Raw genomic sequence first — 57671 nt, forward strand, 5'->3', positions numbered from 1 at the left:
CGATGGACAATGAAAGGGTTTCAACAAATGGCGCAGCTTAGAGTAGTATACAAAAGCAAACAAGAACATAGAATCAAACAATTATCAAAAAATGCGGCTTAAGGGAAATTTGTCGTACACCCTATAAAGTTAAGATATGTATTTTTCTTTAGTAGTAAAATCAATGTTTTATAAAAGAAATGAAAATATAGAATAGGAGGTTGAAAACCTTGAAACCTCAAGTATATAGGACTCTTTGAGGTTGTTTTTGAAATTTAAATGTCTATGATAATGATTGTAACCATTAGGAGATATTCATGAAATTATTAACCAAAAAAAGAACTATGCGTAAATAGTATATCTAGTAAAGATAAAAAATCATTAAATTTAACCTATTAAAACATACAAGTTATGCGAGCCAAACATAATATTATCGTCATTAGTATTCTAGCTTTCGTATTTGCTGGATTTAAAAGTACACCAAATCATCCTCAAAATACCGTAGATCATTTTAATTCTTCTTTTCAAGACACCAAGGAAAAATTAATTGGTAAATGGATTATGGATGGAGACCCCGATACTTATATAGAATTAAATGCTGATGGAACCGCACTAGAAAAATCTATAGGAGATCCTCTAAAAAGATATTGGTCTATCAAAGATAATTCTCTTTGCTTAAAAGCTACTCCAAATCAAGGAGGAACAGAAATATGTTTAGCGTTTAAACTAAACATGAACACACTTATTCTAACAATGAATGGAATGAAACTTCATTATGTTAGATATAATTTGACAGAGTAACCTTTAGTTAGTTTTTCTTAAGTGCAAGGAAGAAAAAGATGAGGTTATTTATTTTGTAAGATAAATCTTATATTTGCGCCTTAGTTATAATTGTATTCTTTTATAACTAAACGTAAACCACCTTTAAGCGGGGTAGATAGTTATATCTACCCCGTTTTTTTTCAAAATTGATTTTTTGTAGTCTTTTAAGTTAGTTATGGTCTAAAAGAAAAAGTATTCAAAAGATCTGAAAAAAACTGTGGATACCATTTCACAAGTACACTTCCACTATCACCAGATTGCGAACCAATTACATTTTTCACAATTTGTATTTTTATAGAACTCTCATTACTGGTTGGCCCATGTACTTATTGAGAGAGTAGAGGTATTTTAGTCTTTTCAGATCTTCTGGATACTATGCGGCAAGCTCCCCAATGCCTACCGTTTCTTTGCCTGTTTCTATAGCGCCCCATTTAGATTTTGTATTAAATTTTATAGATACAGGACTTTCGTTTTTAAGGGTTTCAAGAATATGCTGTAATTCGGCCTCATGAAAATAAATAGCGAGAGTGGTATTACTATATTGCCTGTTTTGTGGTAAGGTCTTTCCGTCTTTAATAATACCAAGATACCCAAGAATTTTTTGATCATTTCCGTATAGGTACAAAAAACCAATTTGATATCCACCCCCACCAGCATAATTGCTGACAATTTGTAAACTATAACTTTCTATTTTATGAGAAACCAACATCTGTCAATATGGTGTTTGAATTAATTTGTTTGTTTTGTTATTTCAAAAGTAGTGCATACAATAGTATTATAATAGAGGAAAAACACCGATTTTGATAGGGGACATTCCCCCTTGATTCTTTTTGGGCCGTATGATAGATGATATTATAGGTTGTAGTTTTTGGGTTTCTTGTTAAAGACAATTTTTGTGTTACTTTCTGAATTAGAAAGCTTTTATGTATGAAAAAATAGTTTAACATAGTTTTATTACTAAATAAACGCCAGTCCATCGGGTATTCTGTAAAAAATAAACGTATATTTGCACGCAATTAAATTTTTAATTGCTATGACTGCACATGATTCCAAAATCGTTGGAGAAGGTTTAACCTATGACGATGTTCTTTTAGTCCCTTCGTATTCTGAAATACTTCCTAGAGAAGTAAGTATACAAGCCAAGTTTACAAGAAATATAACACTTAATGTTCCTATAGTTTCTGCCGCAATGGATACAGTAACAGAAAGTAGAATGGCAATTGCTATGGCTCAGGAAGGATGTATAGGAGTATTACATAAAAACATGACTATCGAAGAGCAAGCAATCAAAGTGCGTAAAGTTAAACGTGCAGAGAGTGGTATGATTATCGACCCGGTAACGTTGCCATTAGATGCCAAAGTGATTGATGCCAAGAATAATATGAGAGAACATAGCATTGGTGGGATACCAATTGTTGATGACAATCGTAAATTGATTGGTATTGTTACTAATAGAGATCTTCGTTTCGAGAAAAATGATCAACGACCTATTTCAGAAGTTATGACCAGTGAAAACCTGGTAACAGTAGGAGAAGGTACATCATTGCAACAAGCAGAAGTTATTTTGCAAGATAATAAAATAGAAAAGTTACCTGTTGTTGATAAAGAGAATACATTGGTTGGTTTAATCACCTTTAGAGATATTACAAAACTAACTCTAAAACCAATGGCTAATAAGGATCGTTTAGGACGTCTTCGTGTTGCAGCGGCAATAGGAGTTACCGGTGATGCTGTTGATAGAGCCCAAGCACTGGTTGATGCAGGAGTTGATGCTGTTGTAATTGATACTGCACATGGACATACAAAAGGAGTGGTTGAGGTACTAAAGAACGTGAAATCCAAATTTCCAGAATTAGATGTGGTGGTTGGTAATATAGCAACGCCTGAAGCAGCAAAATACTTGGTAGAAGCAGGAGCAGATGCGGTAAAAGTAGGTATTGGACCAGGTTCTATTTGTACTACTAGAGTAGTTGCAGGAGTAGGGTTTCCTCAGTTTTCTGCAGTATTAGAAGTAGCAAATGCAATTAAAGGAACAGGAGTTCCTGTTATCGCAGATGGAGGAATTAGATATACAGGAGATATTCCTAAAGCAATTGCAGCAGGAGCCGATACTGTAATGTTAGGTTCTTTGTTGGCAGGAACAAAAGAATCTCCTGGAGAAACAGTAATCTATGAAGGTAGAAAATTCAAAACCTATAGAGGTATGGGATCTGTAGAAGCTATGAAAAAAGGCTCAAAAGATAGATATTTCCAGGATGTAGAAGATGATATTAAAAAATTGGTTCCAGAAGGAATTGTTGGACGTGTAGCATACAAAGGAGATTTGTTCGAAAGTATACATCAATTCATAGGTGGATTGAGAGCAGGTATGGGATATTGTGGAGCCAAAGATATTGCAACACTTAAAGAAACAGGGAGATTTGTAAAAATTACTGCAAGTGGAATAAACGAAAGTCACCCCCATGATGTTACGATAACCAAAGAAGCACCAAATTATAGTAGAAGATAAATAAATACTCTATATAATATACTAAAAGAGCCGTACAATATTGTACGGCTCTTTTAGTATATTGATAATTCTTTGTTCTTATTTTTTCACTTCTTCAACCTTAATACCTAGTTTGGTCATTACAGTTTTTGTAAGGTCATAGTTAGGATCAATATAAGCTAGACCACTATTACTAATGGTAAACACCTGTGTGTATTTTTCGGCTTTAGCAATCTCTTCCAGAGCTTTTCCGATTTTTTGATACAATGGTTGTAATAGTTTATTTTGCTCTATTTGAACCAATTGTGTTCCGTTTTGACGAAATTTCGCTATTTCTTGTTCCAAAGCAATAATTTCTTCTTGCTTAGTTTTTTTCATAGGCTCTGTAAAGCTCGTTACTTTCTCTTGGTACTCTTTTACTTTGGCCTGATATGCATCAACCTTTATTTTAAGTTCTGCTTCAAGTTTTGCATTATAAGCCTTTAAATCTTCTTGGGCTTTTGGTAACTCGGGCATTTTAGAAAGAATGAACTCTGTGTCTATTGTTCCTGTTTTTGATTGTGCGTTTACCTGAAAACTTACTACTAATATAAGAAGTGTAATTATAATCTTTCTCATGTGATTTATTTTGTTTTTTACAAATATATAAGGTCTAAGACAATATGCATGCCATGAATTATGTTTTTTGTAATCTATTGTTCAAAAAGTTGACCTCTATGTGGTTTTAAAGCATCGCGCACACCCTTCATTTCAGAGTCCGTAACAATCATATAAGCTATGCTATGTACATCAGATAATTCTTGAACTCCTGTGAGATTCAACGATAATTTTTTTATTGAAATGTACTCTTTGAGGTGTATTTCATGATGTAACGCAGTTTGATGTCCTGAGGGCCCTCTAAAATCCCAGATAAGTTTTAGTTTTCGTTCCAAAATATTATTCTTTTAAATGAGGTTAGTTGTCAAAATTATGATAAATTGTATTGTATAAAAAGTGATATAAGAAGTATTACATTTTTTTTGTTTTTATAGATCGTAAAGTGATTCAGTTTGTGTTTTTTGAATATATCTATGAAATATAAGATTGTACCTACAGAAGATATCATAAAAATTTCTAAAACAAATACTATAAGCGGTATTTGTTTCGTTACTACAGGAGCTTGTAAAACATTATAATATTATTATTTTTGTCCGGTTTTGGACCTTATCAAATAAAAATCATGCACACGAAATCATTATTGCTTATTTTAGGAAGTTTTCTTTTTTCATTTCTACATGCACAGGAAAAAAAAGAAGTATTGTTTACGATAGATGAATCACCCGTGTATATGTCAGAATTTAAACGGGTATATCTAAAAAATATAGATTTGGTAAAAGATGATGCACAAAAAGATGTAGATAAGTACCTGGATTTGTATATTAATTATAAATTAAAACTTAAAGAAGCAAAACGGTTAGGGTTAGATAAAAAAGATACGTATCTAAGAGAATTAGAGGGGTATAAAAAACAGTTGTCAAAAGGATATCTTACCGATACCCAAACTTCTGAAGCATTAGTAAAAGAATCCTATGAGCGATCAAAAGAGCAAATTAATGCAAGTCATATTTTGATAAGAGTTACTCCCAATGCTACTCCGCAAGATACCCTTAAGGCATATCAGGAAATTGTAGATATTAAAAATAAAATTGATCAAGGAGAACCTTTTGAGATGTTAGCAAAAACGTTTAGTCAAGATCCATCGGCTGCACAAAATAAAGGAAACTTAGGGTGGTTTTCTGTGTTTAGAATGGTATACCCTTTTGAAAGTGCAGCATATAATACCAAAATAGGAGAGGTTTCTGCTCCTTTTAGAACCCAATTTGGTTATCATATTGTAAAGGTTAATGAAAAACAAAAAAAGCTAGGAGAAGTAACGGTAGCTCATATTATGGTAGCTATAAATGATAAACGTACTTCTGAAGCTGCAGAAAATAGAATCAAAGAGATTCAGCAACAACTAAAACAAGGAGTTTCTTTTGCTTCTTTGGCAAAGCAATATAGTGATGATCCCAGTACAGCTATAGATGGTGGGAAAATTAGACGTTTTGCGCAGGGAGCACTTAATTCTAAGAAGTTTGAAGAAACAGCATTTTCATTAAAGGAAAGAGATGAACTATCATTACCCATTCAAACTAAATTTGGGTGGCATATTATTCAGCTTATAGAAAAGCATTTACCAAGAACTTTTGAAGAACAAAGAGCAGAGCTAACTCAAAAAGTAGAAAGAGATAGTCGTTCAAAGTTGGTAACCACTTCTTTTATAAACTCACTTAAAGAAAAGTATACCCTGGATAAAAATGAAAAGGCAATTTCTTTCTTTAAGACCGCTGTGCCGTCTAACTTTTTTGAGTCATCATGGGATTTTCGAAAAGAAAAGCAAATGAAAAAAGAGATTTTCGCGCTCAAGAAAAAAAAGTATTTGTACAATGACTTTGCAGAGTTTTTAGATGCTAATAAGCGTAATAAGGAGCCTAATGAAGATATATCGGCTTATATAGATAGGATGTATACCAAATTCGAATCTTCAACCTTATTAAAATATTATGAAGAACACCTCGAAGAAGATAATTCGGATTATGCAAATATTCTTGAAGAATATAGAGATGGGTTATTGCTGTTTGATCTTATGGAATCTAAAATTTGGAATGTTTCAAAAACAGATTCGATTGGCCTTAAAAAGTATTATGAAAGCCAAAAAGAAAAATACGCTCAAGATGAAACTTATAAAATAGTGAAAGCCTCTTCGTCAAAATCTGAAGCCATTGATAAAGTACAGCAGTTGTTGTTAAAAAGTAAATCTGTTGATGAGATTAAAAGAGAAATAAATAGTAATAGTGCTGTGGTACTTTTTTCTGAGGAAAGCTTAATAAAAGGTGATACCACATTACCTAAAGATTTTTTGGCAGAAAAAGGAAAGATGACCATAACAGAAGAAGAAAATTTTAGAACTTTGATAATGGTAAAAGAAGTATTACCTTCTAGAATTAAAACTTTTGAAGAAACTAAAGGAGCTGTAATAAATGATTTTCAAGAAAGTATAGAAAATCAATGGCTTGATGCTCTAAAAGTAAAGTACTCTGTAGAAGTGAATGATAAAACACTTAAAAGAGTTAAAAAAGAATTATCTATATAAATGAAACAAACAATAACAAGCTTTTTGATACATACCAATAATGATTCTTTGGCAGGTTCCATGTGACATTTAAAACAATCGTATAAACACATGAAATATTATATCGCACTATTGTTATTATCTATAATCGTCTCTTGTCAGAACTTTAAAGGACAAATGGATAAGGAAGTAGTGGCAAGAGTTAATAATACCTATCTCTATAAAGAAGATTTAAAGGATATAGTTCCTCAAAATACTCCAAAAAAAGATAGCGCCAGTATTGTAGCAAATTATATAAACACTTGGGCTACTCAACAGTTATTTATATATCAGGCAAAACTCAACCTTTCCGAAGCAGAAATTAGAGCGTTTGATGATTTGGTAGAGAGTTATCAAAGCACACTTTATGTCAATGCATATAAGAATGCTGTGATCAATAAATCTATTAATATGGAGATTAAACAGGAGGATTTTGAATCATATTATGATCAAAATTTAAAAAATTTTAATCTCAATGAGGAATTAGTAAAATTACGTTACTTACATTTGCCATCAAATTATAAAAATATAATTGCAACGAAGAGACAATTGGATCGTTTTAAAGAAGAGGATGTTGAAGAATTAATGGATAAAAAATTGGATTATCTAGGATATTCTTTTAATGATTCTGTTTGGGTAAAGTTAAGTCAGGTAGTAAATAAAATACCGATTTTAAAAACACAACCAAAAACAAAATTTCTTGAAAAAGGTGAGTATACCCAATTGCAAGATTCGAGTGGATTATATATGATTAAAGTAATGGATTTGTTAAGATTAAATGAAACAGCGCCATTAGAATATATAAAGCCTACTATTAGACAGATTATATTGAATAAGAGAAAGTTGGAGTTGATAAAAAAAATAGAAAAAGACATTACAAGAGATGCAGTTGAGAACAAACAATTTGAGGTTTATGAATAAAACTACTATACTATGTGCCCTGTTTTTACTTAATATAGGTGCACAATTTTATGCACAGGAGATTATTGAAGAAGTAACTCAGGATTCTACACAAATTAAAGAAATAGCCAAGGTTAATGATAGCATAGTAGAGGCAAAGCCTATTAAAAAGGAACCATTTCAGAGATTAAAGATTGATGGTGTGGCTGCTGTAATAGGTGAAAATGTGATTTTAGGAAGCGATATTGAGGTTGCATATAAACAATTGATTAGTGAAGGAGTTTCTACAACAGATGTGAGTCGTTGTGAACTTGCAGGTAGTTTGTTTGAAAATAAGTTATACGCCCATCATGCTGTTCAGGATAGTGTTGAGGTAAGAGATGTAGAAATTAGCTCTATGGTAGATCAGCAGTTAAACTATATGACTAATGAGTTGGGAAGCTTAGAGAAAGTATTAAAGTTTTATAAGAAAGACGATTTAGCAGAATTTAAGAAAGAACTGTTCGAAATTAATAAAGCAAACCGTCTGTCAGAACTTATGCGTACCAAGATCGTTGAAGCAGTAGAGGTTACTCCAGATGAAGTACGAGAATTCTTTGATGAAATTCCTGAAGACGAAAGACCTCTTTTTGGAGCAGAAATAGAAATGGCTCAAATTGTAATAGAACCAGAAATACCAAAAGAAGAAGAACAAAAAGTAATCGATAGATTAAATCAGTTCCGAGAAGATATTGTGGAGAATGGTAGTAGTTTTGCCACCAAAGCGGTATTGTATTCTCAAGATCCAGGATCAAAATCAACAGGAGGTAAGTATACAATGGATCGCAAAACTCCTTTTGCTAGAGAGTTTAAAGACATAGCCTTTAGTTTACAGGAAGGAGAGGTAAGTGAACCTTTTAAGACGGATTTTGGTTGGCATTTATTGAAGGTGGATAAGATAAGAGGAGAAGAAATAGATGTACGTCATATTTTGTTAATTCCAGAAGTAACCAGAGAGACAGTCATAGAAGCTAAAAAATTAATTGATTCATTACGTTCGAGTATAGTGTCAGGTAGTATAGAGTTTAAAGAGGCTGCCAGACAGTTTAGTCATGAAAAAGAAACAAAAGAAGATGGAGGTCAGCTACTTAATCCAACAACAGGAGATACTCATTTTGAACTTACAAAAATTGACCCTATATTGTATGATCAAGTGTCCAAGTTAAAAACAAATGAAGTTTCTTTGGTGATTCCTGATCAAGACCGTCAGGGTCGAAAAAAATTCAAATTAATAACGGTACTTAATAGATATGATGAACATGTAGCAGACTATGCAAAAGATTACCTTAAAATACAAGAATTAGCTCTTAAGAAAAAGCAGATTAATGCAATTCGAAAATGGCAAAATGAAAAAATAAAGGATACATATATAAAAGTGAACGGAGAATATAGAGACTGTGAATATAGTGGTAACTGGTTAAAAAAAGTTAAATAATATGTCAGACGACGTAGCGGCTATTGAGAGGCTTGTAAAAAAGCACTCAGAACTTAAAAAAGAAATTTCTAAAGTAATTATTGGCCAGGAAAAAGTTATCGATCAGATACTTCTTTCTATTTTTTCAGGAGGTCATGCATTATTAATCGGTGTCCCAGGTTTGGCCAAAACGTTGATGGTTAATACCATTTCTCAGGCTTTAGGACTTGATTTTAAAAGAATACAGTTTACACCAGATTTGATGCCAAGTGATATATTAGGTAGTGAAATCCTGGATGAGACAAGACATTTTAAGTTTATTAAAGGCCCTATTTTTTCTAACATTGTTTTGGCAGATGAGATAAATAGAACTCCTCCAAAGACCCAGGCGGCACTTTTAGAAGCTATGCAAGAACGAGCTGTGACAGTTGCGGGGCATCATTATAAGTTAGATCTTCCATATTTTGTTTTGGCGACTCAAAACCCAATAGAACAAGAAGGTACATATCCTTTGCCAGAAGCTCAATTGGATCGTTTTATGTTTGCAATAGAATTAAAATATCCTAGTTTTCAAGAAGAAGTAGAAGTAGTAAAAAGTACAACTACCGATGTAACAACAAAGGTAAATGCACTATTTACAGCACAAGAAATTATAGATTTTCAGCACCTTGTAAGACGAATTCCTGTTGCTGATAATGTGGTTGAATATGCGGTTGGTTTGGTTGGAAAAACAAGACCCAATGGAGAATTTGCTACAGAACTAGTAAATAATTATATTGATTGGGGAGCAGGACCAAGAGCTTCTCAAAACTTAATACTAGCAGCCAAATCCAATGCAGCAATTCGAGGTAAGTTTTCACCAGATATAGAAGATGTTCAGGCTGTTGCTATGGGAATACTAAGACATAGGATGATCAAAAATTATAAAGCTGAGGCAGAAAATATAAGTATAGAAGAAATAATTAAAAGCTTGTTTTAAAAATAGTTTAGATTATTTTTTAAATTAAAATATATAATGCATACAAGTGCTGGTATTTTATCCAAAATGTTGAGGGTAAAATACCAGCACTTTTTTATTTCTAAAAGAAGATTAAACCATTTTAAAAAATTAGGGTCATATATATAGAACGTTCTAAAATGATATAGATAATTTTTTAAAAAGAAGACATGAAAAATATAATAATGAGCATTTTTATTTTATGCGTAAGCATTGTATCTGCTCAACATCAATCAAAAGAAGAAAGACAATCTCATAGAAAACAAAAAAAAGAGTTTTTTCAGAGTTTATCAGAAAGCCAAAAAAACAAGCTAAAAGACTTAAAAGAGTTGAAAATTAACCATCGAAAAGAGTTTAAGCAAACATTTACTCAAGAACAATTGTCGATAGTTAATAATGAAGATTTATCAAAAAAAGGAAAACGAAAAGCTTTAAAACCAACTTTTGATGAACGACAGAAAAAGATGAAAAAAGAACATAGAGAAGAAATGAAAATAGAAAGAGAAAAGTTTAAGTCTACTTTGAATGAAGAACAATTAAAGTTATTTGAAGGGCTTCATAAAAGAAAAGGAAAGAAAAAATAAGCAAATCATAGAATAGTGATTTTATGCAATAAAGTGAAGTGTGAAAGCTTCACTTTTTATGTTGTATAAAGTAAAAATATTGCTTTTCATCGATGATTTTTAACGAATTACAATAACGTTTTCGATATTCTTCAGAATTGGATGTGATTTTCTTAAGCATTTTTTTAGGAAATTACCATAATTGTAATCATTAAATTATAGATTTTGATATTTTAGCCCCCTTATTTTTTTCAATTATGTAAAAAGAAACCAGAACCCATATTCGCTGCTTTAAAGTGGTTTAAAATTCGTATTTTCGTAGGACTTTCATAACAAAAAAATAGTATATGGCATTTGATATCAATATGATAAAAAAGGTCTACAGTCAGATAGCGACACGTGTAGAAGCGGCACGCGAATTAACTGGAAAACCCTTAACACTAGCAGAGAAAATTTTATATTCACATTTATGGGAAGAAAAGGCAACAGAAGCTTTTAAGAGAGGTAAAGATTATGTGGATTTTGCTCCTGATCGAATAGCATGTCAGGATGCAACAGCCCAAATGGCATTGTTGCAATTTATGCAGGCTGGAAAAGATAGAGTTGCGGTACCAACAACGGTGCACTGTGATCATTTAATACAAGCAAAGGTTGGCGCAGATAAAGATTTACAATCAGCTTTAAATAGCAGTAATGAAGTATTTAACTTTTTAGAATCAGTATCTAATAAATATGGTATTGGTTTTTGGAAACCCGGTGCTGGAATTATACATCAAGTAGTGTTAGAAAATTACGCATTCCCAGGGGGTATGATGATCGGTACAGATTCACATACGGTAAATGCAGGTGGATTAGGTATGGTTGCGATTGGAGTTGGAGGAGCAGATGCGGTAGATGTAATGGCAGGAATGCCGTGGGAGCTTAAATTTCCAAAACTAATCGGAGTTAAACTTACTGGAAAGTTAAATGGATGGACAGCTCCAAAGGATGTGATACTTAAAGTTGCTGGTATTTTAACTGTAAAAGGTGGTACCGGTGCAATAGTAGAGTATTTTGGACCCGGAGCAGAAGCAATGTCTTGTACCGGTAAAGGAACAATCTGTAATATGGGAGCCGAAATAGGAGCAACCACATCTACATTTGGATATGATGAGTCTATGGAACGTTATCTACGTGCTACAGATCGAGCCGATATTGCAGATGAAGCAAATAAGGTAAGAGAACATCTTACCGGTGATGCAGAGGTGTATGCAAATCCAGAGCAATATTTTGATCAGGTAATCGAGATTAACCTTACTGAGTTAAAACCACATGTTAACGGGCCGTTTACACCAGATTTAGCAACTCCGGTTGGAGAGATGACTCAAAAAGCAAAGAGCAATGACTGGCCCCTAAGAGTAGAATGGGGATTAATTGGTTCTTGTACCAATTCATCTTATGAAGATTTATCCAGAGCTGCATCTATTGCCAAGCAAGCGTTGGATAAAGGGTTAAAAACGAAAGCAGATTTTGGAATAAACCCAGGATCAGAGCAAGTACGTTTTACAGCAGAAAGAGATGGTCTTTTGGATATTTTTGAGCAATTGGATGCCAAAATATTTACAAATGCATGTGGACCTTGTATTGGGCAGTGGGCCAGAGAAGGTGCTGATAAAGAAGAAAAAAATTCGATTATACACTCATTTAATAGAAATTTCGCAAAACGTGCTGACGGTAACCCAAATACACATGCTTTTGTGGCATCTCCAGAAATGGTTGCAGCGGTTGCAATTTCGGGACGTTTAGATTTCAATCCTATCACCGATAAGTTAATTAACGAAAATGGAGAAGAGGTGATGTTGGATGAGCCAACGGGATGGGAGTTGCCGCCAAAAGGTTTTGAGGTAGAAGATGCGGGTTATCTAGCCCCAGAAGAAGATGGATCTGGAGTAGAAGTAGTAGTAGACCCAAAATCAGAAAGATTAGAATTGTTAACTCCATTTGAACCATGGGATGGTAAGAACATTACAGGAGCGAAATTATTGATAAAAGCTTTCGGAAAATGTACAACAGACCACATTTCTATGGCAGGACCCTGGTTGCGTTACAGAGGGCACTTAGATAATATATCTAATAATTGTTTGATCGGAGCTGTAAATGCTTATAATAAAAAGACAAACTTTATTAAAAGTCAACTTACAGGAGAATATGATGGGGTGCCAAATGTACAAAGAGCTTATAAAAAGGCAGGAGTACCTACCATTGTGGTAGGAGACCATAATTATGGAGAAGGTTCTTCTAGAGAACATGCAGCGATGGAACCAAGACATTTAGGGGTACGAGCAGTAATTGTAAAATCATTTGCAAGAATACATGAGACAAACCTTAAAAAACAAGGGATGCTTGGACTTACATTTGCTAATGAAAATGATTATGACGTAATACAAGAAAACGACACATTTAACTTCTTGGATTTAGATGTGTTTGCAGAAGGAAAGCAATTAACCTTAGAAATTGTTCATGAAGATGGATCAAAAGATGAGATTAAATTAAATCATACTTATAATGAATCACAAATAGAGTGGTTTAAAGAAGGATCAGCTTTGAACCTGATAAAAAAGCAAAACGTTTAGAACAAACTTCTTACTAATAAAAACTCCTTAATACATGTGTATTAAGGAGTTTTTTTGTTTAAATATATGATTCTGCTTATATAATTTGCAGGGCATTTTCGAGATCCTTAATAAGGTCATTTTTGTGTTCTAAACCAACTGATATTCTAATATCTCCCAAAGATATTCCCATACCTTCAAATTGATCTTTATCTAATTCTTTTAAGTAGCTAATTGCAGGTACATAAACCAAGCTTTCATGGCCACCCCAGCCAACGCCTTTTTGAAATACTTTTAATGTGTCAAAAAATGTTTTGATTTTATCAAGGTCATTCGTTTTTACTTGAAAAGCCATAAGCCCACCATAGCCACTCATTTGTTTCTTGCCCAATTCGTATTGAGGAAAGCTAGGTAATCCAGGGTATTTAATACTTGTTATTTTAGGATGTTTCTCTAGAAAACTGGCAACTGCCATTGCATTTTCCTGGTGTTTCTCTAGGCGCATAGGTAATGTTCTAAGACTACGCATTAATAGCCATGCTTCCATCGGAGCCGTTTTTGGACCAAGCATTTCGTATTCATTAAGAAAAATACTATCCAAATCTTCTTTTTTACCAATAACAACACCACCAATCAAATCGCTATGTCCACCAAAATATTTAGAACATGAATGAACCTCAAGGTCAATACCCATTTCTAAAGGTTTTTGAAAAATAGGAGTAGACCAGGTGTTATCGATAATTGTTTTGATCTTGTTTTTTTTAGCAAGTTGAGCTACAGCTTCAATATCCTGCAATGAAAAAACTACAGAAGAAGGGCTTTCCAAATATATTAGTTTAGTATTTGGGCGTATCGCATTTTCAAAGTCTTTAATGTCTTCGCCAGTTACAAAAGTGGTTTCAACATTCATTTTTTTAGCCAAGTAGCTTTTAAGTAACGTACTAGCAGGTCCATATAAATTCTTGATAGCAATTACATGGTCATTAGGCTCTAAAAAATGGAGACATGAAGCCGAAATAGCTGCCATTCCAGAAGGGAATAATTGTGCTTTTTCGCCTCCTGCAATATGTGCTAGTTTTTGCTCTACGGCTATTACTGTTGGGTTTTTTCCTCTCGAGTAAATAAAATTACCCATCCTGTCGTCAAAAGCAGTGTCAATTGCCTCCCAGTTTTCAAATGTAAATAATGAATTTTGAAATATAGGAGGAACAACCGCTCCGTGATATTGGCTTCGTTCCTCTCCTAGATGAGCCAACATTGTCTCTAATTCGTGTTTGTGGTCCATGTCTATTATGTATAATGGATAAGCAATAAATGCTAAGTTATAATTTGTTTTTTTTGTTTTTATAAAAGCAACCAATGCCTAATATGGCAAGAGTTGGCGCAATAATAAGATTTATTAATGAAAGTAACTGCCAATACCAGTATTCTTCAAAAGCTACTCCCAATGTGGTAGACATGAATAGTGTGGTAGCTGTCCATGGGACAACACTTTCTAACATAGTACCATAATCTTCTATAGACCTTGATAATACACGTCTAGAAATCCCAAATTCATCATATCTGCGTTTGAAAGCGTCTCCTATAATAAAACTCGTAGCACTTTGATTAGAGGTAATCGAATTGGTGAACGCTGTAGAAATAAGAGATGATAATATGATAGAAGATTTTGTTGTGGTAAACGAAAATACTCGATTTACAATTTTAGGCATTGCATCAGTAACATCAATAGTTCCTATAAAGGTGAGCACCATAAGTGTGAAAACGATTACTTCATTAAGTTCGAACAACCCACCTCTATTAAAAAGTTTGTGTAATTCCTTAGGAACTTCACCAGCCCACGGAGCCATGCTAATATTAAACCCGCTTTTTAATGCTTCCATAACATCTTTTATTCCAAAATCCTGAAAAATAAGCGCTAGAAAACAAGATACAATTGCAGATAATAATAAAATAGGTAAGGTTGCCTTTTTTCTAATCGATCCATATAGTACGATTAAAGGCGGAATCAATAAAAAAACATTAAAATCAAAAATAGCTTCTATAGCGTTCAGTGTTTCTGAAATTTGAATCCCATTTATATCTGTGTTTGCAGGAGGATGGATAAAACCCATGATAAAAAAAATAATTCCAGCAATTGTGGCAGATGGTATGGTTGTATACATCATAGATTTAATATGTTCATACAAGTCTATATCTACTGCCATTGCCGCCAGGTTTGTAGTATCTGATAAAGGAGACATTTTGTCTCCAAAATAAGCTCCTCCAATTATAGCCCCTGCTGTAATTCCTAAATGTGCATCAACAGAAGACGCAACTCCAATAATCACAGCGCCTATGGTACCAACAGAACCCCATGAAGTACCAGTCATTGTAGAAAAAATAATAGGAACAATAAAAGCTAATATGTACATGTAACTAGGATTGATTAACTTTATACCGTAGTAAATTAACATAGGAATGGTGCCTCCTATAATCCAGGTGCCAATAATAATCCCAATGGCAAATAATATAAGTACTGCTGGAAATCCTTTTGCTAATTTATTGACAATAGCTTTTTGAATTGTAGACCAGCTATACCCAAGAGCTATTAAGTGTGCAGAAGAAAATACAGTAGCTAAAAGAAAAACTATTTCTAGCGGAAAAGCGGGGAGGTTAAATACTCTAGGCTGAATAATAAGACCATACACTATCAATATTGTTAAAAAAATAATGGGTAGCAATAGATGAATGAAAGAAGGAGAGTCCTTTGCTTCTGAAAGTATAGTTTTTTCGTTTTGTAACATATAAGAATGGTTAGTGTTAAATTTTTGATTTAAAGTGTATTTATGATTCTTAAAAATTTAGGCTTTACAATATTATACGACTAACTAATAAAGTATTTTAGTTTTTTAAATAAAATATAGAAAAGTATACGGCTTAAATATAGGCTGTTTGAAGGGGCATTATGATATAACAAGTTCATTGTTTTGTTGCGGTGAAAGTGCTGGATATACTTTTTAAGTGAGTTATGTCGTTATTAGAGTACGAAGTTATTCAGTGTTCATTATTTTAATACCAACGAAAATACAAAATTATAATTATTATGAGCGTAATTTGGTTTTTTGAGGACACAAATATCTTTAATTTATTGTGTCCACATAAATTTAAAAGATACAGAGAAAGTCACGATTTTAATGAATATAAAAAAAGTGATTATATCTATTTTGAAGAAGATTCTGCTAATAAAGTGTATCTTATACAGAGTGGAAAGGTTAAGATTGGGTATTATTCTGTAGATGGTCAGGAAATAGTAAAAGCAATTTTGACGAAAGGAGAGATTTTTGGAGAAAAAGCAATTCTTGGCGAAAATAAAAGAACAGAGTTTGCTCAATCAGTAGATAATGGAACTTCTATATGTCCGATTGGGGTAGAAACGATGTTAGAGCTAATGAGAGAAAATCAGAAGTTTAGTCTTAAGATATATAAATTTATTGGTATGCGTTTTAAACGCCTAGAAAGGCGACTGCAATTGTTACTTTTTAAGGATAGTAAAACGAGACTTTTAGAGTTTTTGGATGAATTGAAAGATGATTATGGACATTGTTGCCCCGATACAGGTGATATGGTTATTGAGCATCCTTATACCCAAAAAGATATAGCAAATCTTATAGGTACTTCTCGCCCTACTTTAAACATTATCATGAATGAGTTAAAAGAGGGAAATATTATAGATTTTAACCGAAAAGAAATTAGATTTAAAAATAATCCTAATGTTAGCTGGCTAACAGTTTATTAATATCATGGCATTTATCTTTGTAATTAGTAATTATAAAAATAAATGCAATGTTAAGAAAAACAATATTTGGAATACTCGCAATAAGTTTTATTGTAGCGTCATGTAATAACGATGATGATGCAGGAAATGTTATTACAGAATCTAATTTAACATTAAACCTTTCTGGACTTGAAGATTTGGGTGAAGGTTATTTGTATGAAGGTTGGGTAATTGTAAATGGTGTACCCGTATCTACAGGAACTTTTTCGGTAAATGCTTCTGGAGAATTATCTAAAACGACATTTAGCCTAAATACAGAAATATTAAATGCGGCTACCGCATTTGTGTTAAGTATAGAGCCTAATCCAGATCCTAATCCTTTACCTGCCGATACAAAACTATTAAGCGGAGATTTTGGAGACGGAAACACTGCTACGCTTGGGTTGGGACCTATAGGAGAAGGTGATTTCTCTGAAGCATCTGGATCTTTTTTCTTGAGAACCCCAACAGATGAAGCGCCAGAAACTGCAAATAATATGAATGATCAATACGGAGTATGGTTTGGTACTCCAGGAATGCCTCCTACGGCGAGTCTTTCGTTACCAGCTCTTAATGCTGGATGGAAATATGAAGGCTGGGTAGTATCAGAAGGAGTGCCTGTTTCTACAGGAACGTTTGTTGCAGGAGATAGAGAAGATGATAATGTAGGAGCAGCTGATGGATTTAGCGAGACAGCTTCAAATGGTCCTCAATTACCAGGAGAGGACTTTTTTAGAAATGCACCAAGTGGAGTAACCTTTCCTTTGGATGTAAGAGAAAAAACGGTAGTTATTTCAGTAGAACCTGATCCAGATAACTCTGCAGCACCATTTTCTTTAAAACCATTAGTTGGTACGGCAGGAACAGATACGGCACCAGTGAGTTACGATTTTTCGGTAAATCAAGCATCTTTCCCAACAGGAAGCGTGTCTAGATAAAAATATAATAATCGTTGTTTGTTTATAAAGCGTAACCAATATTTGGTTGCGCTTTATTTTATTTAACTCCTAACTTATTCTGTAATCCTTTAGCTCTATAAAGACTGATTTATTTACATTTGTATGTCTTATATGATTGTATTATTTGTTCATATTAAAGTTCAAAAAAGCGAAGCATATCATATATAAATTCAATCTATTTATACAGCTTATGAAATTCAATAAAAAAAATATTTCTAATACTGTTTTTGTAATTCTTTTGGTGCTGTTTTTTATACCTAATACCAGAGGAATGATGCAAATAGTCTTAACAAGAATCTTTTCCTTTAGTCCTGGTCTGGTAAATGTTGAGGAGAGGGTTAAGGTTTCATCCTATGACTGGAAGTTACATGGAGTAAATACAGAATCAATTAATTTTGATATAGCCAAAGGCAAAGTTGTGTTAATTAACTATTGGGCTACCTGGTGCCCTCCATGTATTGCAGAAATGCCATCATTGCAAAAGTTATACAATGATTACAAAGACAAAGTAGTCTTTCTTTTTATTACTATGGATGATGATCCAGAGCTTAATAAATTTATGGAAGATAAAAATTACTATTATCCTATCTATAGGTCTTTATCACAAACCCCTAAGCCTTTTATAGGAAAATCACTACCTACTACCTATGTGATAGGTAAAGATGGAACAATTGTAATAAATAAAGTTGGAGCAGCCGATTGGAATACAAGCAAGGTGAGAGAAACACTTGATAGATTATTGCTAGAATAGGAAAGAATAGATTCTCTTATTTTGTAATGTATTAATTATGCTTGTTAAGATGTTTTATAGTGCAGGTAATGGTGGATTTTAAGATTTGTGTAGTAAAACATACAAGGAAAATATTCTAATTATAAGAGAAAATAAAATATTAATCTAAATAGAGGTTAGTTTTTGACTAGAATTTTTTGAAATTGATTTTTATTGAGTAATATTTGTGTAGGTTATTGGATTGATAGCTTTATACATTGAGATTAAATAATGAAGATCAACGAAAGTTTAATAAGAGAATACGTACAGAAGTCATTTGATGATGGATATATTCAAATTACAGATCATAGAAGAAATGTTTTAGTACTTGAAAACGGCGTATTTAAATTTAATGGGTATACTCAACCAAAATCAAAATCGGGTATAGAGGCAGTTTTTATAGAAGCTTTTAGGTTAACAAGGTTTGTGAAATTGGGAGAGGATGAGTTTATTAGAGAACGAAATCAATGGTTTAAAAAACCTTAGTAATGAGTTAGAATAAAAATGAGTTTTATAAATACAAAAAAGACTGCCTTTTGGCAGTCTTTTTTGTTGAAGAAAAGTTGGTTTTAATATTTAAAAATGTTCAAAGAAAAAAGCTTCCAGTCTTCTGCTTCTACCACTAACTTATGCTAGAATATGTATTTAATTATTTTTTGTGATCTGTATACGAACGATTCTAAAAAAAATGAAACAGATTTAGGGTAAATTTGAATATGATGTTTATGAGCGGCTAAATCCTAAAAATAAGGTAGGTGTAAACATAACAAGAGATGTTGGCTATGAAGATTACTAAAAGACGAATAAAAGGAGGTATTAGAGTTGCTTTAGGAGTATAAATAGTTTTGCCTGTAAATTAGTGGCTAATAGGTGTAACCATGAATTAATAATTGATCAGAATATGTTTTATTTTTTTGTTTAGCTCCTTAATTCTCAAATATTTTGATTATATTGAATAGGAATTCTCCCCCCTTTATAAGAATAAAAATAACTCCGTAAACCTGTCGCTTATGAAAATTAATCAGCTTCTGATCAAAGATTTCATTCAAAAATCATTTAGTAAAGGATATCTCGAAATTATAGATCATAGAAATAATAGTATTATTCTAAACAATGGAGTGTTTATGTTTAATGGTTGTCAGCAACCAAAATCAAAAACAAGTATAGAAGCAATTTTTTTAGAAGCATTTAGATTAACAAGGTCTATTCGATTTGGGGATAAGAAATATGCAAGAGAAAGGAATAAGTGGTATTTGAAAAAGTGATATGAGATTAGAATAGTCATTTTTATAGTGATTTTTTACCTTTTTTTAAGCACCAGTACCATCAGTATGTGCCTGTAAAGATGTATTATCAAGGCTCATTGCCTCGACCTTAACTCTAATGATGGTATTTTAGTTATAAAATCTCAAAAATTTTGTCTGGCGTTTTGTTCTTCGCTCATCTGTTCATTCTTGTGTACATCATACCGTGTGTAAGTTCCCAAAACGCTTTAGAGAAGTGTATGCTATTTGCAACCTTGCTCGGCTGTATAAGGTGTACACCTTCATACCGAACAACTTCTTTTTTTGCTTTTTAAAGAAAGATTTCTGTTAAGACCCTCTTGTTTTACTACTGTTTGTTTGTTGATTTTCAGAATAATTAGATTTATTTTTATCATAAATTACCTTATAATGATATGCCTTCATAAAATTCTTTTAAACAGCATCTTGTGCCTTTCATTTTTTGTTGTCAATCCTTTTTCTGGATATACACAAACAGGACCCGGAGGTGTAGGGACTTCTGACGGAACCTCTTCGCTTATGATATGGTTGAGATCTGATGATGTTGATGCGGATAGGGATCTTACTGATAATCCATTAAATGGAACAGCAATATCCCAATGGTCAGATGCTAGTGGAAACAATAATAACTTTAATCAAGCAGGAGCAAATCGACCAACCTACAATACTTCTGGAGTTTTTAATGCAGTTAATTTTAACTCTAGTCTGGCAACACCTCAATTTATGAATGGTACAATTACAGGGACTTTTTCTAATGCAAGTGCCTATTTTGTTACAACCCCTGTTAATACAGGAAGTTCACATTCTTTATTTGATAATACAACAACTTCATTAAGAGTAGAACAATGGTCTAACACTGGCAGAGTGGGATTTACGAGATATGGAATAGCCGATTACACGACCACAATTAATTCCCCATTTAATCAAAACGCTATAATGTCCTATCATAAAACAAGCGGTTCGGCAAACCTTAATGTAAGGGTAAATGCCATCACTCAAGTTTTGAATATAGGTTCTACAACTACAGGATTACCATATGATAGAATAGGTAGGAATTTTACTGGTGCTGATGAGGCAAGTGGAGATTTTTTTGAAGTAATACTTTATAATAACAGCCTTAATACTGCACAAACAATAATCGTGGATAATTATTTAAGCGCCAAATATGCCAGTATTTCAATTCCTGTAAATGTTTACAATGAAGACGATATAGCAGCAGGTAATTATGATTTTGATGTTGCAGGTATTGGTAGAATGGATGCGAGTAACCTTCATGCAGATTCACAGGGAACTGGAATTGTGAGAATACTTAATCCCGGAAATTTAGATAATAATGAGTTTTTGATGTGGGGTCATGATAATGGGAGTTTACTATTCAGTAATTCAACAGATATCCCTGCAAAGATTGTTAATAGATTAGATAGAGTATGGAGAATAAGTGAAGTTAATACATTTGGAGCTACAGTTGATGTTGGAAGTGTAGATATTAGATTTGACCTTACCGGATTGGGAACCATTACAGCATCAGATTTAAGGTTATTGGTAGATACCGATAATGATGGAGTTTTTAACGATGAAACTCCAATTTTTAATGCTGTTTCATTAGGAAGTAATGTTTATGGTTTTATAGGTGTAACATCGTTTTCTAATAATGTAAGATATACTTTGGCAATAGGAACACGTACTGTAATTACCAATAGAAATATTACTTATAGAGTGCGTAATTAAAAAAAACTACAGCTAATTGTGTTGCTATTATCTCTAATGGTTGTCTAAATGAGCAATAAAAAAACCGTAAACACCTTTTTTAGTGTGTTACGGTTATGGTTTGTGCCCAGAGCGGGAGTCGAACCCGCACGCCCTAATGGACACATGGCCCTCAACCATGCCTGTCTACCAGTTCCAGCACCTGGGCAATATAAATACCATTACAAGATAGTATAAAACTAAAAAAGTACCGTACAAAAATACGATACTTTTTAGTGACCGGGCTGGGGCTCGAACCCAGGACCCTCTCCTTAAAAGGGAGATGCTCTACCAACTGAGCTACCAGGTCATAGATAATAAATTATCAAATATTTTTAAAGAACTAAATAAACAAAATAATTAATGTTTATTTTTTTAGTGACCGGGCTGGGGCTCGAACCCAGGACCCTCTCCTTAAAAGGGAGATGCTCTACCAACTGAGCTACCAGGTCATACATTCTTTCCTTGAATGCGGGTGCAAATATACTATCATTAATTTATTTTTCAAGAAGAAATCGAGATATTTTTACATTTTTTTTTCGTGAAGTTTTTTTTTGAGTATTATCTAATTAATTTTGGGCGTATGAATATAGTGCTAATTGGTTATATGGGTAGCGGAAAATCATTGATAGGTAATGATTTAGCTAAAAAAATAAAATTTGATTATTTGGATTTGGATGATTTTATAGAAATTCAAGAAGAAAAATCAATCTCAGAAATTTTTAAAGATCATGGAGAGATTTATTTCAGAAAAAAGGAATCTTTATACCTTAATGAGGTTTTAAAGGCAAAAAATAGCACTGTGATTTCTTTGGGAGGTGGTACTCCATGTTTTGGAAATAATCTCGAAATCGTTTTAAAAAATGAAAATGTGAAAAGTGTGTATTTGCAAACTTCATTAGATGAATTGGTCAATCGACTTTTTAAAGAAAAGAATAAACGCCCATTAATTAGTCATACCCAAGCCACAGAAGAGCTTAAAGATTTTATTAGAAAACATCTGTTCGAACGAGCCTTCTATTATAATCAAGCAAATTATAAAGTGATAACCGATGCAAAAAATGCAGATCAGATCTCAGAAGAGATTATAGAGCTTTTATTTTAAAAGCGCCATATCTTCTTCTCCAAACTTGACCACAACATGCTCGTGTAAGGAAGTAGAAAGAGAAATGCCTTTAAAATCTGCTTTAATAGGGTATTTTTTATGATTTCGGTTTACTAACACAGCTGTTTTAAATCGGGTTAAAGGAACATTAAGAAAATGCTTTACACCATATATTAGCGCTGTACCAGAATTAAGAACATCATCGGCAAGTACAATAGGCTTATTTTGGTATTCATTTGCTTCAATAGATGTTTTTACCGTATTATGAGGTGATTTTTTATTCATGGTTACCTGGCATAAAATGACCTTGATTTCAGAAATATTTTCTAAAATAGCTTTCAATCGCTGTGCAAAAATATACCCGTTTTCGGCAATCCCCGCAATTACAATTTCTTTTTCATCAACATTAGATTCATAGATCTGATAAGCAATGCGTCTAATTTTATGTTGTATTTGCTCATGAGTAAGAATGATGTTAGTAAGATCGGTTTGCATATTTTTAGAATGTTGAAAGATGTTAGAAAAACAAAATAAATTCGAAATAAATACTTTTGTATAGAGTATTTATTTTGAATTTTCAAATATAAAAAAGAGTTCGTTACCCATGCGTGCATCTATAGAATTATAACATGTTTCAAGTGTTTTTATATAAAAATGCTTTGTAAAAAGTAATTTATATTGATTCTTAGTGCCTCCAAAAGGAGGTCCTTCATTTTCAAATTCTCTTGAAAATAAAACACCTATTAACTTTCCTTTGGGTGCCAAAAGGCTTTTTATTTTAGTAATGTAACTATTTCTTTGATCGGGTGCAAGTGCACAAAAAAATGTTTGTTCAATAATTAAATCAAAAGTATCATGATATTCAAAAAAATTTGCGCAGATTATATTTTCTGAAGGAAAATCTGGAAATCGCTTTTTAAAGCTTTCTAGAGCCTCATTGGCAATGTCAAGCACAAATACGTTTTTGAATCCTTTACGATAAAGGTATTCTGCTTCATACGCATTTCCACAGCCAGGAATAAGTATTTTGAGATTATAATTTACTAATTGATCAAAATAATGTGCAATAGGAGGAGAAACAAAACCAATGTCCCACCCTGTTTGTTGGTTTTGGTAGCGACTTTTCCAGTAATTTTTGTTTGGGTTCATTCTTCACTATCTTTATGTGAATCATCAATAAACCAATCGTCGATATCTCTTCTATCTTTTTTGGTAGGTCTTCCCGTCCCTTTTTTTCGATAATAATCTTTCGAATATTTTAAAAGGTCTAATTTTTGCAACGCTTCTTTCGGAGTGGTGTCTTTACGATAAATGTCGACTAATTTTGCTCCTATTCGATTATCAGGGGTGTCAAGTACGACAAGTTCATAATTAATCTGATTTTTGCGTACAGTAATCTTATCGGTAGGATAAACCTCTCTAGACGGTTTAACAATCTGTTCATTTACTCGAACCTTACCCTCCTTGCATGCTTTGGTGGCAATACTTCGAGTTTTGTAATACCTGACAGACCATAAATATTTATCAATTCGCATAAAAAAGATTTAAAAAGAAGTAATCTCTAGTAAATAATAAAACAAAAGTACAAGAAAATTGTATCTTGCGCCTTCAAAAAAGTAATCAGATGAAAGTAAGAAATTATATTTATGCCGCTGGGCTTACTATAATAACTTTATTTAGTTGTAATAAAGATGATGATGGTGATAATGAACCTACTATTATACCTCCTCGAGATAGGGCTGAACAACAAAAAACAGACGATGCAAAACTTCAAGCTTATTTCGATACTCATTTTTATGTGGATGTAGAAGTAGATCTTAACAACGATGGGCAAATCGAATATGTAACAAGACAATTTGATACCATTGCAGGTGATAATGCCGATAAAACACCAATTAGTGAAACGGGATTACTAGAAACCAAAACAATTAATAGAGATGGTGTAGAATACAAACTTTATGTTCTTAAAATTGCAGGTGGTGCTACCGAGAAGGAAAAACCAACATTTGCCGATTCTACTTTGGTGACTTATAAAGGAGAAGAGTTATATGACAATGAAGATAGGGATGCAGATGGGATACCAAATATTGCTGATGTGGACTCTGATGATGATGGAAATGAGCTAGCCAGTGGAGCAAGTACGCGCCCTGATAAAGATGGAGATGGTATTGCCGATAATAGTGATGCAGATGATGATGGTATTGATGGATTAGATGCGGGTAAAATAGATACAGATAATGATGGTATTATCGATGATAAGGATCCTGTGGATAATAATGATCTGGATCGAAGAGTCTTTGATAATAGAGTAAGTCCTGTTTGGTTCGATCAAACAACAGTTATAGAAGGGTGGAGAGAATCATTAGTAGATTATAGAGGAGCTTCTGGTTTTAGTGAAAATGCTGATGGAACCGTAAAGTATAATGATGATTATGGTAATATTACTGTTTTTATACCTTCTGGCCTGGGATATTTTAATCAACCTCCTGTGGGGATTACTGCTTACACACCGTTGGTTTTTAATATACAGTTATATGAAGTAAATCAATCTGATCACGATGCTGATGGAATACCTTCATACCTTGAAGATATAGATAATGATAGATTATTGATATCAGATACAGATGATAATACAGATGGAGATAATTTTTCTGATTATTCTGATGCTGATGATGATAATGATGGTACGCCTACAAAAAATGAAATTAAAGTGGTAGATAGTAATAATGACGGAGTAATAACGCTAGATGAAATTACGTTTTATGACGATGATGGTGATGGGATAAATAATCATTTAGATTCTGATGATAAAGAAGTTAAGAGTGAATAAAACCATTCTAAACTATTATGATATAAATTTTAAAAGAGGCTTTCGGTATCGAAAGCCTTTTTTTTGTATAAAATAGTTTACGCATAATTGACAAAAATGATTAATCAAAATTGTATTTGACCTTCTTGTTAAATAATTATTAATTACCTATGCTTTTCTTTGTCAAAAAGTATCTTTAAAATCTGTTTACAATAAATCATATGAGAAAAAAAATAGCATTGCTTGCTTTAGTTTGTGTAATTGCGAATTTGAAAGCACAAGAATATTTTCCGAAAAATGATGGAGTACATACTTCGAAATCAAATTTTACAGTTTTTAAAAATGCGGTTATACATACGACTCCTGATACCGAAATTAAAAATGGAACATTAATAATTCAGAAAGGAAAAATAATTACTGTTGGTACTTCGGTATCGATTCCTTCAAATAGCGTGATAGTTGATCTTAAAGGAAAGCATATTTATCCTTCTTTTATAGATCCTTTTACGAATTTTGGAGTTCAAAAACCCAAAGGTAAAGGAGGAAGCCCATGGTCGGGTAATCCTCAATATGGTTCTTCTAGAGAAGGATATTATTGGAATGATCATATACGACCCGAAACCGATGCATTGACTCATTTTAAATACAACACCAAAAAAGCAGAAGAATATATAAAAGAAGGATTTGGGGTGCTTCATACACATATGCCAGATGGTATTGTAAGAGGCACCGGTGCTCTAATAGCTTTAAATAGTCATGGGACACAGGGAGATCGTATAATAAGTGAACGCTCTGCACAGTTTTTCTCTTTTGAGAAAAGTAAAAAAAGTAAACAATTATATCCTACCTCGCTAATGGGAGGGATTGCATTACTAAGGCAGCTATACCATGATGCAACCTGGTATCAACTTGGTAATGCAAAAAATAAAGATTTGGCGTTGGAAGCTTTTAATAAAAATAAGAATTTACCACAGATATTTGATGCAGAAAGTAGAATAAATGGTTTTAGAGCAGATAAAATAGGTGATCAATTTAATACACAATATATTCTTGTGGGTGGAGGAGATGAATATGCAAGAATAAACGAGGTTAAAAATACGAACGCTAAGTATATAATTCCTTTAAATTTTCCTGAAGCCTATGATGTTTCAGACCCTTTTATGGCAAATATGTTAAGCCTTGGGGATATGCGACATTGGAATCAAGCTCCTTCAAACCCTTCAGTATTATCAAAAAATAATATTACTTTTTCTTTTACTACTCATAATTTAAAAAAGATAACAGACCTAAAAAGCCGTATAAAAAAAGCGATAGAATATGGCTTGGATAAAAAAACAGCCATTGCAGCTCTTACGACAGTTCCTGCAAAAATATTGGGAAAAAGTGACCTTTTAGGAAGTATTAAAAAAGGGAGTTACGCTAATTTTTTGATAACAAAAGGAGAATTGTTTTCTAAAGAGAATGTTATTTATGAAAATTGGGTGCAAGGTCATAAAAATGTTATTCATGATATGGATATTATTGATCTTACAGGAAAGTATGACCTTACTATTGCAGGAAAAGTGTATGATCTATCGATTTCGGGAAAACCCTCCAAACCAAAAGCCGAAATAAAGCTAGGAGATAGTAAGTTGGGTACAAAAATGACTTATACAAATGATTGGATATCTATTACCTTTACCGATGTAGATACTACTAAAACACAATTTACTAGATTGGTATCTTCTGTAGTTGAAGGAGTTGATTTACTAAAAGGTAAAGCCATTTTGCCAAACGGGCTTGTAAGTACTTTTACTGCGAAGAAAAAAGAGAAGGTTAATAAAGGAAAAAAAGAGAATAAAGCAACAAACCATAAAGAAGAGAAACCAGAAATTGTTAAAGTAACATACCCTAATGTAGGATATGGTCTTACTCAGCTACCATTGCAAGAAGATATGCTATTTAAGAATGCAACCGTTTGGACTAATGAAACAGATGGTATTTTAAAAAATACCGATGTGTTGATTAAAAACGGAAAAATTAATGCAATTGGTAAAAACCTTAATGCTGGAAATGCTAAAGTTATTGATGCTACAGAGAAACATATTACAGCAGGTATTGTAGATGAACATTCTCATATTGCAGCAGCAGCTATCAATGAAGCAGGACATAACTCTTCTGCAGAGGTAACTATAGAAGATGTTATTTCTCCGGATGATATAAATATTTATCGCAATTTGGCGGGGGGAGTAACGTCTATTCAGATTCTTCATGGTTCTGCAAACCCTATTGGAGGTAGATCGGCTATATTAAAACTTAAATGGGGAGAAAATGCAGACAATCTTTTGTTTTCTAATGCTCCCAAATTTATAAAGTTTGCACTTGGTGAAAATGTAAAACAGAGTAATTGGCAAAGTTTTAGTCGTTTTCCGCAATCAAGAATGGGGGTCGAGCAATTATATATGGATTATTTTACCAGAGCCAAAGCCTATCATAAACTTAAAAACAGCAAAAAACCATATCGCAAAGATGTAGAATTGGAAACGCTGGCAGAAATATTGATTGGTCAACGTTATATTAGTTGCCACTCTTATGTACAAAGTGAAATTAATATGTTAATGAAGGTTGCAGAAAAATTTGATTTCAGGATAAATACCTTTACACATATTCTAGAAGGGTATAAAGTTGCAGATAAAATGGTCAAACATGGGGTAGGCGGTTCTACTTTTTCTGATTGGTGGGCTTATAAGTTCGAGGTAAATGATGCAATACCTTATAATGCTGCCATTATGCACAACCAAGGTGTTTTGACTGCTATTAACAGTGACGATCCAGAAATGTCGAGACGTTTAAATCAAGAAGCAGCAAAATCTATAAAGTACGGGGGAGTTAGTGAAGAAGAAGCATTAAAATTTGTAACTCTTAATCCCGCCAAATTATTGCATATCGACGACCGTGTAGGAAGCATTAAAGTAGGAAAAGATGCTGATATTGTACTCTGGACAGACCATCCATTATCAATTTATGCCAAAGCTGAAAAAACTATTATAGAAGGAGCTGTGTATTTTGATCTTGAAAAGGATAAAATAATGAGAAAGTCTATTGCTCGAGAAAGAAATAAATTATCTGCAATGTTGTTGAAAGCAAAAAATAGTGGTCTTAAAACCCAACCAGCAAAGAAAAAGGAAAAGCAGCATTTTGAATGTGAAACTTTAGAAACCATTAATTAAATAAGATGATGAAGGAAATAATATACATAATATTGTTGATGGTTTTTTCTGTTGGGAAAATAATAGCGCAACAAACTCCGGCAAAGTCACAAAGTGAAACCATTACTATTGTTGGAGCTATAGCACATATAGGAAATGGTGAAGTTATAGAAAACAGTAGTATTGTCTTTGAGCAAGGTAAGATAATTGCTATTGGGGACAGGAGCGCAATTTCTGTAAAAGGTAAAGTAATAGATGCTTCTGGAAAGCATGTGTATCCCGGTTTTATTGCGCCTAATTCTACTTTAGGTTTGGTAGAGATTGGAGCCGTAAGAGCAACCGATGATGATAGTGAAATAGGTACTTTTAATCCTCATATAAGAAGTATCATCGCATACAATGCCGAGAGTAAAATTGTAGAGAGTATGCGTCCAAATGGAGTGCTGATAGCTCAAGTAACCCCGAGAGGGGGAAGAATATCAGGAACATCGTCGATTGTACAGTTAGATGCCTGGAATTGGGAAGATGCAGTTCTAAAAATGGATGATGGAATACATATTAATTGGCCAAGCATATATAAAAGAGGACGTTGGTGGTTAGGAGAGGATGCTGGATATAAGCCTAATAAAGAATATGTAAAACAAGTGACGGAGCTAGAGGATTTTATAAACCAGTCATATGCAACTACCCAACTAAATAACCCAGAATTAGAAGGTGATTTGCCATATTTGGCTATGAAAGGATTGTTTAATGGGACCAAAACGTTGTTTGTTCATGTTAATTCTGAAAAAGGAATTGTGGATGTAATTAATTTTTCAAAAAAACATAGTTTTAAAAAGATAGTGCTAGTAGGTGCTTATGAAGGGTATAAAGTAGCAGATCAGTTAAAGAAAAACAATATATCGGTTTTAATAACTAGGACACATAGTAATCCAAAGTTAGAAGATGAGGATTATGATTTACCCTATAAAAATGCAAAACTATTAATGGATAAAGGTGTATTAGTTGCCATACAAAATAGTGGACAAATGGAAAGAGCCAATGCAAGAAACTTGCCATTTCAGGCAGGAACGGTAGCAGCTCATGGTTTGGATAAAGAAAAAGCATTGCAATTAATAACAGGTAATAGTGCAAAAATTCTAGGGATTGATAATTTTACTGGTACGCTAGAAATTGGTAAAGATGCTACGTTATTTATTTCTTTAGGAGATGCATTAGATATGAGAACCAATCAATTAGAAAAGGCATTTATTCAAGGACGCGAAATCAGTTTAGAGAGCCACCAGACAAAGCTATGGAAAAGATATCGTGATAAATATAAAGCTAAATAAAATGAAGCAATAGCTAGCGGCTGGCGGGAGCATTATATTTTTTGATATTGATCTCCTGCAGTGTGCAGGAACATTATATTTTTTGATATTGATCTCCTGCAGTGTGCAGGAGCATTATATTTTTTGATGTTGATCCCCCGCGGTGCGCAGGAGCATTATATTTTTTGATGTTGATCCCCCGCAGTGTGCAGGAGCACCATATTTATTTGACATAAGTCCTAAATCTTTATAAAGTTGAAGATTCAGGACTTTTATAAATAGTATTCGAAACTATTGAGGTTGCTCATCTTTCTGAATTGGTTTTTTAAATAGTGATGAGGTAGGCTTTTCTTTTTTAATAGATGCATTTACAAAGTGTTTTTCACTTTTTACATCTCCAACAACTCCATTTTCATAGGTTCTCCATTTTAGAGTTTTGGGTAATAGGAGGCCATTTACCTCGTTCCAGTCGGCATATTCTACTAAACTAATTTTTTCACTAGTTTCCTTACTGAAAAATGTAACAGTATATCCCAAAAATTTCATTTTTTTGGAAGCTTCATCATAATATAAAAAATAATTGTCTTTTGGTGAATCTCCAATATTTTGCCCATAGGTTATTTTATATCCTGGATAAGAAGTCGTATCAACCTTTAGATCATCAACTTTTTCAAAAGTAATTCCATTATCTCCTAGTACAAATGGCATAGCATAGAAATAGAACATTAAGTTATGGTAAAAGCGAGGGTTTCCTTTAAAATAGGTAGAGTCTTGTTCTAGCCAGGCTTCATCACCATCAAACCCTAGAGCAAACTTGTCTGTTTCTATACGTGCATGGCGTGTTTTAAGATCTGTGGTGTGCTTTTCTGCTCCTTTTGGATTGGCTATTTCGAAGACCAATGTATTCATTTGATCAAATTTATGGATTCCTCCATGGGCCTCAAAAACGGCAGCAATATCTTTTGGGAAAGTATTGCTATGATCAGGTATGATTTCTTCTTTTTTTTCTGTTGAAGCCGCAGTCGTTTTTTCTGTTTTTGTTTCTTGTTTACATGAAATTATCAATGTAAACACTAATAAAATTAATGGTAATCTTTTCATAATAAGATGACGTTTGAAATTTTGAAATGCTTTAGTCGCATTAAAACGAATACCTAACGTGATTTAATTTATAATTAACTTAATTAATAAAAAAGTCGCTTTGCCTATTTAAAAGATTGTTATAAATAGATCGATGATAAGTCAAACTTTAATAATAGGTATCTTTTACACTATTTAAACCTTCTATAGTAATTTTTTAGCTAAGCATTATAAACTACTATTTTTTACGTGGTTTCTTGATTAACTTGCCATTATCATAATCATAGATGAAGTTTTTATCTTTATATCTAAACAGGTTTTCATCAAATGTAAACGTTTCAACATCTCCTCCTTCCATAATTTCTCCTGATGCAATAATATTGTTTTTGTCTTTTGCCCAATCACCATTAATAAATTCAAAAGTGGTGGCGTCGATTCCATCAATTGCTAAAGCATCAAAATATACTATATTATCTGTACTTAAGTATTTCTCGCTGTGTACAACAATTGTTGTCGCATCTTTAAACGGAATTGTAATGATGCTATCTACAATATCTGTTAGATTGTTTCCTACATAATATCTATAGGCAAATATATTTTTATCATCTCGTATATAATCATGTGGTAAGCTTTGGGTGTTTTTTGCAGTTGCATTGATTTTGTGCATGATCTTTTCTTCATTAAAGTAGCATACAAAGTGAGTATCTTTCATGAAATTGTCATTTAGTATTTCAAAAGTTGCTACCTCAATATCTGGTACTTTTTTATTATAGAAGTATACATGGTTTTGATCTTTGGCACAATGATAATTTAACTGTATATAACTGTTAGGATCTGCATCTTCCAAAATGGTAAGTCCTTCTTTAGAATTTTCAGAAAAATAAAAACCATTCATAACGTATACATGGTTTTTGTCCATAGGTACAAAATCATATTTGATTTCAAAAGAAGGAATATCTACATCAAAGTCAATAGTCGTATACTTATGGTAAACATGGTTTTGATCTTTAGCATAATTCTCAGCCAAAACCTGAAAAGTAGCATGATCAACATTCATTTCGGTTTTTCCTAGCTCGAACCAATTTCCCATCGGGCTATAAATAGTCTTTTTTTCTTTTGGGTTATAATAATAAGAACTAGACTTTTCTTCGTTTATTAATTCACCTAATCGATTGGAGCTTAAAAAGCGGTATATCCCATAAATGCCTAAAACGACTATTACTGCCAGAACTATAAAAACGGTAATTAATATCATCAATACTTTTTTAGTCATATAGTTTTTAATTAGCTACTTTCTTCGAAGTATTTATGCTTACAAAATTAGAAAAGCGGGTAGACAAATGAATCACGGTTTATAGTGATGTTACTATCTAAAACTTATTTAAGTTTTTTGCTTTTTCTTTTTTGCAGCAGGAAACAGGACATTGTTTAGTATGAGTCGATATCCCGGTGAGTTGGGGTGTAGCTCTAGTTCGGTCTTAGGGTCGCCTACAAAGTGTTGATAATCTTCGGGATCGTGCCCTCCGTAAAATGTAAAAAAACCTTTTCCTTTGATTCCGTGAATATACCTTGCTTCATTATTAGTTTTGTTTTCTCCAAGTACTAATACGTTAGATTTTATTTCATTTGGGTTGTATGCGGTTGTTTGTCCCATAAATCCTTTTACCAGAGCCGTATGATTTTGGCAGAGCATCGTTGGAATAGGATCCCATTTTGCAGAAAAATCCATTAAGGTAAAATAATCGGTTGTTTTTGGGATACGACGATTTCTGGTCATATCTATAGATGAAAACTCATATATCCTTGGGTTACGTTCTAGTGTAAAGTTCTTAAAAGCAAACGTTTTTGTGTAGTCTATTTTGGATTGGTATCCGGGTTCACTTGGGTCTCCATCAAACATAGGTTCGCATATGTCTATACCTTCTGCAGCCAATGCGATTTCAAAACTATCGGTAGCACTGCACATGGCAAACATAAATCCACCTCCTACAACATAATCTCTAATTTTTAAAACAACTCCAAGTTTTTGTTCAGAAACTTTTTGAAAACCAAGTTCTTTGGCTGACTTTTCTGCCAAGGCTTTTTCTTTTATATACCAGGGGGTCGCTCTATAGCGACCATAGAATTTACCATATTGACCTGTAAAATCTTCATGATGTAAATGCAACCAATCGTACAAAATAAGATTGTCTTCTAAAACTTCTTTGTCGTAGATAGTGGTATAAGGAATTTCTGCAAATGTTAATACCATAGTTACGGCATCATCCCAGGGTTGATTTCCCTTAGGAGAATATACTGCTATTTTGGGCGCCTTTTCTAAAACAACAGCTTCCATGTTTTGAGAAGGGCTTTCGACTTCCTCAAGAATTTCATTTGTTTCGGCATCGCTAATAATTTCATAGGATACCCCTCGAATGGTACATTCTTTTCTGATGGTTTCGGTATCTGGCATGAGAAAAGATCCGCCTCTATAGTTTAAAAGCCATTTTACTTTTAAGTCATTACTTAGCGTCCAATAGGTGATACCATACGCTTTTAAATGGTTTTGTTGACTTTCTGCGTCCATTGGAATTAATATATAAGAAGCATACGACTGTATTGCTAAAAGAAAGCAAACAACAGTCGTAAAAAATCTCATATAATATGATGTTATTGTAAACATAAGTTCTATTTATAGAGAAATGTGAGATTGAGATTGTGTAAAATATCCAAATCTTAATCTTACCGCTCTATATTAGAACGGTACTTCATCCTCATCATTGTTAGAATCATTCAAACTACTTCCAAAAGCTTCATCTGCACTAGGTAGGTGACTTGTATCAAAAGGTTCTTCCTTGTTTTCACCTTCGTTCATTTTAGAATGAAACTCAAACGGAGTACTAAAATCATCTAAGTTATCAAATTTACCTAAATGTCCGATGAATTTTAACCTAATATTCTCTAAACCACCATTACGGTGCTTTGCTACAATAAATTCTCCTTGCCCTTGTGTTGGAGATCTTTCTTCATCATCCCACTCATCAATTTTATAGTATTCGGGACGATAAATAAAGGATACAATATCAGCATCCTGCTCAATTGCTCCAGATTCCCTAAGGTCACTAAGTAAAGGTCTTTTGCTGCCTCCACGTGTCTCCACAGCACGAGATAACTGAGAAAGCGCAATTACTGGTACACTTAGTTCTTTTGCCAATGCTTTTAAGTTACGAGAAATAGTAGAAATTTCCTGTTCACGATTTCCATTTTTACCCGTTCCTCCTGCGGTCATTAACTGTAAATAATCTATAACGATCATTCGAATACCATGTTGTGAGGATAATCGTCTTGCTTTTGCTCTAAGGTCGAAAATTGATAAAGATGGTGTATCATCTATAAACAAAGGCGCTTTTTCTAGATCTTTAACTTTTACATTAAGTTGTTCCCATTCATGTTTTTCGAGTTTACCAGTACGTAGTTTTTCTGAAGACAGTCCTGTTTCAGATGAAATTAAACGTGTAATTAACTGTACAGATGACATCTCTAGAGAGAAGAACGCTACAGGTATATTTTGTCCCACGGCCATGTTTCTTGCCATAGATAGGGTAAGTGCTGTTTTTCCCATACCCGGACGGGCAGCCACGATGATCAAATCACTTGGCTGCCAACCCGAAGTTAACTTATCCAGCCTATCGAAGCCAGATGGAATTCCACTTAATCCTTCTTTGTTTGATATTTCCTGTATCTTCTTTTTTGCTTGTATAACAAGATTTTGAGCACTTTCTGTGGATCTTTTTATATTTCCTTGAGTAACTTCATATAATTTGGATTCTGCCATATCCAGAAGATCAAAAACATCGGTCGTTTCGTCATAAGACTCTTCTATAATTTCGTTCGATATTTTAATTAAACTTCGTTGGATATATTTTTGTAATATAATCCTTGCATGAAACTCTATATGAGCAGATGAAGCTACTTTTTGGGTTAATTGTACCAAATAATAATCTCCGCCTGCTAATTCTAATTTTGCATCTTTTTTTAGCTGAGTTGAAACCGTTAATAAGTCAATTGGCTCAGAGTTTTCAAAGAGTTTAAAGATAGCTTCAAAAATGTATTGATGTGCTTCCCTATAAAAAACATCGGGATTAAGTATGTCAATAATTTCGTCAACGCCCTTTTTGTCAATCATCATTGCTCCAAGCACAACTTCCTCTAAATCAACTGCTTGAGGAGGTATTTTTCCTTTCTCTAGCGAAATTACGTTCCCCCGACCGTAATTAACTTGCTGAGTTTGCTGTACTTTTTCCATGACTACGAATGTAAAAAAATTGTAAAGAGATATACTTACTTGTAAAGATACGAATGTCCACCAGTCTTTAACAAATAAGCTGTTAATAAGTTTATTTTACTGTTAATAAGTATAAAAAAATCTGAAGCTACGAACTTCAGATTTGGTCAGTAAGTGTTTTCTTAGGGGTTACCCTTTAAAGTCTCCCATGTTAGCATATTTTTCCATACGATTTTTGATCAAATCTTCTGGTGATAAGTTTTTTATTTCTTCGTACGAAGCCAAAATTTTATCTCGAACAGTTTTAAAGGTCACTTTTCTATCACTATGAGCACCTCCCAAAGGTTCTTTGATAATTTCATCAACTACCTTTAGTTTAACACTATCCTTGGCCGTAAGTTTCAATGCTTCTGCGGCAAGTTCTTTTTGCTCCCAGCTTCTCCATAAAATTGAAGAACAGTTTTCTGGAGAAATTACAGAATACCATGCGTTTTCTAACATCAATACTTTGTCTCCAACACCGATTCCCAAGGCTCCACCACTGGCACCTTCTCCAATAATGATTACAATTACGGGTACTTTTAATCGGGTCATTTCAAGTATATTGCGAGCAATAGCTTCACCTTGTCCGCGTTCTTCTGCTTCTAATCCTGGGTAAGCTCCTGGAGTATCTATAAAACTCACTACAGGAACTCCAAATTTTTCTGCACTTTTCATTAAGCGCAATGCTTTTCTATATCCTTCAGGATTAGCCATACCAAAATTACGATATTGTCTTGTTTTGGTATTGTATCCTTTTTGTTGACCTATAAACATGAAACTCTGGTCACCGATCTTTCCTAAGCCTCCGATCATTGCCTTGTCATCCTTTACATTACGATCTCCATGTAATTCTAAAAAAGACTCTCCGCAAATAGCGTCTATATAATCTAAGGTATAAGGTCTAGATGGATGCCTGGATAACTGAACGCGTTGCCAGGGAGTAAGGTTTTTGTATATTTCCTTTTTGGTATCCTTTAGTTTTTTTTCAATCTGCTTACAGGTGTCAGTTACATCTACATCACTTTCTTCACCAATAGCACAAGCTTTTTTGAATTGCTCTTCAAGCTCTTTTATGGGGAGTTCAAATTCTAAATATTCCATAATAAGAATATATTTTTTTTACTAGGGTTAGCGGACAAATATAAAAACTTACTCGGTAATGTTACCTATAGTTTTGCCTAATTTTTGCCTTTCCTGTTTTTAAATATGCCATTAAGTAGCACCGTGCCAAGAATAATAAGGGCTCCGTAGTAAAATTGGGGATTCATTTTTTCTGATTCTCCAAAGATAATAAAAGCTAGTAAGATTCCATAAACGGGTTCTAAATTGGTGGTTAACATTACCGTGTAGGGGCTTAAGTATCTCATTACATGTACAGAGCCTATAAAAGCATATGCTGTACAAACCGAAGCTAATAAAAATAGAAATACCCAGTCTGATGTACTCATTTGAAAAAAAGAAACTACAATTTCATTTTTTTCTTGTGTAAATAACATCATTACCAGAATATAAAGACTTAAAGAGATAACACCACTTAAAAGCTCATAAAAAGAAATCATCGATGAATCGTATTGTTGTGCTACCTTTCCGTTGATTAATGAGAATATAGAAGATGTAAAAGCTGCAAATAATGCATATAAAATGCCAAGCGTATAATCTCCTTCAACTTTAAATATAATATAGAGCCCTACAATTACCAAGATACCAAAAACAACTTCGTACCATATTAGTTTTCTTTTATAAAATATAGGTTCTAATATAGATGTAAAAAATGCCCCAGATGATAGTACAGATAATGTGATGGATACATTCGAAACTTTAATTGCTGCAAAAAAAGCAATCCAGTGTAAAGCTATGATGGTTCCTGCAGAAAACAGAATGAAAAACAATTTTCTGGAGACTTTTAATGAAATTTTTTTCGCAAAAATAAATAAGTAAATAAAACCAGATGCCAAAAGCATTCTATACCAAACGAGTGGTAATGCTTCTATGGTTATTAATTCTCCCAGAATTGCTGTAAATCCCCATATAAATATGATAAAATGAAGATGTAAATAATTCTGAAGCTTAACGTTTGGCATTGTACAAAAGGTATATCGCTAAAATTCCAAAAGAGAAATTAGGAAACCATACCGCAACTATAGGAGGGAAATCTGATTGATTTGCCATGGTCCCTAATACTTTATCGAAAAAAATAAAAATAAATGCTAATGAAATACCAACGGCAAGATTAATCCCCATTCCTCCTCGTCTTTTCATTGAAGAGACAGCTACTCCGATTATGGTTAGAATAAATGCTGATACAGGTATACTCCAACGTTTATATGCAACCACTTTATATCGATTAATATCAGAGGAGCCTCTTTTGCTTTCCTTTTCGATAAATTTACTTAACTCTGTATAAGTAAGTGTTTCTGCTACATAGGTAACAGGTGTGAATTCATCTATATTAAAGGGTAATACGGTATCTTTTGATTTAACTCTTTCTATGATGTCTTTATTTCCTAATACTTTACGTTTAACAAAATCTGTTAATTCATAAATACTATCCTTAAAAACAATTTTTCTGGCAGATATTTTGGTATCAAGTGTATTCCCTTTAAAATACTCTAAAGTAAAATTGGTAGCTGTTTTTTCTAAAGGCTTAAAATGGTTAACATACAGGAATGTACTATCATTAATCTGGCGATAAATATTTCTGGTCTCCTGTACTTTTCTACCTTTATTAAGGTAGGTGTATTTAAATTCGTTAAAACCCTGACTAGCTCTGGGAGCTAAGAATAATCCCATCGCTAATGCTCCAAGACAAATAATAATTGCACCTACCATATAGGGCCTTAGGAACCTCCAAAATGAGACACCAGAACTTAAAAAAGCAATTATTTCGGTTTTATTGGCAAGCTTAGAAGTAAACCAAATAACCGATAAGAATACGAAAAGCGGGAATAATAAATTGGCAAAATAGACTGTAAAATCCAGATAGTAGCCTATAACAATATCAACAGGCACATTATGCTCTATCATATTGTCTATTTTTTCAGAAAGATCGACTATAATTCCTATGGGAATAAAAAGAAGAATCATTGCGAAAAATGTTCCCAAATATCTTTTAAGTATGTACCAATCTAATATTTTCACATTACAATCTTTTGTCCATTTGTTTAACCATTATGTTTTTCCAGGAATTGAAATCACCGGCTAAGATATGTTTTCTAGCTTCTCGAACCAACCATAGATAAAAACCTAGGTTGTGAATGGTTGCAATTTGTTTTCCCAAAAGCTCATTTACAGAGAATAAATGTTTTAAATATGCTTTAGAGTATTCTGTGTCTACAAATGTAATTCCCATTTCATCAATAGGTGAGAAGTCGTCTTCCCATTTTTTATTTTTAATATTAATGGTTCCATGTGCAGTAAACAGCATGCCATTACGGGCATTTCTGGTTGGCATTACACAATCAAACATATCAATACCAAGTGCTATATTTTCTAAAATGTTAATAGGAGTTCCTACTCCCATTAAATAACGGGGTTTGTCTTCTGGTAAAATAGCAGTTACCACTTCTGTCATAGCATACATTTCTTCTGCAGGTTCTCCAACAGATAATCCGCCAATGGCATTACCAACAGCTCCCGCGTTTGCAATATACTCTGCAGATTGTTTTCTAAGGTCTTTATATGTACTACCTTGAACAATTGGAAAAAAAGCCTGATCATATCCATATTTAACCGGTATTTTTTCTAAATGTTGCATACAACGATCTAACCACCTATGGGTCATGTGCATACTTCTTTTGGCATATTGATAATCACAAGGGTACGGAGTACATTCATCAAATGCCATAATGATATCTGCTCCAATGGTACGTTGTATCTCCATTACATTTTCGGGAGTAAATACATGGTAAGACCCATCAATGTGGGATTTAAATTTCACCCCTTCTTCTTTGATTTTTCGATTGGCTGATAAAGAATATACCTGGTAACCTCCACTATCTGTAAGGATATTTCTATCCCAATTCATGAATTTATGTAATCCTCCCGCTTTTTCCAGAATATGAGTTTGCGGCCTTAGATAAAGATGATAGGTATTTCCTAAAATGATATCTGGATTAATATCATTTTTTAATTCTCTTTGGTGAACTCCTTTTACGGTTGCTACAGTACCAACAGGCATAAAAATAGGAGTTTCAATCACTCCATGATCTGTTTTTATTTTACCTGCTCTGGCTTTACTTAAAGGATCTTTGGATAAAAGGTCAAATTGCATATTTTCTGTTTGGTAGAGCGCAAATATAACTAACTAATACCAATTAAGTATGCATGGGTTTTCTAAAACTTTATGTTATTAATAATAGTTTCTTGATTAAAAGAAAGCAATACATTTTGCCACTGTATTCAAAACCTGTATTTTTGGGCTTTTATTATCAAGAAACTAGCATCACAATGCCAAAAACAAAACAATTAGAAGATTTTGCAACGCAAGTTCGTAGAGATATTTTACGACAAGTTCATAAAGTTAATTCTGGTCACCCTGGAGGTTCATTGGGTTGTACAGAGTTTTTTGTTGCCCTTTTTCAAGAAGTCTTAGATCGTAAAGATGATTTTGACATGAATGGTATCAATGAAGATATCTTTTTCTTGTCTAATGGTCATATATCACCGGTTTATTATAGTGTATTAGCTCGAAGTGGATATTTTCCAGTAGAAGAACTAAACACGTTTAGACTTATTAATAGTAGACTACAAGGACACCCGACAACGCATGAAGGACTGCCTGGTATACGAATAGCCTCTGGATCATTAGGTCAAGGTATGTCTGTGGCATTAGGAGCTGCACAAGCAAAGAAACTTAACAACGATACTCATCTTGTGTATAGTTTACATGGTGATGGTGAGTTGCAAGAAGGTCAGATTTGGGAAGCAGCTATGTACGCCGCGGGAAAAAAAGTAGACAACCTTATTGCTACAATTGATTATAACAAGCAACAAATCGATGGTTCGACTGATGATGTACTTCCGTTAGGAGATTTAAGAGCTAAATTTGAATCTTTTGGTTGGGATGTTATGGAGATTAAAGAAGGTAACTCTTTGCCTGCTGTTATAGATGGGCTTAAGGAAGCTAAAAGTAGAACAGGTAAAGGAAAACCTGTTTGTATATTAATGCATACAGTAATGGGACACGGTGTAGATTTTATGATGCATACACATGCATGGCACGGTAAAGCCCCTAACGATGAGCAATTAGAAATTGGATTAACACAAAACCCTGAAACTTTAGGGGATTATTAATTCACCAAATTAAAAAGAAAATGACAAAATATATAGACTCAGGAAAAAAAGATACTCGTTCTGGTTTTGGAGCTGGCTTAGAAGAATTGGGTAAAACCAATGAAAATGTAGTGGCTTTATGTGCAGATTTGATAGGTTCTTTAAAAATGGATGCTTTTATTGCTAATAACCCTGAACGTTTTTTTCAGATTGGTATAGCAGAGGCTAATATGATGGGGATAGCTGCAGGTTTAACTATAGGAGGTAAAATACCGTTTACAGGTACTTTTGCTAATTTTTCTACGGGTAGGGTTTATGATCAAATTCGTCAATCTATTGCGTATAGTGGTAAAAATGTTAAAATCTGTGCATCTCATGCAGGATTAACTTTGGGAGAAGACGGAGCTACACACCAAATATTAGAAGATATTGGTTTGATGAAGATGTTACCAGGTATGACAGTTATTAATACTTGTGATTATAATCAGACCAAAGCGGCAACCATTGCAATTGCAGAACATCAAGGGCCTGTTTATTTGAGATTTGGAAGACCTAAGGTTGCAAACTTTACACCAGAAAACCAAAAATTTGAAATAGGAAAAGCTATTTTGTTGCAAGAAGGAAGTGATGTAACTATCGTTGCTACTGGACATTTGGTTTGGGAGGCGTTACTTGCAGCAGAGTCTTTAGAAAAAGAAGGAATAAGTGCTGAGGTAATCAATATTCATACAATAAAACCATTGGATGATGAAGCAATTGTAAATTCTGTAAAGAAGACAGGTTGTGTTGTAACAGCAGAAGAGCATAACCATTTAGGAGGGTTAGGAGAGAGTGTGGCAAGAGTATTGGCACAGCATCAACCAGCGCCACAAGAATTTATTGCCACAAATGATACCTTTGGAGAAAGTGGTACACCAGATCAACTGATGGAAAAATACGGCCTTAATGCAGCAGCTATTAGCAAAGCAGTAGAGCGTGTTGTAAAAAGAAAATAAATACATTTTTATAAAGTTTAGAAAAACCTTCTGATATCGATCAGAAGGTTTTTTTGTGTTTAAACCCGAATTATGCATTAGAAAATCTATTACAGTTTCCAATTGCTTCAAAAACTGACGCTTTGCTATATTTTTTAATATAACCATAGCGATGCTATGCTGAAATTAAGAAAACACCAGTTTTTATAGCACTTGAAACCTTCATAACGAAGTTCTAATGCATAATCCGGGTTGAAAAATAAAATAACATCTACAACGTTTTATTAAGTACTAGCTATTATGACGTCTTAATTGGTGTTCGATTTTTCGAATACCTCAAGTAAATGATGTCGCACCAAAAACCACCCAAATACTTATTTAATATTAATTTTTAATTCTTGTTACACGAACTATTGTGTGTCTTTTTTTAATTATTGGTGTAAACAAAACCTGTATTTTTAAAATAGTTATAGATGCTAGATGTATCGTGTAGTAGAAATTAATCTAAAACATTATTTAAAAATGAAAAGATTATTTTTTGGAGGTATGTTACTAGTTTTTTGTGCTGCAACAGGACAAGATAAGAAACCGGCTTTTGGAGTAAGAGCGGGGTTAAATTATGGTGATAATGGAAAAATAGAGCTAAACGATGTTACCAGCACCAGCGCAGAAGATAGGATAGGATATCATATAGGTGTTTTTTACAGAGGAAACCTTACAGATAATCTATATCTGAAACCAGAATTATTGTATACAGTGAATAATAGTGAACACGATCTTAGAGGTGAGAAAAAAGAGTATACCATAAAAAAGATCGATATGCCTATTCTTCTAGGGGTTTCTGTTTTAGGGCCTATTCATTTTTTTGGAGGCCCGGCATTACAGTATATGATTAAGAATGACTTGGAAGGGATAGAGCTAAATGATGTAAAGAATGAGTTTACTGTTGGTGTGCATTTTGGAGCAGGACTACAATTTAATCGCATTAATTTTGATGTGCGATATGAGCGAGGTTTAAGCAAAAATAAAGCTGCATCCATAGATGAAGATATAAGAGTAGATTCTAGACCAGATCAATTTATAATTGGAGTTGCAATAGATTTATAAATTTGATTTAATGCATAATGGGTCTGGTTTTGTAGTAATTAACTAATAAGGCAACAACATAACTATAAGTTTCAAGGCCTTCGGGTTGATTATTAGCTTTTAGATACGAATCGTAGGTGCTTTTAAAGAGTGGTTCTAGAGGGTTTTCATAAGACTCCCAAAATTCACTTACTAATTGGTAGTTTTTTCTAATTCCAGGCCTTAGTTTTTCAATAAGACAGATGGCTTTTTCTTCATTACGAAGATAAAGGTCGTTAAGACAAAATCGTAACGAGAAGGTAACACCACTATATTTAAAATAAAGATCGTCATATCCCATGGTGGTCAAAGCAGCAATAAAATTAGCTTCATTCTCTTTGGCAAACCCTAGTTGGTGCGCTTCTTCGTGACAACTGGTGGTCGGGGTTTTGTAGTTAAGTATTAAACTATTTACTTGCGCCTCGTTTGTTATTGGATTAAGATAACCGCTAAACCCCATATAAGTAAGAGGGACACTTAGTATTGATTTTTTTAAGCTTTTTGGGTGATATTTTAAAGAAGGAAATGTCTTTTGTAATTGATGGTAGGCAGGTACTGTTTTCTGAAATATTTCTTCTTTTGTATATGGTATTTGTATAGGTAAAGAGTCATTAGGCTCTAATGCCAGGTGCAAGGCATTGGCTTTGGTTATTAATTTTTCAGAAACAGCTATCAATTCTTCTTGAGTATAGGTGTCTTCAATATGTAAAATTTCATGTAGAGGTAATCGATAATAATTCATTCCCCAAAGTATGTGAAAACAAAAGTATACGACCGATAACGTAGCGCCTATGTCCAACAAAAAATCTTTCCATATAATTCTTTTTTTTAATACTTTTTTGAATAAAAAACGCACTAATAAAATGATTAATATGGCATAGGCAATATCTCCAAAAGAAAAAGGAATCCATCCAAATGCATATCGCAGCATCTTAGATATATATATAAATATCCCATTACTATAAAAACGCTCTACAAAACTTGGAAAAAAAGAAATGATTTTGACAAGTATGAATTGAACAGGTAGTAGTAGGGTTAGATATAACTTTGTTTTGGATTGCATAGGGTAAATATATTTACAATTCTTAAGTAATGGTTATGAATTAAGATTTTTTTGACTCATTAATTTTTCTATGTATAATTTAATTTTTTTTGATCGAAGGTGTTTTCAAAAATTTTCTGATATCGTATGATAGTTTTAATGTTTTTTATATAGATTTTCCTTTTTATATTGGGATATGGTGTTTAAAATTTAGAGTTTTGCAAATAGGGCCATATTATAAGTACATGGCTTACAATTGTTAAATTACTCATTATTTATATATTGATTATGAATGCAGAAATAAGAGCTTTAGAACCTAATACACTTTGGAATAAATTTGCGGACCTTAATGCGGTACCAAGGCCGTCAAAAAAAGAGGAACGCGTTATAGCCTTTATGAAGGATTTTGGAGAATCATTAGGACTGGTAACCGAAATTGATAAAGTTGGTAATGTATTGATAAAAAAACCGGCAACACCAGGTATGGAAGATCGTAAAACTGTAGTGATGCAATCTCATCTGGATATGGTACATCAAAAAAATGCAGATACCGATTTTAATTTTGATACACAAGGAATCGAAATGTATGTAGATGGTGACTGGGTTAGAGCAAGAGGAACCACCTTGGGAGCTGATAATGGATTGGGAGTTGCTACAATTATGACCATTTTAGAATCAAAAGATATTGTACATCCTGCAATAGAAGCTTTATTTACAATAGACGAAGAAACGGGAATGACCGGAGCAAAAGGATTAGAAGGAGGTTGGTTGCAAGGAGATATTTTGCTAAACCTGGATACAGAAGAAGATGACGAGATAGGAGTAGGTTGTGCAGGAGGTATCGATGTAACAGCAAGAAGAGCGTATGAAGAAGAGACTGTGCCAACTACCGGGAAATCTGCATATAATATTGCCATTACTGGCCTTAATGGGGGACATTCTGGAATGGATATCGATAAAGGTTTAGGAAATGCAAACAAGATCATGAATAGGTTATTGTTTGATGGTTTCGAAAATTTTGGGTTACAGATTAGCCAAATTAAAGGAGGTAGCTTGCGTAATGCGATTCCCAGAGAAAGTTTTGCAACTATCATTGTAGATACAGTGCATAAAGAGGCTTTTGAGTTAGATATAAGAGAATCTTTAAATTCAATTAAAACAGAATTGGCTATTGTAGATCCAAATCTAGCCATAGAAGTAAGTGCTATAGATTTACCAGAAAAAGTTATGGAGTTAGGAGTGCAAGAAGGTATTCTTAAAGCATTGTACGCTGCTCATAATGGTGTGTATAGAATGAGTGTGGCTTTTCCTGGTCTTGTAGAAGCTTCTAATAATATAGCTAAGGTTACAATTGAAGGCGGAGAAGTTATTATCGAATGCTTAACACGTAGTAGTGTAGAGTCATCAAAACATGATCTTGCCAATAAGCTAAGAGCCACTTTTGAATTAACAGGTTGCGAAGTAACCACCAGTGGTGATTATCCGGGGTGGGCTCCCAATATGAGTTCACAAATCTTAGAGGTGTTAGATGGGTTGTACAAAAATTTGAATGGGGAAAAGGCACATGTTGCAGCTTGTCATGCAGGATTAGAATGCGGTATATTAGGGCAGAATTATCCTGATATGGATATGATTTCTTTTGGGCCTACTATATTAGGAGCGCATTCACCAGATGAAAGAGCAAGTATTTCTTCGACACAGAAATATTGGAAATTTGTAAAAGAGATCTTAGAGCATATACCAAAGAAATAATTGATTGTCATAAAAAAAGTAAAAAAAAGCTCTAAATTCTTTTAGAGCTTTTTTTATAACCTTATCACAAGTGTATAAGAAGACCGATTAATACCATAAGAAAAGATTCTTATTATAGGTTTTTGGATAGTTATATGATAGTAGCTGTACGGTATGTATTTTTTTCTTTTTTTATAGCATCGTAAATAGCATCCCAAAGCATAACTCTTTTTTCTAAAGACTGTAATGCCACGGTAAGGACTTCTTGCCATTTGGAATTATCATTTTCACATAATTCTGAAATCATCTCAAGTGAAAGAGGACCATGTTCATCTCCATCTAGTTCTATATGCCTCTGAAGATAATAGGTGAGTTTATTGTATAATTGGTTTTCAGCATCTGCATTTTTTAGAATTTCAATAAACATGTCAGGAATAATATCTTCTCTTCCGAATGTAAAAGAAGAAGCAATTTGGTGAGGTTTATTGGTTTCAATAATAGAAAAAGAAAACCTAACAAAATCAGAAACCCTTTGATCAATATTTAACTTGTTTAAGGCATTATTAACAGATTGTCCATTTTGTAGTAATGTAATTAGGTGATTAATCTCATGGGTATTTGCTCCAATTTGTGCCATTGCATCCAGGTACATTTCAAAATGGCTTTTGTGCTCACCTAATTCATTAACGTCGCTTTCTTCACCGTGAACAATTTCATTAATAAACCGAGCTAGTGTACCATTTTTTTGCGGTACCCAGGGTGTTTTTACACACGTTAGCCTTGATTGTAGTGCTTTTAAAAGCGACATAAAATCCCATACGGCAAATATATGACTCTCCATGAAGATTTTTACATCTGCTACGTTTTGGAGGGACCCATAAACTTTATGATTTTTTAGCTGATTCCTTAAATCTGAAATTTCATTTTCTATATGTAATAGTTGACTCATATTATTTCTTACTTATTAAATGTGCTAATTCTTTGAGATTAAATATAAAAATTGATTACAAAAAAAACATCCCGAAGCTATCGGGATGTTTTTTTATGATGTAAAAAATGATTATTTGTCTGCTTTTTGTATACCTACAAGTTCTACTTCGAATACAATGTCGGTATTAGGAGGGATTGGACCTGCTCCTCTTTCACCATACGCTAGGTGAGCCGGGATAAATAAAGTTGCTTTATCACCTACTTTTAACTGTTGCACACCTTCTTTAAAACCTGCAATCATTTTTGCATCAGGAGAGTAAGGCATTGGAATAGGAGCATACCCTCTTGGATCTGCAGCTCTACGTTCATCATATACACCTAGTTCTTTAGCTTTTTCGGCGATATTGGTATCAAATACTTTTCCGTCTGCAAAAAAACCGGCATAATATACATCGACGATATCACTTGCTTTAGGTTGTTCTCCATCACCCTTTTGAGTAACTACGATTTCTAAACCGCTTTCTAATTTTGTTGCAGTAGTTTTTAATTCATTAAATGCTGCAGCAATTTTTTCTCTTTTTTCTTCTGCTAATCGTTCTTTTTCTGCTTTCTCTTCTTCTAATGCTTTTAACTTATCTGTAAATGCAGTTTCTGTGTCGAATGCTTTTGCCGAGCTACCTTTACGAATGATATTTACTTCTAGCATTTTTATTTCACCTTCAGGCTTATCTCCAGGTCCTGTTTTGGTCGTACCAATACTATCTACGACATCTTGACCTATGACAATTTCTCCAAAAACAGTATGCTTTCCATTTAACCATGGTGTTTCTTTTAGCGTGATGAAAAATTGACTGCCGTTCGTTCCTGGCCCAGAATTGGCCATTGATAATATTCCTTTTGATTTGTGTGTAAGCGAATCTACAATTTCATCTGGAAACTTATAACCCGGGTCTCCTGTCCCTGTACCAAGAGGATCTCCTGTTTGTATCATGAAATCTTTAATAACTCTATGAAAAATGATTCCGTTATAATATTTTTTTCCTTTATAAGTACTATCTACCATAGTATTAGTTCCTTCAGCCAAGGAAACAAAATTAGCAACAGTCATAGGAGTTAGATCATGGTGTAATTTTGCAACAGCAACCCCTTTGTTAGTTACAATTTCTGCGTAAATACCATCTTGTAAATCAGGGTATTTTTCGTTACAACTGTTAAATGCAAGCCCAATAATGGCTAAAAAGAATAGATTTAATTTTTTCATTTTTGTTGATAATTAATTTTCTGTTGTTGATTCTTTTGTAATCGTATTAAGTTTTACTTCTGTTATTAACGGAATATTTGTTCCAATCTTATAATCATCTCCATAATACCCATAGGCTTGGTATGAAGGAAAAAGAAAAGTTACCATTTCTCCTTGCTTCATTAGTTTTAAACCTTCTCTTAGCCCTAAAAAAAGCTCTTGTTTATCTATTCTATAAGATATAGTGTCTAATTCTTGTTTTGTATAAATGATATTGCCGTTTAGGTCTTTTACATTATAATTAAAAGTAACAATGTCACCAAACTTTGGGGTAGTACCTGGCAGGCTATCTTTTTTATTGTAATAATACCAAAACCCTGTCTCTGAAGCTATGTAATCGTTAACAGTATCATTGGTAATAATTTTTTGAATTCTGGCTTCTTCTCTGGCAGCTAATTCTTTGTTTCTGTGTATAGATTCTGAAATAAAAGAACCAGACTTAATGCTTGCCGGTTTACGTGCCTCGGGTGTTTTACATGAATAGAGTAAGACGGTGAGACAAAATATGTGAAATACTAATTTCATTGATTTAGGACATTTTTATAAGAGGGTAAGATACTAATAAATTTTTCAACCGTCTTAGATAAGGATAGATTACTTCTGCCACCTGATGCGTTATGATGTCCTCCTCCTTCAAAATGATTTCTTGAAAATTCATTTACAGAAAAATCACCTTTAGATCTAAAAGAAATCTTGATAATTCCTTCACCTTTATTTTCTATAAAAATAACTGCAAATTTTATCCCTTTTATTGATAAGCCTATATTAACAAAACCTTCTGTGTCTCCTTTTTTAAAGTGATTTTGATCTAATTCTTTTTGAGAAATTGTAATATAAGCAGTATTGTATTCTGATACTATTTTTAAGTTGTTGATAGCAATACCTTTTAGTCGAATCCTAGATCGAGTATTGGTGTCATATATTTGCTCATGTATACGAGTGTTATCTGCTCCCCAATCAATTAAATTAGCTATAACTCTGTGAGTAGTACTTGTGGTAGATCTAAATCTAAAAGAACCAGTATCTGTCATAATACCAACATATATATTGGTAGCAATTTCTGGGGTAATTTTATCCAAATCACCAAGCTTCTCGATAAAATGATAGACCATTTGACAAGTAGAACACATAGAAGTATCACTATAGGTTATTAGGGCATAGTCATCTGGTTCCTGATGGTGATCTATCATGATAAAACTAGCATTAGTATTTTTTAAAATACTTTCCATATTTCCACTTCTCGAAAAATGATTGAAATCTAATGTAAAAATAAGATTAGCTTCTTTGATAATAGTATTAGCTGCTTCTGTGTTATTATCATATTTTAAAACCAAATTTTCACCAGGTACCCATTTTAGAAAATCAGGATAATCATTAGGTGTTATAACAGTAACTTTATGTTTTAAGGAAATTAGATAATGATAGAGCCCTAAACTAGAACCTATTGCATCGCCATCAGGATTTTTATGTGTTACAATGACAATTTTTTTTGGTGAAGACAGGACTTCTTTTACCTTGTTTATTTCAGTAGTATTCATAGGTGAGCGAAGATACGATAAATAATATTTTGGGTGTTATCTGAAGATTTGTTTTTATAAATTGATTTTTTTTTGATTGAAGCTAAAGTAGATAAAGCTAGGATTTCAACTAATAATTCTTGTTTTTGATGCTTTTATATATACTTTTGCACAAAAAATAAAAACAGAGTTGTTTAAACTCAAAAATTAACTAATATATACTTCGATACCAGGAGTAGCTAATAATAATACTATGGCAACGAACAGAACTTTTACAATGCTTAAACCGGATGCGGTAAGAAAAGGATATATAGGAGCAATCCTAGAGCAAATCACAGCTTCAGGTTTTAGAATTGTAGCAATGAAGTTAACACAACTTACTACAGACGATGCTAAAGCTTTTTATGAAGTGCACAGTGAGCGTCCTTTTTATGGAGAATTGGTTGAATATATGACTAGTGGTCCTATTGTAGCTGCAATTCTTGAAAAAGAAAATGCAGTAGAAGATTTTAGAACTTTAATAGGAGCAACGAACCCTGAGGAAGCAGCAGAGGGTACTATTCGTAAAAAATATGCTACCTCAATTAGTGAAAATGCGGTTCATGGTAGTGATAGTGATGATAATGCAGCTATAGAGGGTGCTTTTCATTTTTCTGGAAGAGAGCAGTTTTAGTATTCTAAAACAACATATACAAACAAAAAACCATCTCGTACGAGATGGTTTTTTGTTTTTTAACGTTTTGCTTATTGAAACTATAATTCAAGTTTTTGCTTAATATCACTGGTGATTCCATCTTTATGAAGCATTATAGCAATTGTTTTCATTCTAAAATAAGCTTCAGACATATAAATGTATCCGTTATAATCTCCCTCTGTTCCCCAAGAATTTTTTACTTTGTAATATGCCTTTCCTCTTTTGTCAGTGGCTTTACCTACAATATGCATAAGGTGATCGTCAGTAGTGTTGTAACGTTCAAATTCTATTTGTCTTGATTTAGGAGTTACTTTTTTTTCTGTAACATATTTTTTGAATACTTTTTCTGGAGTTTCTTCATCTGTTAGTACAGCGATTCCAACCTCTTTGTTAAATCCAGTTTCTCCAACATCTCCATCCCATGATACTGTAAATCCATTTTTTAAGGCAGTATCTACAATTCTTTGTAACTCATCTAATTCTACATTGTAATACTTTCCGTTGGAGAAATTATCTGGGATTTCCAAAATAAAAGTACTATTTACTGGGTGGTGTGTAAACGAAGTAATGCTAATATAGTTTTCTGTAACAATCCCAAGTTCTTTAGCATACTCATGAGGTGTATAGGTTTTATTATTGTATGTAAAGCTTTCGGGTCTTTTACCTATGTAAACATCTAAAACGGCATTATAGCTTTTCCACCAATTTTTTGAAAGCATTTTGCCAGTAACGGCAGCATCAACCATAGCTTTTAATAAAGGAACCATTTGTTCATGATCGTACGTTGTTTCACCACTAATAGAAAATCCATTATATACTTCATGGGGTATTACTCCATATTTATCAATAGATTTTAAAACATCATGAGCTAACGCACCCTGACCAAATTGATCTTTACCTTTTCTTAAGATATAATTTTGAGCTTTGTCAAGATAAATATTTCGTACTTGAAATAATTCAGATAGATTATGATTACCATGTCCTAAGCGCATGATTTCTGATTCAATAAATGAAGTTGTTGAAAAGCTCCAACATGTACCGGTTTTTCCTTGACTTAATACTGGAGTGCATTGGTGTGAAACCTTATCTGTAATTGTGTAATCTGGATGTATGTCTTGACCACAAGCAAACGTGATCCATATGAACATGCATTTTATTAAAACTATTTTTTTCATCTGTACTGAAATTATTAAAGGGGGTAAGTTACGAGAAATCAAGTAATGATTAAAAGTTATGGGGAAATTTTAAGGAGTTTTTGGCAATATAGATTGATTAGTGGTTGTAGTAATATGTTACCAAAACACTCTGAAACTAATGTTTGGCGTTATACCCAGAGAGTATATTTTGGTGTTAATCAATCTTTTCATAAGAGAATTTGTGGTTCTAAATTCTTTGTTTAGTATGTTTTTTTTATCATAGACATTAAGCAAAGAAAGACCAATACGATACTTGGTTGTTGAGTCTGAGTTAAGTTTAAAATTATAAATAGTTGAAAAATCTAACCTATGATATTTAGGCAAATTATTACTGTTTATATTATCATATTCCAACATAATGATATTATCGCTGTCATCTATTCCCGAAATATTGGTGAAAGCTTTACCGCTATGCCACATCCATCCTAATGAAAAATGAAAATTATTAATTTTATAAAAGTGAGACCATTTTATTGTGTGCTCTATGTTCCAGTTGCCAGGAAAAGGGCGATTGTTGTTAATTCCATCAAATAAGTTTCTAGTATTAATATATGAATAGCTTACCCAGGTTTTATAGTTTTTGAAATTCTTTTTTATAAAAAGGTCAACACCAAGGATTCTAGTTTTTCCAGTATGATATGTGTCGTCTGTAGGGTTTAAAAAACCAGCTGTACGAGACGTAATATTATCAATTTGCTTATAATAGGTGTCTATATCAAAATACCACTTGTTAGCTTTAAAAATAGTGCCAAATGTATATTGGTAACTGTTAATAATTGGAAATTGATTATCATTTGCCAAAGTCCAAATATGATTTTCTAATGATAATTCACTTATTACTGACTCTCTAATTTGACTAGTAGCCTGACTTCTATACTCGATACTAGAATTTATCTTCCAGTTTTTGGTAATGTTTTTTTCTGCAAAAATCCGAGGTTCTATATAGGTTTCTTTTAGTTCTGAGTAATAATTTAAACGCAATCCGGTAGAAAGGTGATAGCTACCCGGTTTTTGTAAAATGTATTCAGTATATGCAGAATGTGTATTTAATGAACGATTGTCTTCATCCAGGGTAAGCTCATAGTTGGTGGTGGTGGTATTAAATTTGTATTTGATACGATTTTTTGAAAATTGATACCCCATAGTGATCTTCTGATGATTTGATATTTTGTAGTCTATATCATACGCTCCGCCAAAATCCCGAACCCTATTTTTTTTTGTTTCAATTTCTACAATTTCATCTAGATTTCTGGTAATAAACTGATAATTTAAATTGTACTTGGTATAATATGCACTAATTTTTTGCGATAAGTTTTGGGTGTAGTTATGATTCCAATTAAAATTATACCCTTCGTTTTTGGTAATGAGATTATCATTAAAAGACTCTATGTTTTGATCAGTTTTAAAATTTAGATCATTCCTATTATAGATAGTGTTTACTTCTATGGTGTTATTTTTTGAAGGTTTTAAAATTAAATTGGCGTTATAATCTGTATAGAAGAAATTATTGCTTTTATCATCAAAAGAAGCAGTTTCTGTAATTTTAGTGTTTTGAAAAACGCGATCAGAAAATTGTTTATATGTAAAAGTTTCTAAAACGTCTGTATAGGATCTTCTTCCTGATATTTGTAAAGATGCTTTGTTGTTGATAATAGGGATGTGTGCAACCGCATCTGCATGGATCATATTAAAACCTGAGCCTCCTGTAAATTTATTGGTAATTTGATTTTCTGATTTAATGTCAATTACCCCCGAAACTCTATCTCCGTACTTTGCGCTAACGCCTTTTTTGAAAAAATCAACGTCTTTTGCTACATATGGATTAAAAGCAGAAATCATTCCAAATAGATGGCCTTGTTGGTAGGTTTTAATGCCGTTCCATAATACTAAGTTTTGATTGGGAGATCCTCCTCGCACAAATAGACCAGATGCTGTTTCAAATGGGTTATTTACTCCAGGGGTAAGTTGTAAGGTATGTAAAATATCTGGTTCGGTTTGTCCGGGTAAAGCCTCTACTTTGTCTAAATCAATGTGAATAGCGTTTCCGTTTTGTGTAATTCCTTTTGCTAGATGTTCTTGTATGTGAACTACTTCCAAAACTTCTTCGGGGACATTGGTAAGAAAAATAAGTGGACACTCTTCTTTGAATAAAATTTTGGTGTTTAGTTTTTTTTGAACAAAGCCAGGGGCATTAATTATAATTTCAGAATCATACAAAGTTTGTTTAATTTTAAAAAAACCAACGTTGTTAACATGTACTACAGAGCTATCTGCTACAAACAATAAACTACTGTTTTTGATAGGTTTTTTTTCTTTGTTTACCAAATATCCACATATTTCAATACGATCTTTTCTATTAAAAGAGCGTATGGTAATATAATTGGCTCCGGTAATTTTAAAATTTAGCTGTGTTTGCTTTTGTAGTTTTTTTATTATTTTTTTTGGAGAAAGCCCCGGAGTAAGAGTAATGGATACTTTTTTGTTATCTATTAAAGAGTTTATATATGAGAATTTAAGCTTGTATTTATTCTCTATTAAAGAGATAACTTTTGATAAAGGTTTGTTGCGAATATCAATAGCCTTAGCTTCTTCCTGAGAAGAAACGCATACACTCCAAAAAAAGATACATACACAAATAAGTCTTGTCATTCTTCTATTCTAATACCATTCACGGTTTTGCCATCTTTCGATATGCTAAAATCCATGTCTAAAGTACTAAAAACTGTTCTTAATGCAACTTCTTTATTGTTATTTGGGAAATTTCCTGTAAATATAGTTTCAAGATCTATATTCGAAGTTTTAATTTTTATGTGGTATTGTTCTTCAAGTTCTTTGAAAACATATTTGATAGGTACGCTTCTAAAAGAGCTTGTATTTGAAGTCCAGGACGGCTTTTTTGAGGTAAAAGACCAGTTTTCATCGGAATCATTTTTGATACTACGATACCCTTTTCCAGGAGTTAATATTTTTTTTATAGAATTAGATTGTACACTCACTTTTCCTTCAAAACAAGCTACTTCAAAAAAGGAACCTTGTGATTGTACATTAAATTGAGTGCCTAATACAGAAATGTTACCGTTATTTGTAACGACGGTAAATTTTTCTCCTTTTTTAACTTTAAAAAAGGCCTCTCCGGTAAGGGATACTTCTCTTTTATCATTCCATGATTTTTTATCAAAAGATGCAATAGATTTTGCATTTAAAATCATTTCAGAACCATCTGGAAGAGCAACACTAATTTGTTCTCCATAACCAGTGGTATAAGTTTCTTCTGAGCTGTACAAAAATATACTAAAAATAATTACAATAGATGCTGCAACAGCCATGTATGGCCACAACTTTTTGATAAGAGTGTTTTTGTTTTTTGTTTGGGTAGCAGATTTAGATTTGATAAAAGACAATTCTTTTTCTATGTCATAATCTCTTATATCCAAAGAATTAATACCGGCATTTATTTTTACATAATGATTGTAATCCGGATGAGATTTAAAATCACGTAACTCATCTTCAGAGAGCTCTCCATTAATCCATCTGGCTAAAAATATGTCATCTTTTTTATCTAACATAACTGTGCTGTATATATCAAAAACGCTTAACTAATTATTTACCCTACCCTTTAGTATTATAATTTTTTATGTAACTATTATAATTCTTTATTAAATAGAGTAGGGGTACGCTGTTTAGTTTTTTTTTATGTTTTAATTTTATTTTTAAAATAAAGTATTGAACTACTTTTTTTATAATTTCATCAGTCTTTTGAATATTTAGACGTTTCCAACTCTTTGTCGTAAAACGACCAAAGCTTTATGCATAAGTTTTTCTATTGTTTTTACAGAAACTCCAGAAATTTCAGCAATTTCTTTATACGTTTTTTTGTCAATACGATTTAGTAAAAATACTTCTCTTTGTCTATCTGTTAATTCTGCAAGAGCATTTTTTAATTGCTCTAGATACTCTTTTTCCAAAATGATAAACTCTGGTGATTCATGATTAACGTCTGTTTTACGTTGAGTTATATAGTTTTTGTGCTTAAATTTTACTTTTTCGTGACGGGTATTACTAATACTTAAATTGTTAGCTATCGTGTAAATATAGCTTTTAGCTTTATCTAATGATACTTTGGCGCAGTTATTCCATAATTTGATAAATGCTTCCTGTACCACATCTTCTGCCTGGTCAAGGTCGCCAAATTTATAGTAAATGTAATTTCTTAAAAGTTTAGAATGATTTTTGAAAAAATGATCAAAAGCCTGCTCGTCACATATAGAATTATTATTGTCGGACATTTGTGTAATAATATAATGCCAAAACTAGATTTTTTTTTTGAAGCTATCAAAAATAAAGAATAAAAAAGGTAGGGTAAAATAAGAATAAAACGCTTTATATATAAGTGGTTAGATAATGCCACTACCATATAGATGCCGTAGTGAAGTGAATAATTGTGATTTTGGCAAAATTTGTTTTATGAAATTGGTTTTATGATAATTAACCTTTTGATATTTAACTTTTTAAAAGAAAATAATCATAAGAATATATAAATAGAAAAATTTTATTGAGTAACAGTTTTGCTATTAGATGAAAATAATTGGTTAGTTAGTTTAGATTAATTTGGTTGATTTCCCAAGGGTGCAGAGATGCTCTTGGGAAATTTTTTGTAAATCAAAAATGATCGATTTAAATTTCAAAAATAGTTGACTATGAAGTTTGTTTTAATCTATTGTTGTACCAATCTATAGTATAGTTAGTATCTTATAACACTTGTTAGATAAGAGGATAAGTCTTCCTTTTTTTATTTGCTTTGAAAATTTTTGTTATTTAATCAATTAATAAAGTATAAGGTAAAAAGATTTAAATAGATTCATATGGATTGTTTAACAAGAAGTTAATTTGGGTTTTTGTAAGGATAGTAAAATATATCGACTAAGTAGGGTAGCCTTTGTTTTATATAGTAGTATCCTGTATTATGTTTTTATAGAGTTATAGGCTTATTAAGGAGTGTTAAAAAAAAGATATAGTTTTTATTTATTTTATAAATAGTACCTTTAGTCCAAAGTAGAGCGTGTTATTTTGATTATTTTAATGCTTCCAAAAGGGGGAAGTAGACTTACTAATTGCAGTAGATAATCTATAAGGTAGGGTAGATTAATTTAAAGACGTTTTAGATATACGAAAAGATTATATTGAAAAAATTGGATACATATACTAAAGTTTTTCTCGGGATATTTATTGTTTTCCTAAGTTCTTGTGTAAAGGATGATGATACTACTTTTTTAGAAAGTGATGTTACAGGAAATGATATTGTTTCGTCATTAGCTATGATTAGTACACTTAATTATTTTAAAATAAACAGTCTGACTAATACAGAAACAGATTGTTGTTTTTCATTTGTGTATCCATTGACTCTGAAGTATAACACAGGGGTTAAAATGAAGGTGTATAACTATGATGGGTTAATAGAAACGGTTAACAATCAAAGTGCCGATTTTAATTTAATGGGGATAGAATTTCCTGTAAAAATAATACCTCAGGGGTCTAATATTGCATTTCTTATCAATGATGAGGTAGAATTAATAAACTTACTTAATTCGTGTAATATATCCACATTAAGAAATGATTTTGACATGTATGTCGAGACGTGTTTTAAAGTTGAGTTTCCAATTGTGGTTTATGATAAAAATGAGAAAGAAGTAAATATTTCTAATCAAGAAGGTTTGGATACTTTTCTTGATGATCAAGGGGTGAATTATCAACCAGACTTTAAATTTCCGATAAATTTATTGGTTACTCCTGATTATAAATTGAATAAGATTTCTTCTTATTACGATTTTTATGAAATTATAAATGATTGTAGACTTAAGTGTCCCGGAGTTGATTTTGATATTGTGACGGGAACATATAATTTATTTGGACTCATACCATATTATGATTATGAAGATGATTATAAAATATCCTTAATTGTCGATGGAGATATTGTTGATAATGATGATTTTTTATTGTATTTTACCCCAGGAGTTTACGAAGTGTGTATCGAAATTACTACTCCAGATTGCCCTACCGGGATGATAATGTGTAAAGAGCTGATAGCAGACACTATTTGTCCAGATGGTTTTAACGTTAGTTACGAGCCATTAGGGTTAAATATATATGAATTTATTCCGCCACCACTGCCACCGCCACCGGTTGATCCAGAAGTTTATTCTTCTGAGATTTTATTTTTTGTAAATGATGAGATAATCGTAGATCAGGTTGTTGATCAAGGTCCATTTAGTAGGTATTTTGCACCAGGAACTTATGATGTGTGTTTTCAGATTATTACTTCAAATTGCCCGGATGGAGTAAGGTCATGTGAACAATTAGTAGTAACTCCTATATGTCCTACGATAAGCTTTACATATTTAAACTCTGATCCTTATGGAGGAGGAGCGCATTTATTTACGCCTACCGTTGCTGGACAGGTAGAAGGCTCAGAATTGATTGAATGGTCTTTAGACGGCTCTTTTGTGCGCAATGGAGGTCAGTCCGATAGTTTAGATTTTGTGTTAAACGTAGGTGCTAAT

49 protein-coding genes and 3 tRNA genes (1 of these 52 running past the window's edge) are annotated in these 57671 nt (G+C 32.8%); 24 read left to right on the forward strand and 28 right to left on the reverse strand.

Going from position 1 to position 57671, the window contains the following annotated elements:
- Positions 1 to 390 precede the first annotated feature (390 nt).
- Complete coding sequence (locus ABW636_RS10870; protein WP_367590017.1) at positions 391 to 780, forward strand: lipocalin-like domain-containing protein; 390 nt, start codon at positions 391 to 393, stop codon at positions 778 to 780.
- A 394-nt stretch (positions 781 to 1174) separates the two neighbouring features.
- Here ABW636_RS10870 and ABW636_RS10875 read toward each other — a convergent pair whose 3' ends face one another.
- Positions 1175 to 1510, reverse strand: a complete 336-nt coding sequence (locus ABW636_RS10875) for a hypothetical protein (RefSeq protein WP_367590018.1) — start codon at positions 1508 to 1510, stop codon at positions 1175 to 1177.
- Positions 1511 to 1834: 324 nt separating this feature from the next.
- Between ABW636_RS10875 and guaB the strand changes: the two genes are divergently transcribed.
- The gene (guaB, locus tag ABW636_RS10880) at positions 1835 to 3310 is read left to right on the forward strand and encodes an IMP dehydrogenase (RefSeq protein ID WP_367590019.1); all 1476 of its coding nucleotides are present in this window, start codon (positions 1835 to 1837) and stop codon (positions 3308 to 3310) included.
- Positions 3311 to 3388: 78 nt separating this feature from the next.
- Here guaB and ABW636_RS10885 read toward each other — a convergent pair whose 3' ends face one another.
- Positions 3389 to 3907: an OmpH/Skp family outer membrane protein gene (locus ABW636_RS10885; RefSeq protein WP_367590020.1), complete on the reverse strand. Its 519-nt coding sequence runs from the start codon at positions 3905 to 3907 to the stop codon at positions 3389 to 3391.
- Between the two features lie 74 nt (positions 3908 to 3981).
- Positions 3982 to 4221 carry a hypothetical protein gene (locus tag ABW636_RS10890; RefSeq protein ID WP_367590021.1) on the reverse strand — a complete coding sequence of 80 codons (240 nt, stop codon included), beginning with the start codon at positions 4219 to 4221 and terminating at the stop codon, positions 3982 to 3984.
- Positions 4222 to 4508: 287 nt separating this feature from the next.
- On the opposite strand from ABW636_RS10890, the gene ABW636_RS10895 reads away from it, so the two are divergent.
- The 6 genes from ABW636_RS10895 (at position 4509) to ABW636_RS10920 (ending at position 13004) form a co-directional block, all read left to right on the forward strand.
- A complete protein-coding gene (locus tag ABW636_RS10895; RefSeq protein ID WP_367590022.1) occupies positions 4509 to 6461 on the forward strand; it encodes a peptidylprolyl isomerase in 1953 nt (650 codons plus the stop codon).
- Between the two features lie 90 nt (positions 6462 to 6551).
- Positions 6552 to 7400, forward strand: a complete 849-nt coding sequence (locus ABW636_RS10900) for a peptidyl-prolyl cis-trans isomerase (protein ID WP_367590023.1) — start codon at positions 6552 to 6554, stop codon at positions 7398 to 7400.
- Positions 7393 to 8853, forward strand: a complete 1461-nt coding sequence (locus ABW636_RS10905; protein ID WP_367590024.1) for a peptidylprolyl isomerase — start codon at positions 7393 to 7395, stop codon at positions 8851 to 8853. The genes ABW636_RS10900 and ABW636_RS10905 overlap by 8 nt, the downstream gene beginning before the upstream one ends.
- A gap of 1 nt (position 8854) precedes the next feature.
- Positions 8855 to 9811: an AAA family ATPase gene (locus ABW636_RS10910; protein ID WP_367590025.1), complete on the forward strand. Its 957-nt coding sequence runs from the start codon at positions 8855 to 8857 to the stop codon at positions 9809 to 9811.
- Positions 9812 to 9999: 188 nt separating this feature from the next.
- Positions 10000 to 10413, forward strand: coding sequence for a hypothetical protein (locus ABW636_RS10915; RefSeq protein ID WP_367590026.1), 414 nt, complete (start codon positions 10000 to 10002; stop codon positions 10411 to 10413).
- A 326-nt stretch (positions 10414 to 10739) separates the two neighbouring features.
- Positions 10740 to 13004, forward strand: a complete 2265-nt coding sequence (locus tag ABW636_RS10920; protein ID WP_367590027.1) for an aconitate hydratase — start codon at positions 10740 to 10742, stop codon at positions 13002 to 13004.
- A 76-nt stretch (positions 13005 to 13080) separates the two neighbouring features.
- Here the strand turns inward: ABW636_RS10920 and ABW636_RS10925 are convergent, their stop codons facing one another.
- On the reverse strand, positions 13081 to 14268 hold the full coding sequence (locus ABW636_RS10925) for a trans-sulfuration enzyme family protein (protein ID WP_367590028.1): 1188 nt from the start codon (positions 14266 to 14268) through the stop codon (positions 13081 to 13083).
- Between the two features lie 37 nt (positions 14269 to 14305).
- Positions 14306 to 15769, reverse strand: coding sequence for a Na+/H+ antiporter NhaC (gene nhaC / locus ABW636_RS10930; RefSeq protein WP_367590029.1), 1464 nt, complete (start codon positions 15767 to 15769; stop codon positions 14306 to 14308).
- Positions 15770 to 16068: 299 nt separating this feature from the next.
- Here nhaC and ABW636_RS10935 point away from each other — a divergent pair, with 299 nt between their 5' ends.
- The 6 genes from ABW636_RS10935 (at position 16069) to ABW636_RS10960 (ending at position 21518) form a co-directional block, all read left to right on the forward strand.
- Positions 16069 to 16761 carry a Crp/Fnr family transcriptional regulator gene (locus ABW636_RS10935; protein WP_367590030.1) on the forward strand — a complete coding sequence of 231 codons (693 nt, stop codon included), beginning with the start codon at positions 16069 to 16071 and terminating at the stop codon, positions 16759 to 16761.
- A 47-nt stretch (positions 16762 to 16808) separates the two neighbouring features.
- On the forward strand, positions 16809 to 17717 hold the full coding sequence (locus tag ABW636_RS10940) for a hypothetical protein (protein ID WP_367590031.1): 909 nt from the start codon (positions 16809 to 16811) through the stop codon (positions 17715 to 17717).
- Positions 17718 to 17928: 211 nt separating this feature from the next.
- On the forward strand, positions 17929 to 18489 hold the full coding sequence (locus ABW636_RS10945) for a TlpA family protein disulfide reductase (protein WP_367590032.1): 561 nt from the start codon (positions 17929 to 17931) through the stop codon (positions 18487 to 18489).
- 249 nt (positions 18490 to 18738) lie between these two features.
- The gene (locus ABW636_RS10950; protein ID WP_367590033.1) at positions 18739 to 18993 is read left to right on the forward strand and encodes a hypothetical protein; all 255 of its coding nucleotides are present in this window, start codon (positions 18739 to 18741) and stop codon (positions 18991 to 18993) included.
- Positions 18994 to 19517: 524 nt separating this feature from the next.
- Positions 19518 to 19772, forward strand: a complete 255-nt coding sequence (locus tag ABW636_RS10955) for a hypothetical protein (RefSeq protein ID WP_367590035.1) — start codon at positions 19518 to 19520, stop codon at positions 19770 to 19772.
- Between the two features lie 444 nt (positions 19773 to 20216).
- Positions 20217 to 21518 (forward strand): DUF8202 domain-containing protein, encoded by a 1302-nt coding sequence (locus tag ABW636_RS10960; protein WP_367590036.1) that lies wholly within the window; start codon positions 20217 to 20219, stop codon positions 21516 to 21518.
- Between the two features lie 103 nt (positions 21519 to 21621).
- Here ABW636_RS10960 and ABW636_RS10965 read toward each other — a convergent pair.
- The 3 genes from ABW636_RS10965 to ABW636_RS10975 form a co-directional block, all read right to left on the reverse strand.
- Positions 21622 to 21705: transfer RNA gene (locus ABW636_RS10965), tRNA-Leu, on the reverse strand.
- A gap of 68 nt (positions 21706 to 21773) precedes the next feature.
- A tRNA-Lys gene (locus ABW636_RS10970) sits at positions 21774 to 21846 on the reverse strand.
- Between the two features lie 69 nt (positions 21847 to 21915).
- Positions 21916 to 21988, reverse strand: a tRNA-Lys gene (locus ABW636_RS10975).
- Positions 21989 to 22119: 131 nt separating this feature from the next.
- Between ABW636_RS10975 and ABW636_RS10980 the strand changes: the two genes are divergently transcribed.
- Positions 22120 to 22641, forward strand: coding sequence for a shikimate kinase (locus tag ABW636_RS10980; protein WP_367590038.1), 522 nt, complete (start codon positions 22120 to 22122; stop codon positions 22639 to 22641).
- Here the strand turns inward: ABW636_RS10980 and ABW636_RS10985 are convergent.
- From ABW636_RS10985 to ABW636_RS10995, 3 genes are all read right to left on the reverse strand, one after another.
- On the reverse strand, positions 22633 to 23136 hold the full coding sequence (locus ABW636_RS10985; protein ID WP_367590039.1) for a phosphoribosyltransferase family protein: 504 nt from the start codon (positions 23134 to 23136) through the stop codon (positions 22633 to 22635). The two genes, ABW636_RS10980 and ABW636_RS10985, sit on opposite strands and share 9 nt — an antisense overlap.
- A 69-nt stretch (positions 23137 to 23205) precedes the next feature.
- Entirely contained in the window at positions 23206 to 23790 is a 585-nt protein-coding gene (locus ABW636_RS10990) for a methyltransferase domain-containing protein (RefSeq protein WP_367590040.1), read from the reverse strand.
- Positions 23787 to 24176: an RNA-binding S4 domain-containing protein gene (locus ABW636_RS10995; RefSeq protein WP_367590041.1), complete on the reverse strand. Its 390-nt coding sequence runs from the start codon at positions 24174 to 24176 to the stop codon at positions 23787 to 23789. Before ABW636_RS10995 ends, ABW636_RS10990 begins: the two co-directional genes overlap by 4 nt.
- Positions 24177 to 24265: 89 nt before the next feature.
- Between ABW636_RS10995 and ABW636_RS11000 the strand changes: the two genes are divergently transcribed.
- The 3 genes from ABW636_RS11000 to ABW636_RS11010 all read left to right on the forward strand — a co-directional run bounded on the left by ABW636_RS11000 (position 24266) and on the right by ABW636_RS11010 (position 29969).
- Positions 24266 to 25471 carry an FKBP-type peptidyl-prolyl cis-trans isomerase gene (locus tag ABW636_RS11000; protein WP_367590042.1) on the forward strand — a complete coding sequence of 402 codons (1206 nt, stop codon included), beginning with the start codon at positions 24266 to 24268 and terminating at the stop codon, positions 25469 to 25471.
- 200 nt (positions 25472 to 25671) lie between these two features.
- Positions 25672 to 28659, forward strand: a complete 2988-nt coding sequence (locus ABW636_RS11005; protein ID WP_367590043.1) for an amidohydrolase family protein — start codon at positions 25672 to 25674, stop codon at positions 28657 to 28659.
- 8 nt (positions 28660 to 28667) lie between these two features.
- The gene (locus tag ABW636_RS11010) at positions 28668 to 29969 is read left to right on the forward strand and encodes an amidohydrolase family protein (protein ID WP_367590137.1); all 1302 of its coding nucleotides are present in this window, start codon (positions 28668 to 28670) and stop codon (positions 29967 to 29969) included.
- Between the two features lie 270 nt (positions 29970 to 30239).
- Here the strand turns inward: ABW636_RS11010 and ABW636_RS11015 are convergent, their stop codons facing one another.
- The 8 genes from ABW636_RS11015 to tgt all read right to left on the reverse strand — a co-directional run bounded on the left by ABW636_RS11015 (position 30240) and on the right by tgt (position 39604).
- Positions 30240 to 31049 carry a hypothetical protein gene (locus ABW636_RS11015; protein WP_367590044.1) on the reverse strand — a complete coding sequence of 270 codons (810 nt, stop codon included), beginning with the start codon at positions 31047 to 31049 and terminating at the stop codon, positions 30240 to 30242.
- 217 nt (positions 31050 to 31266) lie between these two features.
- Positions 31267 to 32301, reverse strand: coding sequence for a DKNYY domain-containing protein (locus ABW636_RS11020; protein WP_367590045.1), 1035 nt, complete (start codon positions 32299 to 32301; stop codon positions 31267 to 31269).
- A 108-nt stretch (positions 32302 to 32409) separates the two neighbouring features.
- A complete protein-coding gene (locus ABW636_RS11025) occupies positions 32410 to 33666 on the reverse strand; it encodes an asparagine synthetase B (RefSeq protein WP_367590046.1) in 1257 nt (418 codons plus the stop codon).
- A gap of 96 nt (positions 33667 to 33762) precedes the next feature.
- Positions 33763 to 35313, reverse strand: a complete 1551-nt coding sequence (dnaB, locus tag ABW636_RS11030) for a replicative DNA helicase (protein WP_367590047.1) — start codon at positions 35311 to 35313, stop codon at positions 33763 to 33765.
- Between the two features lie 168 nt (positions 35314 to 35481).
- Positions 35482 to 36435, reverse strand: a complete 954-nt coding sequence (locus ABW636_RS11035; protein WP_367590048.1) for an acetyl-CoA carboxylase carboxyltransferase subunit alpha — start codon at positions 36433 to 36435, stop codon at positions 35482 to 35484.
- Positions 36436 to 36512: 77 nt separating this feature from the next.
- Positions 36513 to 37415 (reverse strand): DMT family transporter, encoded by a 903-nt coding sequence (locus ABW636_RS11040; RefSeq protein WP_367590049.1) that lies wholly within the window; start codon positions 37413 to 37415, stop codon positions 36513 to 36515.
- Complete coding sequence (locus tag ABW636_RS11045) at positions 37402 to 38472, reverse strand: LptF/LptG family permease (protein ID WP_367590050.1); 1071 nt, start codon at positions 38470 to 38472, stop codon at positions 37402 to 37404. The genes ABW636_RS11040 and ABW636_RS11045 overlap by 14 nt, the downstream gene beginning before the upstream one ends.
- Before the next feature lies 1 nt (position 38473).
- Complete coding sequence (gene tgt / locus ABW636_RS11050; RefSeq protein WP_367590051.1) at positions 38474 to 39604, reverse strand: tRNA guanosine(34) transglycosylase Tgt; 1131 nt, start codon at positions 39602 to 39604, stop codon at positions 38474 to 38476.
- 176 nt (positions 39605 to 39780) lie between these two features.
- Here tgt and ABW636_RS11055 point away from each other — a divergent pair, with 176 nt between their 5' ends.
- From ABW636_RS11055 to ABW636_RS11065, 3 genes are all read left to right on the forward strand, one after another.
- Positions 39781 to 40626 (forward strand): transketolase, encoded by an 846-nt coding sequence (locus ABW636_RS11055; RefSeq protein ID WP_367590052.1) that lies wholly within the window; start codon positions 39781 to 39783, stop codon positions 40624 to 40626.
- A 20-nt stretch (positions 40627 to 40646) separates the two neighbouring features.
- A complete protein-coding gene (locus ABW636_RS11060) occupies positions 40647 to 41600 on the forward strand; it encodes a transketolase family protein (protein WP_367590053.1) in 954 nt (317 codons plus the stop codon).
- Positions 41601 to 42101: 501 nt separating this feature from the next.
- Complete coding sequence (locus ABW636_RS11065; protein ID WP_367590054.1) at positions 42102 to 42686, forward strand: porin family protein; 585 nt, start codon at positions 42102 to 42104, stop codon at positions 42684 to 42686.
- A 7-nt stretch (positions 42687 to 42693) separates the two neighbouring features.
- Here the strand turns inward: ABW636_RS11065 and ABW636_RS11070 are convergent, their stop codons facing one another.
- Positions 42694 to 43767, reverse strand: a complete 1074-nt coding sequence (locus ABW636_RS11070) for a DUF3810 domain-containing protein (RefSeq protein WP_367590055.1) — start codon at positions 43765 to 43767, stop codon at positions 42694 to 42696.
- Positions 43768 to 44034: 267 nt separating this feature from the next.
- On the opposite strand from ABW636_RS11070, the gene ABW636_RS11075 reads away from it, so the two are divergent.
- Positions 44035 to 45498 carry an aminoacyl-histidine dipeptidase gene (locus tag ABW636_RS11075; protein WP_367590056.1) on the forward strand — a complete coding sequence of 488 codons (1464 nt, stop codon included), beginning with the start codon at positions 44035 to 44037 and terminating at the stop codon, positions 45496 to 45498.
- Between the two features lie 130 nt (positions 45499 to 45628).
- On the opposite strand, the gene ABW636_RS11080 is transcribed toward ABW636_RS11075, so the two are convergent.
- From ABW636_RS11080 to ABW636_RS11095, 4 genes are all read right to left on the reverse strand, one after another.
- Positions 45629 to 46426, reverse strand: coding sequence for a DUF3050 domain-containing protein (locus ABW636_RS11080; RefSeq protein WP_367590057.1), 798 nt, complete (start codon positions 46424 to 46426; stop codon positions 45629 to 45631).
- Positions 46427 to 46537: 111 nt separating this feature from the next.
- Positions 46538 to 47668, reverse strand: coding sequence for a peptidylprolyl isomerase (locus ABW636_RS11085; RefSeq protein ID WP_367590058.1), 1131 nt, complete (start codon positions 47666 to 47668; stop codon positions 46538 to 46540).
- Positions 47669 to 47680: 12 nt separating this feature from the next.
- Complete coding sequence (gene gldI, locus ABW636_RS11090) at positions 47681 to 48232, reverse strand: gliding motility-associated peptidyl-prolyl isomerase GldI (protein ID WP_367590060.1); 552 nt, start codon at positions 48230 to 48232, stop codon at positions 47681 to 47683.
- Complete coding sequence (locus tag ABW636_RS11095) at positions 48229 to 49245, reverse strand: DHH family phosphoesterase (RefSeq protein WP_367590061.1); 1017 nt, start codon at positions 49243 to 49245, stop codon at positions 48229 to 48231. The genes gldI and ABW636_RS11095 overlap by 4 nt, the downstream gene beginning before the upstream one ends.
- 232 nt (positions 49246 to 49477) lie before the next feature.
- On the opposite strand from ABW636_RS11095, the gene ABW636_RS11100 reads away from it, so the two are divergent.
- Positions 49478 to 49897 carry a nucleoside-diphosphate kinase gene (locus ABW636_RS11100; RefSeq protein ID WP_367590062.1) on the forward strand — a complete coding sequence of 140 codons (420 nt, stop codon included), beginning with the start codon at positions 49478 to 49480 and terminating at the stop codon, positions 49895 to 49897.
- 80 nt (positions 49898 to 49977) lie between these two features.
- On the opposite strand, the gene ABW636_RS11105 is transcribed toward ABW636_RS11100, so the two are convergent.
- The 4 genes from ABW636_RS11105 to ABW636_RS11120 all read right to left on the reverse strand — a co-directional run bounded on the left by ABW636_RS11105 (position 49978) and on the right by ABW636_RS11120 (position 55400).
- Positions 49978 to 51093: a C1 family peptidase gene (locus ABW636_RS11105; RefSeq protein WP_367590063.1), complete on the reverse strand. Its 1116-nt coding sequence runs from the start codon at positions 51091 to 51093 to the stop codon at positions 49978 to 49980.
- Between the two features lie 117 nt (positions 51094 to 51210).
- Positions 51211 to 53763 carry a TonB-dependent receptor plug domain-containing protein gene (locus ABW636_RS11110; protein ID WP_367590064.1) on the reverse strand — a complete coding sequence of 851 codons (2553 nt, stop codon included), beginning with the start codon at positions 53761 to 53763 and terminating at the stop codon, positions 51211 to 51213.
- Entirely contained in the window at positions 53760 to 54680 is a 921-nt protein-coding gene (locus ABW636_RS11115; protein WP_367590065.1) for a FecR family protein, read from the reverse strand. Before ABW636_RS11115 ends, ABW636_RS11110 begins: the two co-directional genes overlap by 4 nt.
- A gap of 198 nt (positions 54681 to 54878) precedes the next feature.
- Complete coding sequence (locus tag ABW636_RS11120) at positions 54879 to 55400, reverse strand: RNA polymerase sigma factor (protein WP_367590066.1); 522 nt, start codon at positions 55398 to 55400, stop codon at positions 54879 to 54881.
- Positions 55401 to 56303: 903 nt separating this feature from the next.
- Between ABW636_RS11120 and ABW636_RS11125 the strand changes: the two genes are divergently transcribed.
- On the forward strand, positions 56304 to 57671 hold the 5' portion of the coding sequence (locus tag ABW636_RS11125) for a hypothetical protein (RefSeq protein WP_367590067.1). The gene runs 78 nt beyond the window's last position; 1368 of the gene's 1446 nt are visible here — the first part of the coding sequence; its start codon is at positions 56304 to 56306; its stop codon lies beyond the right edge, outside the window.

Source organism: Aquimarina discodermiae, from assembly GCF_040786235.1.
Classification (GTDB): domain Bacteria; phylum Bacteroidota; class Bacteroidia; order Flavobacteriales; family Flavobacteriaceae; genus Aquimarina.

Coding starts and splice junctions, on each gene's coding strand:
- ABW636_RS10925 (WP_367590028.1), bottom strand. CDS start 14,268: ATGGACCACAAACACGAATTAGAGACAATGTTGGCTCATCTAGGAGAG.
- guaB (WP_367590019.1), top strand. CDS start 1,835: ATGACTGCACATGATTCCAAAATCGTTGGAGAAGGTTTAACCTATGAC.
- ABW636_RS10990 (WP_367590040.1), bottom strand. CDS start 23,790: ATGAACCCAAACAAAAATTACTGGAAAAGTCGCTACCAAAACCAACAA.
- ABW636_RS10935 (WP_367590030.1), top strand. CDS start 16,069: ATGAGCGTAATTTGGTTTTTTGAGGACACAAATATCTTTAATTTATTG.
- ABW636_RS11005 (WP_367590043.1), top strand. CDS start 25,672: ATGAGAAAAAAAATAGCATTGCTTGCTTTAGTTTGTGTAATTGCGAAT.
- ABW636_RS11035 (WP_367590048.1), bottom strand. CDS start 36,435: ATGGAATATTTAGAATTTGAACTCCCCATAAAAGAGCTTGAAGAGCAA.
- ABW636_RS10910 (WP_367590025.1), top strand. CDS start 8,855: ATGTCAGACGACGTAGCGGCTATTGAGAGGCTTGTAAAAAAGCACTCA.
- ABW636_RS11010 (WP_367590137.1), top strand. CDS start 28,668: ATGAAGGAAATAATATACATAATATTGTTGATGGTTTTTTCTGTTGGG.
- ABW636_RS10920 (WP_367590027.1), top strand. CDS start 10,740: ATGGCATTTGATATCAATATGATAAAAAAGGTCTACAGTCAGATAGCG.
- ABW636_RS10895 (WP_367590022.1), top strand. CDS start 4,509: ATGCACACGAAATCATTATTGCTTATTTTAGGAAGTTTTCTTTTTTCA.
- ABW636_RS11095 (WP_367590061.1), bottom strand. CDS start 49,245: ATGAATACTACTGAAATAAACAAGGTAAAAGAAGTCCTGTCTTCACCA.
- ABW636_RS11060 (WP_367590053.1), top strand. CDS start 40,647: ATGACAAAATATATAGACTCAGGAAAAAAAGATACTCGTTCTGGTTTT.
- ABW636_RS10885 (WP_367590020.1), bottom strand. CDS start 3,907: ATGAGAAAGATTATAATTACACTTCTTATATTAGTAGTAAGTTTTCAG.
- ABW636_RS11100 (WP_367590062.1), top strand. CDS start 49,478: ATGGCAACGAACAGAACTTTTACAATGCTTAAACCGGATGCGGTAAGA.
- ABW636_RS10995 (WP_367590041.1), bottom strand. CDS start 24,176: ATGCGAATTGATAAATATTTATGGTCTGTCAGGTATTACAAAACTCGA.
- ABW636_RS10945 (WP_367590032.1), top strand. CDS start 17,929: ATGAAATTCAATAAAAAAAATATTTCTAATACTGTTTTTGTAATTCTT.
- gldI (WP_367590060.1), bottom strand. CDS start 48,232: ATGAAATTAGTATTTCACATATTTTGTCTCACCGTCTTACTCTATTCA.
- ABW636_RS10980 (WP_367590038.1), top strand. CDS start 22,120: ATGAATATAGTGCTAATTGGTTATATGGGTAGCGGAAAATCATTGATA.
- ABW636_RS11120 (WP_367590066.1), bottom strand. CDS start 55,400: ATGTCCGACAATAATAATTCTATATGTGACGAGCAGGCTTTTGATCAT.
- ABW636_RS11040 (WP_367590049.1), bottom strand. CDS start 37,415: ATGCCAAACGTTAAGCTTCAGAATTATTTACATCTTCATTTTATCATA.
- ABW636_RS10950 (WP_367590033.1), top strand. CDS start 18,739: ATGAAGATCAACGAAAGTTTAATAAGAGAATACGTACAGAAGTCATTT.
- ABW636_RS11075 (WP_367590056.1), top strand. CDS start 44,035: ATGAATGCAGAAATAAGAGCTTTAGAACCTAATACACTTTGGAATAAA.
- ABW636_RS10875 (WP_367590018.1), bottom strand. CDS start 1,510: ATGTTGGTTTCTCATAAAATAGAAAGTTATAGTTTACAAATTGTCAGC.
- ABW636_RS10955 (WP_367590035.1), top strand. CDS start 19,518: ATGAAAATTAATCAGCTTCTGATCAAAGATTTCATTCAAAAATCATTT.
- ABW636_RS10905 (WP_367590024.1), top strand. CDS start 7,393: ATGAATAAAACTACTATACTATGTGCCCTGTTTTTACTTAATATAGGT.
- ABW636_RS11000 (WP_367590042.1), top strand. CDS start 24,266: ATGAAAGTAAGAAATTATATTTATGCCGCTGGGCTTACTATAATAACT.
- ABW636_RS10870 (WP_367590017.1), top strand. CDS start 391: ATGCGAGCCAAACATAATATTATCGTCATTAGTATTCTAGCTTTCGTA.
- ABW636_RS10985 (WP_367590039.1), bottom strand. CDS start 23,136: ATGCAAACCGATCTTACTAACATCATTCTTACTCATGAGCAAATACAA.
- ABW636_RS11065 (WP_367590054.1), top strand. CDS start 42,102: ATGAAAAGATTATTTTTTGGAGGTATGTTACTAGTTTTTTGTGCTGCA.
- ABW636_RS11080 (WP_367590057.1), bottom strand. CDS start 46,426: ATGAGTCAACTATTACATATAGAAAATGAAATTTCAGATTTAAGGAAT.
- ABW636_RS11105 (WP_367590063.1), bottom strand. CDS start 51,093: ATGAAAAAAATAGTTTTAATAAAATGCATGTTCATATGGATCACGTTT.
- nhaC (WP_367590029.1), bottom strand. CDS start 15,769: ATGTTACAAAACGAAAAAACTATACTTTCAGAAGCAAAGGACTCTCCT.
- ABW636_RS11020 (WP_367590045.1), bottom strand. CDS start 32,301: ATGACTAAAAAAGTATTGATGATATTAATTACCGTTTTTATAGTTCTG.
- ABW636_RS11110 (WP_367590064.1), bottom strand. CDS start 53,763: ATGACAAGACTTATTTGTGTATGTATCTTTTTTTGGAGTGTATGCGTT.
- ABW636_RS10940 (WP_367590031.1), top strand. CDS start 16,809: ATGTTAAGAAAAACAATATTTGGAATACTCGCAATAAGTTTTATTGTA.
- dnaB (WP_367590047.1), bottom strand. CDS start 35,313: ATGGAAAAAGTACAGCAAACTCAGCAAGTTAATTACGGTCGGGGGAAC.
- ABW636_RS10900 (WP_367590023.1), top strand. CDS start 6,552: ATGAAATATTATATCGCACTATTGTTATTATCTATAATCGTCTCTTGT.
- ABW636_RS11025 (WP_367590046.1), bottom strand. CDS start 33,666: ATGAGATTTTTTACGACTGTTGTTTGCTTTCTTTTAGCAATACAGTCG.
- ABW636_RS11015 (WP_367590044.1), bottom strand. CDS start 31,049: ATGAAAAGATTACCATTAATTTTATTAGTGTTTACATTGATAATTTCA.
- ABW636_RS11055 (WP_367590052.1), top strand. CDS start 39,781: ATGCCAAAAACAAAACAATTAGAAGATTTTGCAACGCAAGTTCGTAGA.
- ABW636_RS10915 (WP_367590026.1), top strand. CDS start 10,000: ATGAAAAATATAATAATGAGCATTTTTATTTTATGCGTAAGCATTGTA.
- tgt (WP_367590051.1), bottom strand. CDS start 39,604: ATGCAATTTGACCTTTTATCCAAAGATCCTTTAAGTAAAGCCAGAGCA.
- ABW636_RS11070 (WP_367590055.1), bottom strand. CDS start 43,767: ATGCAATCCAAAACAAAGTTATATCTAACCCTACTACTACCTGTTCAA.
- ABW636_RS11085 (WP_367590058.1), bottom strand. CDS start 47,668: ATGAAAAAATTAAATCTATTCTTTTTAGCCATTATTGGGCTTGCATTT.
- ABW636_RS11115 (WP_367590065.1), bottom strand. CDS start 54,680: ATGTTAGATAAAAAAGATGACATATTTTTAGCCAGATGGATTAATGGA.